74 protein-coding genes, 1 rRNA gene and 2 other annotated features (1 of these 77 running past the window's edge) are annotated in these 54,908 nt (G+C 49.9%); of the genes, 72 read left to right on the top strand and 3 right to left on the bottom strand.

Annotated elements, in window-relative coordinates:
• On the top strand, window positions 1-673 hold the 3' portion of the coding sequence (gene disA / locus QQZ12_RS13670) for a DNA integrity scanning diadenylate cyclase DisA (RefSeq protein WP_054095555.1). Its footprint begins 401 nt before the window's first position; only the last 673 of its 1,074 coding nucleotides appear in the window; the start codon falls outside the window, past its left edge; its stop codon occupies window positions 671-673.
• A gap of 96 nt (window positions 674-769) precedes the next feature.
• The gene (gene pssA, locus QQZ12_RS13665; RefSeq protein WP_102991310.1) at window positions 770-1,477 is read left to right on the top strand and encodes a CDP-diacylglycerol--serine O-phosphatidyltransferase; all 708 of its coding nucleotides are present in this window, start codon (window positions 770-772) and stop codon (window positions 1,475-1,477) included.
• Window positions 1,478-1,585: 108 nt separating this feature from the next.
• Here the strand turns inward: pssA and QQZ12_RS13660 are convergent, their stop codons facing one another.
• On the bottom strand, window positions 1,586-1,981 hold the full coding sequence (locus QQZ12_RS13660; protein ID WP_102991311.1) for a DUF1573 domain-containing protein: 396 nt from the start codon (window positions 1,979-1,981) through the stop codon (window positions 1,586-1,588).
• A gap of 226 nt (window positions 1,982-2,207) precedes the next feature.
• Here QQZ12_RS13660 and QQZ12_RS13655 point away from each other — a divergent pair, with 226 nt between their 5' ends.
• The 66 genes from QQZ12_RS13655 to QQZ12_RS13330 all read left to right on the top strand — a co-directional run bounded on the left by QQZ12_RS13655 (window position 2,208) and on the right by QQZ12_RS13330 (window position 51,050).
• On the top strand, window positions 2,208-2,702 hold the full coding sequence (locus QQZ12_RS13655) for a CarD family transcriptional regulator (RefSeq protein WP_262983055.1): 495 nt from the start codon (window positions 2,208-2,210) through the stop codon (window positions 2,700-2,702).
• A gap of 124 nt (window positions 2,703-2,826) precedes the next feature.
• Window positions 2,827-3,921: a PIN/TRAM domain-containing protein gene (locus QQZ12_RS13650; RefSeq protein ID WP_102991313.1), complete on the top strand. Its 1,095-nt coding sequence runs from the start codon at window positions 2,827-2,829 to the stop codon at window positions 3,919-3,921.
• 177 nt (window positions 3,922-4,098) lie between these two features.
• Window positions 4,099-4,788, top strand: a complete 690-nt coding sequence (ispD, locus tag QQZ12_RS13645) for a 2-C-methyl-D-erythritol 4-phosphate cytidylyltransferase (RefSeq protein WP_223248007.1) — start codon at window positions 4,099-4,101, stop codon at window positions 4,786-4,788.
• Window positions 4,785-5,264 carry a 2-C-methyl-D-erythritol 2,4-cyclodiphosphate synthase gene (ispF, locus tag QQZ12_RS13640; RefSeq protein ID WP_102991314.1) on the top strand — a complete coding sequence of 160 codons (480 nt, stop codon included), beginning with the start codon at window positions 4,785-4,787 and terminating at the stop codon, window positions 5,262-5,264. Before ispD ends, ispF begins: the two co-directional genes overlap by 4 nt.
• A 39-nt stretch (window positions 5,265-5,303) precedes the next feature.
• Window positions 5,304-6,761, top strand: coding sequence for a glutamate--tRNA ligase (gene gltX, locus QQZ12_RS13635; protein ID WP_284724545.1), 1,458 nt, complete (start codon window positions 5,304-5,306; stop codon window positions 6,759-6,761).
• 26 nt (window positions 6,762-6,787) lie between these two features.
• Window positions 6,788-7,017, top strand: a binding site (T-box leader).
• A gap of 56 nt (window positions 7,018-7,073) precedes the next feature.
• Window positions 7,074-7,823, top strand: a complete 750-nt coding sequence (cysE, locus tag QQZ12_RS13630) for a serine O-acetyltransferase (RefSeq protein WP_106342787.1) — start codon at window positions 7,074-7,076, stop codon at window positions 7,821-7,823.
• On the top strand, window positions 7,783-9,189 hold the full coding sequence (gene cysS / locus QQZ12_RS13625) for a cysteine--tRNA ligase (RefSeq protein WP_102993731.1): 1,407 nt from the start codon (window positions 7,783-7,785) through the stop codon (window positions 9,187-9,189). The genes cysE and cysS overlap by 41 nt, the downstream gene beginning before the upstream one ends.
• Window positions 9,186-9,620, top strand: a complete 435-nt coding sequence (locus QQZ12_RS13620; protein ID WP_281257256.1) for a Mini-ribonuclease 3 — start codon at window positions 9,186-9,188, stop codon at window positions 9,618-9,620. Before cysS ends, QQZ12_RS13620 begins: the two co-directional genes overlap by 4 nt.
• Window positions 9,613-10,353, top strand: coding sequence for a 23S rRNA (guanosine(2251)-2'-O)-methyltransferase RlmB (gene rlmB / locus QQZ12_RS13615; RefSeq protein ID WP_102991317.1), 741 nt, complete (start codon window positions 9,613-9,615; stop codon window positions 10,351-10,353). Before QQZ12_RS13620 ends, rlmB begins: the two co-directional genes overlap by 8 nt.
• Window positions 10,346-10,867: an NYN domain-containing protein gene (locus tag QQZ12_RS13610; protein ID WP_102991318.1), complete on the top strand. Its 522-nt coding sequence runs from the start codon at window positions 10,346-10,348 to the stop codon at window positions 10,865-10,867. The genes rlmB and QQZ12_RS13610 overlap by 8 nt, the downstream gene beginning before the upstream one ends.
• 83 nt (window positions 10,868-10,950) lie before the next feature.
• Window positions 10,951-11,616: an RNA polymerase sporulation sigma factor SigH gene (gene sigH, locus QQZ12_RS13605; RefSeq protein WP_022738842.1), complete on the top strand. Its 666-nt coding sequence runs from the start codon at window positions 10,951-10,953 to the stop codon at window positions 11,614-11,616.
• A gap of 326 nt (window positions 11,617-11,942) precedes the next feature.
• Complete coding sequence (gene rpmG, locus QQZ12_RS13600) at window positions 11,943-12,092, top strand: 50S ribosomal protein L33 (protein ID WP_022738844.1); 150 nt, start codon at window positions 11,943-11,945, stop codon at window positions 12,090-12,092.
• A 44-nt stretch (window positions 12,093-12,136) separates the two neighbouring features.
• On the top strand, window positions 12,137-12,364 hold the full coding sequence (gene secE / locus QQZ12_RS13595) for a preprotein translocase subunit SecE (RefSeq protein WP_102991319.1): 228 nt from the start codon (window positions 12,137-12,139) through the stop codon (window positions 12,362-12,364).
• 47 nt (window positions 12,365-12,411) lie between these two features.
• Window positions 12,412-12,945 (top strand): transcription termination/antitermination protein NusG, encoded by a 534-nt coding sequence (gene nusG / locus QQZ12_RS13590; protein ID WP_284724544.1) that lies wholly within the window; start codon window positions 12,412-12,414, stop codon window positions 12,943-12,945.
• A 163-nt stretch (window positions 12,946-13,108) separates the two neighbouring features.
• A complete protein-coding gene (gene rplK / locus QQZ12_RS13585; protein WP_022738848.1) occupies window positions 13,109-13,534 on the top strand; it encodes a 50S ribosomal protein L11 in 426 nt (141 codons plus the stop codon).
• Window positions 13,535-13,617: 83 nt separating this feature from the next.
• Complete coding sequence (gene rplA / locus QQZ12_RS13580) at window positions 13,618-14,316, top strand: 50S ribosomal protein L1 (RefSeq protein WP_102991320.1); 699 nt, start codon at window positions 13,618-13,620, stop codon at window positions 14,314-14,316.
• A gap of 49 nt (window positions 14,317-14,365) precedes the next feature.
• Window positions 14,366-14,497: a sequence feature (ribosomal protein L10 leader region), on the top strand.
• A gap of 28 nt (window positions 14,498-14,525) precedes the next feature.
• Window positions 14,526-15,038: a 50S ribosomal protein L10 gene (rplJ, locus tag QQZ12_RS13575; RefSeq protein ID WP_102991321.1), complete on the top strand. Its 513-nt coding sequence runs from the start codon at window positions 14,526-14,528 to the stop codon at window positions 15,036-15,038.
• A 67-nt stretch (window positions 15,039-15,105) separates the two neighbouring features.
• Window positions 15,106-15,471: a 50S ribosomal protein L7/L12 gene (gene rplL, locus QQZ12_RS13570; protein WP_102991322.1), complete on the top strand. Its 366-nt coding sequence runs from the start codon at window positions 15,106-15,108 to the stop codon at window positions 15,469-15,471.
• A 200-nt stretch (window positions 15,472-15,671) separates the two neighbouring features.
• Window positions 15,672-16,274, top strand: coding sequence for a class I SAM-dependent methyltransferase (locus QQZ12_RS13565; protein WP_102991323.1), 603 nt, complete (start codon window positions 15,672-15,674; stop codon window positions 16,272-16,274).
• Window positions 16,275-16,523: 249 nt separating this feature from the next.
• Entirely contained in the window at window positions 16,524-20,060 is a 3,537-nt protein-coding gene (rpoB, locus tag QQZ12_RS13560) for a DNA-directed RNA polymerase subunit beta (RefSeq protein WP_431606313.1), read from the top strand.
• 73 nt (window positions 20,061-20,133) lie between these two features.
• Window positions 20,134-23,748 carry a DNA-directed RNA polymerase subunit beta' gene (rpoC, locus tag QQZ12_RS13555; RefSeq protein ID WP_102991325.1) on the top strand — a complete coding sequence of 1,205 codons (3,615 nt, stop codon included), beginning with the start codon at window positions 20,134-20,136 and terminating at the stop codon, window positions 23,746-23,748.
• An 81-nt stretch (window positions 23,749-23,829) separates the two neighbouring features.
• Window positions 23,830-24,078 carry a 50S ribosomal protein L7ae-like protein gene (locus tag QQZ12_RS13550; RefSeq protein ID WP_022738856.1) on the top strand — a complete coding sequence of 83 codons (249 nt, stop codon included), beginning with the start codon at window positions 23,830-23,832 and terminating at the stop codon, window positions 24,076-24,078.
• A 162-nt stretch (window positions 24,079-24,240) separates the two neighbouring features.
• Entirely contained in the window at window positions 24,241-24,654 is a 414-nt protein-coding gene (gene rpsL, locus QQZ12_RS13545; protein WP_022738858.1) for a 30S ribosomal protein S12, read from the top strand.
• A gap of 45 nt (window positions 24,655-24,699) precedes the next feature.
• A complete protein-coding gene (gene rpsG, locus QQZ12_RS13540; RefSeq protein WP_102991326.1) occupies window positions 24,700-25,170 on the top strand; it encodes a 30S ribosomal protein S7 in 471 nt (156 codons plus the stop codon).
• 36 nt (window positions 25,171-25,206) lie between these two features.
• The gene (gene fusA, locus QQZ12_RS13535; RefSeq protein ID WP_102991327.1) at window positions 25,207-27,282 is read left to right on the top strand and encodes an elongation factor G; all 2,076 of its coding nucleotides are present in this window, start codon (window positions 25,207-25,209) and stop codon (window positions 27,280-27,282) included.
• Between the two features lie 116 nt (window positions 27,283-27,398).
• Window positions 27,399-28,586, top strand: a complete 1,188-nt coding sequence (tuf, locus tag QQZ12_RS13530; protein ID WP_102991328.1) for an elongation factor Tu — start codon at window positions 27,399-27,401, stop codon at window positions 28,584-28,586.
• A 460-nt stretch (window positions 28,587-29,046) separates the two neighbouring features.
• Entirely contained in the window at window positions 29,047-29,355 is a 309-nt protein-coding gene (rpsJ, locus tag QQZ12_RS13525; RefSeq protein ID WP_029072148.1) for a 30S ribosomal protein S10, read from the top strand.
• A 32-nt stretch (window positions 29,356-29,387) separates the two neighbouring features.
• Entirely contained in the window at window positions 29,388-30,014 is a 627-nt protein-coding gene (rplC, locus tag QQZ12_RS13520) for a 50S ribosomal protein L3 (RefSeq protein WP_106342794.1), read from the top strand.
• A 29-nt stretch (window positions 30,015-30,043) separates the two neighbouring features.
• Window positions 30,044-30,670, top strand: coding sequence for a 50S ribosomal protein L4 (gene rplD / locus QQZ12_RS13515; RefSeq protein ID WP_102991330.1), 627 nt, complete (start codon window positions 30,044-30,046; stop codon window positions 30,668-30,670).
• On the top strand, window positions 30,667-30,954 hold the full coding sequence (rplW, locus tag QQZ12_RS13510; RefSeq protein WP_102991331.1) for a 50S ribosomal protein L23: 288 nt from the start codon (window positions 30,667-30,669) through the stop codon (window positions 30,952-30,954). Before rplD ends, rplW begins: the two co-directional genes overlap by 4 nt.
• A 30-nt stretch (window positions 30,955-30,984) precedes the next feature.
• Entirely contained in the window at window positions 30,985-31,815 is an 831-nt protein-coding gene (gene rplB / locus QQZ12_RS13505; protein ID WP_284724543.1) for a 50S ribosomal protein L2, read from the top strand.
• Window positions 31,816-31,857: 42 nt separating this feature from the next.
• Complete coding sequence (gene rpsS / locus QQZ12_RS13500; protein WP_022738868.1) at window positions 31,858-32,139, top strand: 30S ribosomal protein S19; 282 nt, start codon at window positions 31,858-31,860, stop codon at window positions 32,137-32,139.
• Window positions 32,140-32,169: 30 nt separating this feature from the next.
• Complete coding sequence (gene rplV, locus QQZ12_RS13495) at window positions 32,170-32,502, top strand: 50S ribosomal protein L22 (RefSeq protein WP_022738869.1); 333 nt, start codon at window positions 32,170-32,172, stop codon at window positions 32,500-32,502.
• Between the two features lie 29 nt (window positions 32,503-32,531).
• Window positions 32,532-33,191, top strand: a complete 660-nt coding sequence (gene rpsC, locus QQZ12_RS13490) for a 30S ribosomal protein S3 (RefSeq protein WP_022738870.1) — start codon at window positions 32,532-32,534, stop codon at window positions 33,189-33,191.
• Window positions 33,192-33,194: 3 nt separating this feature from the next.
• Window positions 33,195-33,620 carry a 50S ribosomal protein L16 gene (gene rplP / locus QQZ12_RS13485; RefSeq protein ID WP_022738871.1) on the top strand — a complete coding sequence of 142 codons (426 nt, stop codon included), beginning with the start codon at window positions 33,195-33,197 and terminating at the stop codon, window positions 33,618-33,620.
• Window positions 33,617-33,829, top strand: coding sequence for a 50S ribosomal protein L29 (gene rpmC / locus QQZ12_RS13480; RefSeq protein ID WP_022738873.1), 213 nt, complete (start codon window positions 33,617-33,619; stop codon window positions 33,827-33,829). Before rplP ends, rpmC begins: the two co-directional genes overlap by 4 nt.
• Window positions 33,826-34,092 carry a 30S ribosomal protein S17 gene (gene rpsQ / locus QQZ12_RS13475; RefSeq protein WP_022738874.1) on the top strand — a complete coding sequence of 89 codons (267 nt, stop codon included), beginning with the start codon at window positions 33,826-33,828 and terminating at the stop codon, window positions 34,090-34,092. The genes rpmC and rpsQ overlap by 4 nt, the downstream gene beginning before the upstream one ends.
• Before the next feature lie 40 nt (window positions 34,093-34,132).
• Window positions 34,133-34,501 carry a 50S ribosomal protein L14 gene (gene rplN, locus QQZ12_RS13470; protein ID WP_102991332.1) on the top strand — a complete coding sequence of 123 codons (369 nt, stop codon included), beginning with the start codon at window positions 34,133-34,135 and terminating at the stop codon, window positions 34,499-34,501.
• Window positions 34,502-34,555: 54 nt separating this feature from the next.
• Window positions 34,556-34,909, top strand: a complete 354-nt coding sequence (rplX, locus tag QQZ12_RS13465) for a 50S ribosomal protein L24 (RefSeq protein ID WP_102991333.1) — start codon at window positions 34,556-34,558, stop codon at window positions 34,907-34,909.
• Window positions 34,910-34,934: 25 nt separating this feature from the next.
• Window positions 34,935-35,477 (top strand): 50S ribosomal protein L5, encoded by a 543-nt coding sequence (gene rplE, locus QQZ12_RS13460; protein ID WP_022738878.1) that lies wholly within the window; start codon window positions 34,935-34,937, stop codon window positions 35,475-35,477.
• Between the two features lie 41 nt (window positions 35,478-35,518).
• Window positions 35,519-35,704, top strand: coding sequence for a type Z 30S ribosomal protein S14 (locus QQZ12_RS13455; RefSeq protein ID WP_022738879.1), 186 nt, complete (start codon window positions 35,519-35,521; stop codon window positions 35,702-35,704).
• 24 nt (window positions 35,705-35,728) lie between these two features.
• Window positions 35,729-36,127 carry a 30S ribosomal protein S8 gene (gene rpsH, locus QQZ12_RS13450; RefSeq protein WP_102991334.1) on the top strand — a complete coding sequence of 133 codons (399 nt, stop codon included), beginning with the start codon at window positions 35,729-35,731 and terminating at the stop codon, window positions 36,125-36,127.
• 27 nt (window positions 36,128-36,154) lie between these two features.
• Complete coding sequence (gene rplF / locus QQZ12_RS13445; RefSeq protein ID WP_284724542.1) at window positions 36,155-36,691, top strand: 50S ribosomal protein L6; 537 nt, start codon at window positions 36,155-36,157, stop codon at window positions 36,689-36,691.
• 35 nt (window positions 36,692-36,726) lie between these two features.
• Complete coding sequence (rplR, locus tag QQZ12_RS13440; RefSeq protein ID WP_022738883.1) at window positions 36,727-37,095, top strand: 50S ribosomal protein L18; 369 nt, start codon at window positions 36,727-36,729, stop codon at window positions 37,093-37,095.
• Window positions 37,096-37,142: 47 nt separating this feature from the next.
• Complete coding sequence (gene rpsE / locus QQZ12_RS13435; protein WP_029072149.1) at window positions 37,143-37,610, top strand: 30S ribosomal protein S5; 468 nt, start codon at window positions 37,143-37,145, stop codon at window positions 37,608-37,610.
• Between the two features lie 6 nt (window positions 37,611-37,616).
• A complete protein-coding gene (gene rpmD, locus QQZ12_RS13430; protein ID WP_102991335.1) occupies window positions 37,617-37,811 on the top strand; it encodes a 50S ribosomal protein L30 in 195 nt (64 codons plus the stop codon).
• Between the two features lie 33 nt (window positions 37,812-37,844).
• Window positions 37,845-38,285 (top strand): 50S ribosomal protein L15, encoded by a 441-nt coding sequence (gene rplO, locus QQZ12_RS13425; protein WP_054095565.1) that lies wholly within the window; start codon window positions 37,845-37,847, stop codon window positions 38,283-38,285.
• The gene (gene secY / locus QQZ12_RS13420; RefSeq protein WP_102991336.1) at window positions 38,285-39,583 is read left to right on the top strand and encodes a preprotein translocase subunit SecY; all 1,299 of its coding nucleotides are present in this window, start codon (window positions 38,285-38,287) and stop codon (window positions 39,581-39,583) included. The genes rplO and secY overlap by 1 nt, the downstream gene beginning before the upstream one ends.
• Before the next feature lie 113 nt (window positions 39,584-39,696).
• Window positions 39,697-40,350, top strand: a complete 654-nt coding sequence (locus QQZ12_RS13415; RefSeq protein WP_102991337.1) for an adenylate kinase — start codon at window positions 39,697-39,699, stop codon at window positions 40,348-40,350.
• On the top strand, window positions 40,347-41,093 hold the full coding sequence (gene map / locus QQZ12_RS13410; RefSeq protein ID WP_106342798.1) for a type I methionyl aminopeptidase: 747 nt from the start codon (window positions 40,347-40,349) through the stop codon (window positions 41,091-41,093). The genes QQZ12_RS13415 and map overlap by 4 nt, the downstream gene beginning before the upstream one ends.
• A gap of 13 nt (window positions 41,094-41,106) precedes the next feature.
• Complete coding sequence (locus QQZ12_RS13405; RefSeq protein WP_054095567.1) at window positions 41,107-41,412, top strand: KOW domain-containing RNA-binding protein; 306 nt, start codon at window positions 41,107-41,109, stop codon at window positions 41,410-41,412.
• Window positions 41,413-41,416: 4 nt separating this feature from the next.
• The gene (gene infA, locus QQZ12_RS13400; RefSeq protein ID WP_022738893.1) at window positions 41,417-41,635 is read left to right on the top strand and encodes a translation initiation factor IF-1; all 219 of its coding nucleotides are present in this window, start codon (window positions 41,417-41,419) and stop codon (window positions 41,633-41,635) included.
• Between the two features lie 69 nt (window positions 41,636-41,704).
• Complete coding sequence (rpmJ, locus tag QQZ12_RS13395; RefSeq protein WP_022738894.1) at window positions 41,705-41,818, top strand: 50S ribosomal protein L36; 114 nt, start codon at window positions 41,705-41,707, stop codon at window positions 41,816-41,818.
• 19 nt (window positions 41,819-41,837) lie between these two features.
• Entirely contained in the window at window positions 41,838-42,206 is a 369-nt protein-coding gene (rpsM, locus tag QQZ12_RS13390; RefSeq protein WP_022738895.1) for a 30S ribosomal protein S13, read from the top strand.
• A 21-nt stretch (window positions 42,207-42,227) separates the two neighbouring features.
• Window positions 42,228-42,626 carry a 30S ribosomal protein S11 gene (rpsK, locus tag QQZ12_RS13385; protein ID WP_029072151.1) on the top strand — a complete coding sequence of 133 codons (399 nt, stop codon included), beginning with the start codon at window positions 42,228-42,230 and terminating at the stop codon, window positions 42,624-42,626.
• Between the two features lie 159 nt (window positions 42,627-42,785).
• Window positions 42,786-43,730, top strand: a complete 945-nt coding sequence (locus QQZ12_RS13380) for a DNA-directed RNA polymerase subunit alpha (RefSeq protein ID WP_102991339.1) — start codon at window positions 42,786-42,788, stop codon at window positions 43,728-43,730.
• Window positions 43,731-43,755: 25 nt separating this feature from the next.
• A complete protein-coding gene (gene rplQ / locus QQZ12_RS13375; RefSeq protein WP_022738898.1) occupies window positions 43,756-44,148 on the top strand; it encodes a 50S ribosomal protein L17 in 393 nt (130 codons plus the stop codon).
• Between the two features lie 88 nt (window positions 44,149-44,236).
• On the top strand, window positions 44,237-45,085 hold the full coding sequence (locus QQZ12_RS13370) for an energy-coupling factor transporter ATPase (RefSeq protein ID WP_284724541.1): 849 nt from the start codon (window positions 44,237-44,239) through the stop codon (window positions 45,083-45,085).
• Window positions 45,061-45,924, top strand: a complete 864-nt coding sequence (locus QQZ12_RS13365) for an energy-coupling factor transporter ATPase (RefSeq protein WP_102991341.1) — start codon at window positions 45,061-45,063, stop codon at window positions 45,922-45,924. The genes QQZ12_RS13370 and QQZ12_RS13365 overlap by 25 nt, the downstream gene beginning before the upstream one ends.
• The gene (locus tag QQZ12_RS13360) at window positions 45,921-46,715 is read left to right on the top strand and encodes an energy-coupling factor transporter transmembrane component T family protein (RefSeq protein WP_102991342.1); all 795 of its coding nucleotides are present in this window, start codon (window positions 45,921-45,923) and stop codon (window positions 46,713-46,715) included. The genes QQZ12_RS13365 and QQZ12_RS13360 overlap by 4 nt, the downstream gene beginning before the upstream one ends.
• Before the next feature lie 17 nt (window positions 46,716-46,732).
• The gene (gene truA, locus QQZ12_RS13355; protein ID WP_102991343.1) at window positions 46,733-47,485 is read left to right on the top strand and encodes a tRNA pseudouridine(38-40) synthase TruA; all 753 of its coding nucleotides are present in this window, start codon (window positions 46,733-46,735) and stop codon (window positions 47,483-47,485) included.
• 203 nt (window positions 47,486-47,688) lie between these two features.
• Complete coding sequence (rplM, locus tag QQZ12_RS13350) at window positions 47,689-48,126, top strand: 50S ribosomal protein L13 (protein WP_022738904.1); 438 nt, start codon at window positions 47,689-47,691, stop codon at window positions 48,124-48,126.
• A gap of 18 nt (window positions 48,127-48,144) precedes the next feature.
• A complete protein-coding gene (gene rpsI / locus QQZ12_RS13345) occupies window positions 48,145-48,537 on the top strand; it encodes a 30S ribosomal protein S9 (protein ID WP_022738906.1) in 393 nt (130 codons plus the stop codon).
• A 109-nt stretch (window positions 48,538-48,646) separates the two neighbouring features.
• The gene (locus QQZ12_RS13340; protein ID WP_123827397.1) at window positions 48,647-49,081 is read left to right on the top strand and encodes a hypothetical protein; all 435 of its coding nucleotides are present in this window, start codon (window positions 48,647-48,649) and stop codon (window positions 49,079-49,081) included.
• A 70-nt stretch (window positions 49,082-49,151) separates the two neighbouring features.
• Window positions 49,152-49,901, top strand: coding sequence for an N-acetylmuramoyl-L-alanine amidase CwlD (gene cwlD / locus QQZ12_RS13335; RefSeq protein ID WP_102991345.1), 750 nt, complete (start codon window positions 49,152-49,154; stop codon window positions 49,899-49,901).
• A 48-nt stretch (window positions 49,902-49,949) separates the two neighbouring features.
• Window positions 49,950-51,050 (top strand): P-loop NTPase, encoded by a 1,101-nt coding sequence (locus QQZ12_RS13330; protein WP_102993733.1) that lies wholly within the window; start codon window positions 49,950-49,952, stop codon window positions 51,048-51,050.
• A gap of 40 nt (window positions 51,051-51,090) precedes the next feature.
• On the opposite strand, the gene gerD is transcribed toward QQZ12_RS13330, so the two are convergent.
• Complete coding sequence (gerD, locus tag QQZ12_RS13325) at window positions 51,091-51,714, bottom strand: spore germination lipoprotein GerD (protein WP_102991346.1); 624 nt, start codon at window positions 51,712-51,714, stop codon at window positions 51,091-51,093.
• Window positions 51,715-51,862: 148 nt separating this feature from the next.
• Here gerD and QQZ12_RS13320 point away from each other — a divergent pair, with 148 nt between their 5' ends.
• Complete coding sequence (locus QQZ12_RS13320; protein WP_189318950.1) at window positions 51,863-52,462, top strand: KinB-signaling pathway activation protein; 600 nt, start codon at window positions 51,863-51,865, stop codon at window positions 52,460-52,462.
• 72 nt (window positions 52,463-52,534) lie between these two features.
• Here the strand turns inward: QQZ12_RS13320 and pdaB are convergent, their stop codons facing one another.
• Window positions 52,535-53,299, bottom strand: coding sequence for a polysaccharide deacetylase family sporulation protein PdaB (gene pdaB, locus QQZ12_RS13315; protein WP_102991348.1), 765 nt, complete (start codon window positions 53,297-53,299; stop codon window positions 52,535-52,537).
• A gap of 94 nt (window positions 53,300-53,393) precedes the next feature.
• Here pdaB and QQZ12_RS13310 point away from each other — a divergent pair, with 94 nt between their 5' ends.
• From QQZ12_RS13310 to QQZ12_RS13300, 3 genes are all read left to right on the top strand, one after another.
• Window positions 53,394-54,008, top strand: coding sequence for a stage II sporulation protein M (locus QQZ12_RS13310; protein WP_102991349.1), 615 nt, complete (start codon window positions 53,394-53,396; stop codon window positions 54,006-54,008).
• Window positions 54,009-54,022: 14 nt separating this feature from the next.
• The gene (locus QQZ12_RS13305) at window positions 54,023-54,451 is read left to right on the top strand and encodes an OsmC family protein (RefSeq protein WP_102991350.1); all 429 of its coding nucleotides are present in this window, start codon (window positions 54,023-54,025) and stop codon (window positions 54,449-54,451) included.
• Between the two features lie 286 nt (window positions 54,452-54,737).
• A 16S ribosomal RNA gene (locus tag QQZ12_RS13300) occupies window positions 54,738-54,908 on the top strand; the annotation flags it as partial.

The raw sequence follows: 54,908 nt of genomic DNA, 5'->3' as shown, positions 1-54,908 counted from the left end.
CAAAGGGCATTTTCGGTACGCATTGAAAGATATTGGTGTGATCCTCACCAAGGCGAATCAAGCGGTGCAGACACTGGAGAAATATAAATCTGTCTTGGATCAAACAACAACCAATTTGACTGCGTTGGAATTCGAGGAATTGGTTACCCTAAGTGAAGTGGCACTCGTGTTACAACGGGTGGAGATGGTCTTACGCATCAAGCGAGAGATTGAAACGTACATTCATGAGTTGGGGACGGAAGGGCGACTCATCAGCATGCAACTGGAAGAACTCGTGGCTGATGTGGAGGAGGAGGCGGAGTTGTTGATCAGGGATTACTGTCTGAATCCCGAGATTGAACCGCAAACGGTCTTCTGCGAACTGCAAAAGCTGTCCGCCGATGAGTTGTTAGAGCACTCCCTTCTGGTACGGATGTTGGGGTATGTGGGCAATGTGAACATCCAGGAAGAATCGGTTTCGCCAAAAGGATACCGCATTCTCAACAAAATTCCGCGCTTGCCATCCAACATCATTTTCAAGCTGGTTTCGCGCTTTGAAAACCTGTCGCGGATTATGATGGCGACCATAGAGGAATTGGATGATGTGGAAGGTATTGGGCATGTGCGGGCACGCACGATTAAAGAAGGATTGAAGCGGATTCAGGAACAGGTGTTTATTGACAGACATATCTAAATAACCTAGAATGTAACCACTAAAGCAAATTGAACGAAAACAGGGAAGTGGGATGGGCTCATAACCACCCGTTGACACTTGTTAGGAGGTTCCCTTATGTTTGCGAAGGCGTTGCCCAGTTGTTTTACGGTTGGCAACTTGTTTCTCGGTGTCATCTCGATTATTTTAGCCATTCAGCATTCCTGGCAATATGCGGCCATCATGGTGATTGTCGGCATGCTGTTGGATGGATTGGACGGACGGGTCGCCCGCATGCTTAATACGCAGAGCGAATTTGGAAAAGAGCTGGACTCATTATCGGATGTTATTTCTTTTGGTGTTGCGCCTGCGATCATCATGTTCGGGACGACGTTGAGCGAAATGGGCCCTTTGGGTTGGTTGGTTACGGCCATCTTCCCGATCTGTGGCGCACTGCGGTTGGCGCGCTTCAATGTTCATCCGGGTGAGCCGGGGTATTTCATCGGATTGCCTATTACGGCCGCCGGAGGAATACTGGCAACGATGGCCTTGTACAGTGACATGTTGCCCAACAAAGTGGCGCTTATGATTGCAATGCTGTTTTTGTCGTATTTGATGATCAGTCAAGTGAAATATCCGACGTTTAAAAAAGTCGGGTTGCCGAAGTCGGCGATTTGGTTGGCACCACTGTTTTTGATCATGATCGCGGTTGCCGCTTTCCGGTTCCCGTATGAACTGCCGAAAGTGATGTTTGTGCCGTTGGCGTTGTATGCCGTATACGGCGTGAAAAAGTCGTTGGAACTGAAGCGGAAAGACAACGAAGATCCCGTCGAAGAGCTCAAATAGACAACAAACAACCCTGTTGCGATGCAGGGTTGTTTTTTATGCCGCCGATTTGGCGGTCGGACATTGCAAGGGTATGCGAAACCCGTTTGTCTTTTGGGCGAAGATCGACTAACGAAGATGAAAAACCCCGAGTGTAGACAGATGATCCGATTCTTGCTTCAGCACTTCGGGAATGGAGATGTGCAGGAGGTTGCACAGCGCGGCCACATAAAAGAGATGTTTACCCATTTCGTGTTTGACGACATCCAAGCAATGATCACACAGCTTGCCGGAAAGATGAGTTTGGAAGTGTCTTTTCCAGTCGGATGTGGTCAAGTCTTCAGGAAAAGCCTGCCGGCAAGCGTTGACTTCGATACAACCGCATTCGGTCACGGCTTTCATCAAAGCGCGAACCACGCGCGCATTCGCTTCCTGCAATTTGGATGTCACATCCAAAAAGCTACGGTGCCGAAGCAAAAGGTCAGCCACCTGCTCTTGAAAAGAATGAAGGTTGTCTTCACTCATCGCCTTCACCTCGCATGGGGAATGGTGAAACTAAAATCCGGGTTCACTAATTTTATTATATAGACGATTCTACAATCGTGTCAATTTTCCATCTAAACAGACAATAACTTTTCCGGGGCTCACATATTGACGAAGCGTGGATTTATGTGCTAATATAAACTTTTTTATTTTATTGACGGGAGTGTAATTTTGTGATATCTTGGAAATAGATATTGCCCTCTCGGAGGTGGGTGTTTTGTTCAATATTGGCGATAAAGTGGTTTATCCCATGCATGGTGCGGGTATCATCGAGTCGATCGAGGAAAAGGAAATTTTGGGTGAGCGGCAGAAGTACTATGTGATGAGGATGCCTATTGGGGATATGAAAGTGATGGTTCCCATGCGCAATGTCGAAAGCATCGGACTCAGAGAAGTTGTCGACGAAGACACAGTAAGCGAAGTGCTTGATCGCATGAGAAATCAGGAGATCACGGACACATCCAATTGGAACCGTCGCTATCGAGCCAATTTGGACAAAATGAAAAGCGGTGATATTCATGAAGTGGCCGACGTGGTGCACTCATTGATGTTGAGGGATGCAGAAAAAGGGTTGTCCACGGGCGAACGCAAAATGCTGGATAATGCCAAGCAGATTCTGATCAGTGAATTGGCGTTGGCGCGCGATCTGGACGAAGAACAAGCTTTTGAACTAATTGATGGAATTTTAGCGAAGAAGAACTAATTTTTCTTTTTATTGTCGAGTTTACAAAACGGTCATAAGAAATTGCGTTTGTCTGGGTTTTCATTTTCGCAGAATGTCTATAATGGTAGTAGGGGACTTTGGTTTTGGGAGGAGGTGAAGCCCCGTGCTAAAACGTTTTGTGCAATTGGCTTTGACCTTGATCGGTGCATCTGTAGGGTATTATTATGGGGAAAGGTTTTTCGGGTTGCTTCAAAAATCTCCTCTGAATTTCGGTGAAGTTCCGGCCCCACATTACATTGGCGCCGCCTTGGGCGCAGCGGCATTGTTCATCTCTACGTATTGGATTTCAGACAATGTGGTGAAGTGGATTCGCTGGAGCGAAGAGAGATTGATCAAGATTCCGGCAATCGATGGGATCTTTGGAGCGCTGGGTCTGGTTTCCGGCTTGATCGTGGCCGTGTTGATCCAAATGCCGCTGACCCAATTGCCAATTCCGGTCATCAATCGTATATTGCCGTTTATCATCTCTGGGTTGTTCGGCTATCTCGGATTCAGAGTGGGATATAAAAAGCGTGACGAACTTATCTCTATCTTTACAGCTGGGCGTCAAAATAGGGAAGGGCGCAATAAAAAGGATGAAAAGCACTTTTCTGAACACAAAATCTTGGATACCAGTGTGATCATTGATGGGCGCATCGCTGACATCTGCCGCACGGGCTTTTTGGAAGGTACGTTGGTCATTCCAAGCTTTGTCCTAGAAGAATTGCAACACATCGCGGATTCCTCCGATGTGCTGAAAAGGAATCGTGGACGGCGCGGATTGGATATTCTCAACAAAATCCAAAAAGAGCTTGATGTGAAAGTCCTGATCTATGAAGGTGACTTCGAGGAAGTGCAAGAAGTGGACAGCAAGCTGGTGAAGTTGGCCAAAGTCTTGTCTGGGAAAGTCGTTACCAATGACTTCAACTTGAACAAAGTGTGTGAATTGCAAGGAGTGAGTGTGCTCAACATCAACGACTTGGCCAATGCTGTCAAACCAGTTGTGTTGCCGGGTGAGGAGATCAACGTTCAAGTGATCAAGGATGGCAAAGAGCATGGACAGGGTGTCGCTTATCTCGATGATGGCACCATGATCGTCATCGAAGGCGGTCGCGACTACATCGGAGACCGCATTGATGTGCTGGTTACCAGTGTGTTGCAAACTTCGGCCGGCCGCATGATCTTCGCCAAACCAAAGCTGTTGGAGCGTGCACTGTAAGGTTTGGGGATGGGTTGGCTATCGAGGGTTATCCAATGAATTGGGAGAAGGGGGCCACTCCGCGCCGATGTGGTGGATTGCCCCCTTTTCTTGATGAAAACGGATTGCGAGTGGCCCGTGATTGGTTTATCCTAAACCGAAGACGGGCATTTGTGTGTTTGAAAGGAGATAGTTCTCTTGAGTGTTGGTGTGGTGATTCCCGCAGCCGGCCTGGGCAAGCGGATGGGCTCCAAGGAAAGCAAACAATTTCTGTCTTTTCAAGGAAAGCCTGTCTTGATTCATACGTTACATATATTTGAGACCCACCCGGAGGTGGACGAAATTGTCCTTGCGGTCCGGGAAGAAGAAGTGGCGCGTGTGCGTCAACTGGTTGCGGATGCGGGATTGCGGAAAGTGACGCATGTCGTCGTGGGGGGGCGCGAGCGTCAAGACAGCGTGTACAACGGCTTGCGGGTGCTCTCCACTGAATGGGTGTTGGTTCATGATGCTGTGCGGCCGTTTGTCAGCAGGGAGGCAATTTCTCGTCTGTTGGAGGCGGTCAAAATGCATGGCGCGGCTATATTGGCTGTTCCGGTGAAAGAGACGGTCAAAATGGTGGATGCCGCGGGAGTGGTGGAGGAAACGCCAGAACGCAAGCGATTGTGGGCTGTGCAAACACCTCAAGCGTTTCGAACCGACATGCTGATGGAAGCGCATGAGCAAGGCCGGAAGACCGGCGCCTCGGTGACGGATGACGCTATGTTGGTGGAAGAGCTAGGGATAGATGTACGAGTGGTTGAAGGCGAGTATACCAATATCAAGTTGACGACGCCCGATGATTTGGCGGTGGCAGAAGCGATATATCAAATGAGGGGAAAGAGCATATGATCCGAATCGGACAAGGGTTTGATGTGCATCAGTTGGGACCGAATGTGCCCTTGATCATTGGAGGGGTTCAGATTCCTTATGAGAAAGGTTTGATCGGGCATTCCGATGCGGATGTGTTGTTGCATGCGATCACGGATGCCGTGTTGGGCGCATTGGCTTTGGGGGACATTGGCAAACATTTTCCAGATACCGATCCCGCATACAAAGGGGCAGACAGCGCCAAGTTGTTGGAAACGGTATGGTCCTTGGTGAAAGAAAAGGGTTATTGCCTGGGAAATGTTGATTGCACCATCATCGCCCAGCAACCGAAAATGGCTCCCCACATTCCAGCGATGCAAAAACGGATCGCTGCTTTGTTGGAGGGGAACCCAGAACAAGTGAATGTGAAAGCGACGACGACGGAAAAGCTCGGTTTCACCGGAAGAGGCGAGGGCATCGCAGCCATGGCCGTCGTTTGTCTGGTCAACAAAGCATAAAACCGCATATATTGTTATAGCAAAGGAGTCATGGATGAGATGAAGATTCGAACACGATATGCTCCAAGCCCGACGGGGCATTTGCACATTGGTGGCGCGCGGACGGCTTTGTTCAGCTATCTGTTGGCTAAACAGCAGGGCGGCGACTTTATCGTGCGCATCGAGGATACCGACACAGAACGGAATGTGCCGGGTGCTGACAAGAAGCAAATGGATATGCTGAAATGGCTTGGGATCGATTGGGACGAATCGGTCGATGTGGGCGGCCCGTATGCGCCTTACCGTTGTATGGAACGGATGGACATCTACAATCGGTACATCGATCAATTGTTAGCCGAGGGAAAAGCGTATTTGAGCTATGCAACCCAGGAAGAGATCGACAAGGAACGGGAAGAGCAATTGGCGCGGGGAGAAGCGCCGAAGTACAGTGGTTGGGATCGCGATCTGACACCAGAACAACGAGCGAAGTATGAGGCCGAAGGTCGTGTGCCGAGCGTACGCTTCCGTGTGCCAGAAGGGCAAGTGATCGAGATCGACGATGCGATCCGTGGCAAAGTGAAGTTTGAAACAGACGGTATTGGCGATTTTGTGATTCGTCGTCCGGATGGCCGGCCGATTTACAATTTCGCTGTTGTGGTGGATGATGCTCTGATGAAAATCACCCATGTCATCCGCGGGGAAGAGCATTTGTCCAACACGCCGAAACAAGTTTTGATCTATCAGGCGTTGGGTTTTGAAACGCCTCAATTCGCCCACATCCCGCTCATTCTGAATGCAGAAGGCAAGAAAATGAGCAAACGGGATGAAAGCATCATTCAATTCATTGATCAGTACAAGGATTTGGGCTATTTGCCGGAAGCCATTCTCAACTTCCTCTCCCTCTTGGGTTGGTCTCCTGAAGGGGAAGAAGAGATCTTCAGCAAAGAGGAATTGGTGGAACGCTTTTCGTTGGAACGCGTTTCCAAAGCGCCAGCTATCTTTGACACGGGCAAGTTGAAATGGATGAATGGGCAATATATTAAAAAGGCGCCGTTGGAACGAATTGTCGACTTGGCGTTGCCATACTTGGAAAAGGCGGGCCGTATCACGTTGCCTCTGTCCGATGAACAGCGGGCGTGGGTGACTCGGGTGATCGCTCTGTATCAAGAGCAATTGGAATACGTGGCCCAAATTGTGGAATTGACTGACCTTTTCTTCCAAGAAGAGTACAAAGTGACCGAGGAAGCCAAAGAAGTGCTGTCGGCGCCGCATGTACCAGAGGTGCTGTCTTCCTTCCTAAATAAGTTGGATGCCTTGGAGACATTGGAAACCGACGCGCTCAAAGACATTTTCAAGCAGGTGCAAAAAGAGACGGGGCATAAAGGAAAACAGCTGTTTATGCCCGTGCGCGCCGCTGTCACGGGTGTCGTGCACGGTCCAGACTTGCGGGAGTCGCTCGCGCTCATCGGCCTTGAGACGGTGAGAAGCCGTTTGCAACAACAGATTGACAAGGCCTAAGCTCGTCGGACAAAATAATGTTAACGCCAAAAGCGATGAATGGGAAAAGTAGGAAGCGTGACTGGATGCCAGAGAGGGGTTGGTTGGTGCGAAACCCTATCCGGAACGGTTCTGAAATGCGCCCATGAGCTGACCTCTGAAACGGGCGATTGCGCCCATGTAGGAGCGTTCCGGTACCCGCCGTTATAGGGTGAAGGGGAATTCTGCGTTTGCGGAATTCAAGCAGAGTGGAACCGCGGGCATAACCGTCTCTGCAGCATTGTTGCTGCGGAGGCGTTTTTTATTTACACACACTTGGGAGGGGAACAGGTGATGTCGTTATTTAGCCGTATTGCGGAGACGCGGAGAGTATTGCAAGCGGACGTCCAAGCGGTGTTTGATCGGGATCCGGCAGCGAGAAGCACATGGGAAGTGGTGATCACCTATTCAGGTCTTCATGCCATTTGGGCGCATCGATTGGCACATTGGTTTTTCAAACGGCGGCTCTTTTTTATCGCCCGTGCCATTTCGCAAATCAGCCGCTTTTTTACAGGGATTGAAATCCATCCGGGCGCCAAGATTGGACGGGGCGTCTTCATCGACCATGGGATGGGGGTTGTTATTGGGGAAACATGCGAAATCGGCGATTATGTGACCATCTATCAAGGGGTAACATTGGGAGGAACCGGTAAAGAAAAAGGCAAGCGGCATCCAACCATTGAAGATCATGTGATGATCGCTTCAGGAGCGAAGGTGTTGGGTTCGATCCGCATTGGCCGTTTCGCCAAGATTGGCGCCGGTTCGGTGGTATTGCGCGATGTCCCGCCTAATTCGACCGTCGTCGGAGTGCCGGGACGGGTTGTGATACAAGATGGGATTCGGGTGCAAAATGATCTTGACCAGGTCAATTTGCCTGACCCGATTGCCGAACTTTGTCGTTCCATGCAGGCTGAGATCCAAGCTTTGAAAGAAGAAGTAGAGAAATTGAAGCAAGGGCAACAAGATGAATCATCTGCTCGTAACGAGCAAGGAGGAAATAAAGATAATGACCATCCGGCTTTACAACACACTGACCAAGAGTAAAGAAGAATTCAAACCGGTTCACGAGGGCGAAGTGCGGATGTATGTCTGCGGCCCGACGGTATACAACTACATTCATATTGGCAATGCGCGCGTGTTTGTGTTCTTTGATGTGGTACGCCGTTATTTGCGCCAGGCGGGCTATCGGGTTACTTACGTGCAAAACTTCACAGATGTGGATGATCGCCTGATCAATGCTTCCAAAGAGACGGGCCTGTCTGTCCCTGAAATTGCTGAGCGCTATATCAAGGCTTACTTTGAGGACATGGATGCTTTGGGTGTGGAAAGGGCGGATGTCCACCCGCGGGCAACTGAGCACATCCCGGAGATGATCGAAGCCATCCAGGCGCTGATCGATCGAGGTTATGCGTATGTCAAAGACGGGGATGTCTACTTCCGCTCGCTCAAGAAAGAAAACTATGGGAAACTGTCTCATCAATCTTTGGATGAACTGAAGGCGGGAGCCCGCATTGATGTGAATGAGCAAAAAGAGCATCCGATGGATTTTGCGCTGTGGAAAGCAGCCAAGGAACCAGGCGAAATCAGATGGCAAACGCCTTGGGGAGAAGGGCGCCCCGGTTGGCACATCGAGTGCTCGGCCATGGCCCGAAAATACTTAGGGGACACCTTGGATATCCATGCTGGCGGAGCGGATTTGTGCTTTCCGCACCATGAAAACGAGATTGCCCAGAGTGAGGCGTGGACGGGAAAAACGTTTGTCAACTATTGGTTGCATAACGGTTACATGAAAATGGGAAATGAAAAAATGTCGAAGTCACTTGGAAATGTTCGTCAGGTGGTTGAATTACGCCGCGAATATGATCCCAAGACGTTGCGGTATTTCCTGTTGTCTACGCATTATCGGAATCCAATTGTGTTCAGCGACGAGGTGATGCAACAAGCCCAAGGCAGTGTGGAACGGATGCAAACGGCGGTAGACAATCTGAAGCACCGCGCGACCGTAGCGATGGACGGAGAGGCCTCTAAAGAGCTGTTGAATCGCTTGGAGCAGATGACAGAGGCGTTCCGTGAAGCCATGAATGACGACTTCAACACGGCTAATGCGATCAGCGTCATATTTGAGGCCGTCAAACTAGCCAACGAAACAGTAGCGGAAGCCGTGGTTTCCAAAGGCTCCATTATGGCGTTGCTTGAATGGTTCCGCATCCATGGCCAACAGGTGTTAGGCTTAGTTCAATTGGATGAGGAAGAAAGCCTGGACGCGGAGATCGAAGCGTTGATCGCCGAACGCCAGCAGGCTAGAAAAGAGCGCAATTTCCAGCGTGCGGATGAGATTCGCGACCAATTGCTTGCGCGTGGGATTGTGCTAGAGGACACACCGCAAGGGGTAAGGTGGAAACGGAAATGAACGAATTGCTACTGGGCATGACCTCTTCCCTTGCTAAATCGCCGCGGGAGATCAATCCGCTGTTGCTGGCATACATGGGGGATGCGATATACGAAGTTTATGTACGGCATCATTTGCTGGCCAAAGGCATTGTGCGTCCGCGCGAATTGCAGAAAGAAGCGACGCGGTTTGTTTCAGCGGTCGCCCAAGCGAAAGTGTATCGGGCGATTGAAGCTCGACTGACCGATGAGGAAATGGAAGTTCTCCGACGAGGCCGCAACGCCAAGTCGGGGAGCGTTCCCAAACATGCGAGCGTGACAGACTACCGCCACAGCACGGGCTTGGAAGCGTTGGTGGGCTATCTGTATTGTTCAAAGCAAGAGACGCGCCTTCAAACTTTGATGAGTCAAATATTAGACATTGTTGAAAAGGAGCACACCGAAGATGAGTGATTGGATTTTGGGTAGGCACGCTGTTCTGGAAGCACTTCGTTCCGGACGGGAAGTGGAAAAAATCTTGCTGGCGGATGGCATTCAAAAAGGAAACATCCAAGAAATCTTGAAGAAAAGCAAAAACGAGGGAATTCCCACACAATTTGTCCCCCGCGCCCGCTTGGATCAGCTTGCGGAAGGGGGTAACCACCAGGGGGTTATGGCGCAAGTGGCAGCTTATCGCTACGCCAGCTTGGAGGATCTGTTCCGCCGGGCAGAGGAAAGAAAGGAAATGCCTTTCTTCATCTTGTTGGATGGTTTGGAGGATCCGCACAATCTGGGTTCAGTTTTGCGGACGGCTGATGCTGTTGGAGCGCATGGGGTCATTATTCCAAAACGCCGCGCGGTGGGTCTCACTTCTGTAGTTGCCAAAACTTCCGCAGGCGCGATCGAGTATGTGCCGGTAGCAAAAGTGACTAACCTCAACCGAGTAGCGGACGAGCTTAAAGATCGGGGATTGTGGCTGGTTGGTAGTGATGGGTCGGCCAAAGCTGAGTATACCCAAATTGATTATCAGATGCCCCTAGCGCTGATCATTGGTAGCGAAGGACAGGGGATGAGCTCTCTCCTCAAGAAGAAGTGCGATTTTCTGGTCAAGTTGCCCATGCTTGGCAAAGTGACTTCCCTCAACGCCTCCGTGGCCGCTGGTGTGCTCATGTATGAGGTGTTGCGCGGGCGAAGCACCCATGGTTAAGCGCGAAGAATGGTTGGTTGTGGACGGATACAATGTCATAGGGGCGGATCCTGAAGTGAAGTGGCATCCCGCGTCGCTTGAAGAGGAGAGAGTCAAGTTGATTCGGGATCTGTCCGAGTATCAGGCGATGACGGGCCGGCAGGTGCATTTGGTGTTTGATGCGCACCAGAAACCGGGGGCGGGAGTGAAAACCAACCAGGAAAAAGTGTTCGTCTATTATACCCGTCGCGATGAGACAGCAGACGAATTCATCGAAAGCTTTGTCAAAAAAAATAAAAGCCCCCATCGAGCCATCTACGTGGCCACATCCGACTATTTGGAACAGCGGATGGTGTTTGGGCAGGGGGCATACCGCATTTCGTCACGCGAATTGTTGGAAGAAATTCGCGTGGCCAAAAAGAATTTAAGCGAAAAATTGAGAAAAGAGGAGGAAAACCAAGTCAGAAACACATTGGAAGACAGATTGAGCCGGGAGTTGCGGCAGATGCTTGATAAATGGAGAAGGAAAAAATAGGTGAAAATTTGACGTTTTTGTTTCTATTCGGCTATAATAACGTTACTATGGGTTTATAGGCTACTTGGTCGGGAGGGAAAGTGGTGAGCGTAGAACTTCAATCCAGTAATTCTGTCGTTTACGACAACGAGGTTGACTACAAGACAATGGCCGACGAAGAGCTGGTTTATGGCGTACGTGTAGGTGATCATCAAGCGCTTGAATATTTGATTAATAAGTACAAAAATTTTGTCAGGGCGAAAGCGAGATCCTACTTCTTGATCGGGGCCGATCATGAAGACATTGTTCAGGAAGGGATGATTGGCTTATTCAAAGCGATTCGGGATTTTAAAGGTGACAAGCTGGCATCCTTCAAAGCATTTGCCGAATTGTGCATAACGCGCCAAATAATCACAGCAATCAAAACAGCCACTCGTCAGAAGCACATTCCACTCAACTCATATGTATCTTTGGACAAGCCCGCATACGATGATGACACAGATCGGACATTGTTAGACAAGATTCCAGGCAGTCTATCAAACCCAGAAGAAATCTACATTAGCCAGGAAGAGTATAACGATATTGAAGATAAAATATCGAAAATTCTAAGTGATTTGGAACGCAAAGTTTTGATGCTGTACCTCGATGGACGATCTTATCAGGAGATCGCCGTCGACTTAAATCGACACGTTAAGTCAATCGACAACGCGTTGCAACGAGTAAAGCGCAAACTCGAGAGATATCTGGAAGTACGGGAAATCTCTCTATAAAACAAAAAAGGAATCAATGGGTTGCAGGCCCTTTAAAAACAGGTGATCACACCTGTTTTTTGTTTAATTCGACAAAAATCATCATTCTCCTTTTTTAAGGATATAAAAAGTTGTGGTATGAATGATGAATGTTGTTTGTCGACAAATAAACCTTCGTTTACCAAATGGAGGAAAGGGTTGGTTATGAAACGGGGTAGAACTTGTCAATAATGAATTGGCAGAGGGTTTCACATTGACAGGAAGTCAGGGGTATGTTAATGTAATTTGGGTATTTTCTATAATAAAATCCACTCGAACGGTGATTAACAAATAGAGGAGGTGTCGGCATGCGGGTGAATATCACATTGGCTTGCACGGTATGTCGTGAACGCAACTACGCGCTGACCAAAAACAAACGGAAGCATCCAGATCGCATGGAGCTGAAGAAGTTTTGTCCGCGTTGCAATGCGCATACAGCACATCGCGAAACGAAATAAGCGGCTGGGTTTGAACGCTTGATATCAAGATGGGGGTGACAGCCATGGCAGCTTTTCTCGCAAACATCGGACGCGGAATCAAGAAAAGTGTTTCAGGCACGTCTGGCTTCTTCCGTGGTAGCGTCCAAGAGTTGAAAAAAGTGCGCTGGCCAAACCGGCAAGAGATGGTGAACTACACAATGGTTGTCGTCTTGACAGTGCTGGTTTTGGCGCTCTTTTTCTTCATTGTCGATCAAGGGATCTTGCAATTGGTTCGCATGATCACGAAATAGGTGGAATGAATCATAAGGGGGGTACAGGGCTTTAGGCCCTGGTGAGCATGGAAAAGAATTGGTATGTGGTTCACACGTATTCTGGCTACGAGAACAAGGTGAAAACCAACCTGGAAAAGCGGGTTCACTCGATGGATATGCAGGACAAAATTTTTCGTGTCCTCGTTCCGATGGAAGAGGAGATCGAGCATAAGGACGGCAAGAAAAAATCCGTCATGCGTAAGGTCTTTCCGGGTTATGTGCTGGTAGAGATGATCATGACCGATGACTCGTGGTATGTCGTGCGGAACACGCCTGGGGTAACCGGTTTCGTCGGTTCATCAGGGGCGGGTTCAAAACCAACCCCCCTTTTGCCGGATGAGGTTGTCGCGATTCTGCGCCAAATGGGTATGGATGAGTCCAAAGCTACCGTCGACTTTGAAGTTGCTGAGACAGTAAAGGTGAAAGAAGGGCCTTTCGCCAATTTTGTCGGCCGGATCGAAGAGATCGACATGAACCGTTCGAAACTCAAAGTCATGGTCAATATGTTTGGCCGTGAAACGCCTATAGAATTGGACTTCTTCCAAGTGGAAAAAATTTAATCTGGCAAAGAACTTTTGTTTTGTGCCATGTTGTGATAAAGTATTTTTGTTTGTTACCCCCATCTTTGGGGCGAGCGCAAGCCCGTTAGAAGAAGAGGGAGCTTGCCTTTCCGTGGGAGGGTAATACCCGAGAAAACCACATGTTTGAAGGAGGTTGGTTAGCGTGGCCAAAAAAGTGATTAAAGTGGTCAAGCTGCAAATTCCCGCTGGTAAAGCTAATCCAGCACCGCCAGTAGGTCCGGCGCTCGGTCAAGCTGGTGTGAACATCATGGGATTCTGTAAAGAGTTCAATGCCCGCACTGCTGATCAAGCCGGTTTGATTATTCCGGTAGAAATCACGGTTTTTGAAGACCGTTCTTTTACCTTCATCACTAAAACCCCGCCAGCTGCTGTACTTCTGAAAAAAGCAGCCGGGATTGAGTCCGGTTCCGGTGAACCGAACAAAAAGAAAGTGGCGACCGTGAAACGCGACAAAGTGCGTGAGATCGCCGAGTTGAAAATGCCCGACTTAAACGCTGCAAGCGTGGAAGCGGCTATGCGCATGATCGAAGGAACCGCGCGTAGCATGGGCATCGTAATCGAAGACTAATAGAAAGCCTGCCTACTCTGCCACGAGTAGAGTGAGGCTTGTGGGAGGATCTTCCGCTACGACCACGAAAGGAGGAACTGTCGGTGGCAAAACATGGTAAAAAGTACATGGAAGCGATCAAAAAAGTTGATCGTGACAAAGTTTATGAGCCCAAAGAAGCATTGGCGCTCGTGAAAGAAATTTCTGTCGCTAAATTTGATGAAACCGTGGAAGCTGCTTTCCGCTTGGGTATTGACACCAAGAAGGCAGATCAACAAGTGAGAGGTGCTGTTGTGCTTCCTCACGGCACGGGGAAAACCAAACGCGTTCTCGTATTCGCGAAAGGTGAAAAGGCAAAAGAGGCGGAAGCCGCTGGTGCGGATTTCGTAGGAGATGAGGACCTCATCAACAAAGTGGCCCAAGGTTGGTTCGAATTTGACGTTGTTGTGGCCACTCCTGACATGATGGGTCAAGTGGGCCGTCTGGGACGGACTCTCGGTCCGAAAGGCCTCATGCCAAACCCGAAAACGGGTACGGTTACTTTTGAAGTAGCCAAAGCCGTAAACGAGATCAAAGCGGGTAAAATTGAGTACCGTGCTGATAAGGCCGGCAACGTGCATGCCGCAATTGGTAAAGTTTCCTTCCCGGTTGAGAAACTGGAAGAAAACTTACTTGCACTTGCTGAAGCGTTGGTGAAAGCAAAACCGGCTGCTGCAAAAGGCACCTACATGAAGAGCGTTACCGTTTCTTCCACCATGGGTCCTGGTGTAGCCGTAAACGCGCAACGTTTGTCCGGTCGCTAATAACGCTTGACTTTTGCAGCGAGGTTGGGTAACATGTAATCGCTGTTTAAAATCGAATAAGAAGCTACCGTAGACAGTAGGTGCGGATTGATCCGCTTAATATCCTGCCGAGGAGCTTGCGCTGTTGTCTTTGACAAAGCCTAGCCTTCGACTGCCTGCGGAGGCTTTTTCTTATTTCTTCAAAAACTCCTGATGAGGAGGTGTACCGCATGTCCAAAGCAATCGAGCAGAAAAAAGTAATTGTTAAAGAAATCGCGGATAAACTGACCCGCAGTAAAACAACCATCGTAGCTGACTATCGCGGTTTGAACGTTAAACAAATGAACGAGCTGCGTAAAGAGTTGCGTGAAGCTGGCGTAGAGATGCAGGTTTTGAAAAACACCTTGACCCGCCGTGCTGCTGAGCAAGTGGGAATGGAAGATTTGAACCAGCACCTGACCGGCCCATCCGCAGTTGCTTTCAGCTATGAGGATGTCGTTGCTCCAGCTAAAGTGCTTCACAAGTTTGCGAAGAACAACAAAGAGCTGGAAATCAAGGGCGGTATCGTAGAAGGCAGAGCAGTAAGCCTTGATGAGATTAAGGCGCTGGCTGAGCTGCCAAACCGCGAAGGCCTCTTGTCCATGCTTCTCAGCGTGCTGCAAGCGCCGATGCGCAACTTCGCGCTTGCTGTTAAAGCAGTTGCTGACAAAGACGGAGAAGCTGGCGAAGCACAAGAAGCGTAATGCGGCTTGAGTAAGCCGAACGGCATTTGAAAAATAACTAGATCTGTATATAGGGAGGTTTCCTTTCATGACGAAAGAACAAATCATTGAAGCGATTAAAGGTATGAGCGTTCTCGAACTGAACGACTTGGTAAAAGCAATTGAAGAAGAATTCGGCGTAACTGCTGCGGCTCCGGTTGTAATGGGTAACGCAGTAGGTGGCGGAGAAGCTGCTGAAGAGAAAACCGAATTCGATGTAATCCTGGCAAGCGCTGGTAGCTCCAAAATCAACGTTATCAAAGTGGTTCGTGGCATCACTGGCCTGGGCCTGAAAGAAGCAAAAGCGCTGGTTGACGGAACTCCTGCTCCAATCAAAGAAGGCGTATCCAAAGAAGAAGCAGAAAAAATCAAAGCAGAACTCGAAGAAGCCGGTGCATCTGTGGAAATCAAGTAATAAGCTTGACTCCGGCCGGACCCGCCGTCGTCGGTCGGCGGGTCTCTTTTATTGTAAGGGTGGTTTTGTGCAGGCTAGGGAGGCAATGCTCCTTTGGCTCTGCGTAGCTCTCCCTTGCAGTGACAGACAGATGAGTTGGATTTTGCCTTGCATTAACATAAACGCATGACCGGGTAATGCTGTGGAAGGAGTTATGTACCGTGAGTGAACACTACTTTTCAGCGAATCCGCTGGCCAAAAGCGAAGAGCGGGAAGTGATGGCCGAACTGCGCGGACATTCTTTGCGTTTTCATACAGACGCCGGCGTTTTTTCCAAAAAAGGGGTTGACTATGGTAGTCGACTTCTGGTGGAGACAGCGCAGATTGAACCGGGTTCCCGTGTGCTAGATCTTGGTTGCGGTTATGGAGCGATAGGGATTGCTATCGCCAAAGCGGTACCCCAGACCACAGTGGTCATGGTTGATGTGAATGAACGGGCGGTCAAGCTCGCTGAACAAAACACGCGGAGAAATCGCGTAGATGGCATGGTGCAAGTCTTGAAAAGCGATGGCTTTTCAGCGATTCACGGCCAACAGTTCGACTGCATTTTGTTCAATCCGCCGATCCGCACTGGAAAAGAGACGATTTATCGTTTGTTTCGCGAAGCGGCTGACGCGTTGGTTCCTGATGGATCACTATGGATTGTGATTCGCAAACAACAAGGTGCTGCTTCTGCAAAAAAAGAGTTGGCATCATATTTTCAAGATGTGGAAGTGGTTGAGCAAAAGAAAGGGTATTGGATTATTTGCGCACAAGGGCATTGACTTCGGTATCCGCTTGTGATAGTGTTTTAAATTGCAGAAAGTCTCAACATTTGAGGCTGGTTTTTTTTGGTATGTGTGGCCAACCAGCCTGTTTAATCACATATTGGGCTGGATAAAATAGGTAAATAGACTGCTTCTAGGTAAAATGAGGTTGCGTATTCACTCATTTTCTTTTTTTACCGTGATTAGTCGCTTAATATTGAGCGGCTTTCGACTGGATGCGAGGGGGGAGTTTGTTTGGCTGGTAAAATGATCCCATGTGGTCGTCGGCAACGTCGTAGCTATGCTCGCATTAATGAGGTTCTCGAGCTGCCGAATCTGATTGAGATTCAGCAAAAGTCTTATGACTGGTTCCTTGATGTTGGTTTGCGTGAAATGTTCCGCGATATTTCGCCAATCGAGGATTTTACCGGTAACCTTGTACTTGAGTTTATCGACTATAGCCTGGGTGAACCAAAATACACCGTTGAAGAGGCGAAAGATCATCAGGTGACCTATGCCGCACCGCTTCGTGTCAAAGTGCGCCTCATCAACAAAGAGACGGGCGAAGTAAAAGAGCAAGAAGTCTTTATGGGCGACTTCCCGCTCATGACCGAAACGGGTACCTTTATCATCAATGGCGCAGAACGCGTAATCGTCAGCCAGTTGGTGCGTTCACCTAGTGTGTATTATAACACGAAAGCGGACAAGAACGGGAAAACAACTTACACGGCGACGGTGATCCCAAACCGCGGTGCGTGGCTGGAGTTTGAAACCGACGCCAAAGATATTATATATGTTCGCATCGACCGCACGCGCAAGATTCCTGTGACGGTTCTGTTACGCGCGCTCGGCTTTAGTAGCGATGCGGAAATCATTGACTTGCTAGGGGATGACGAATACATTCGTAACACCCTAGACAAAGACAACACAGGAAACACTGAAAAAGCACTGATTGAAATCTACGAACGTTTGCGTCCAGGCGAACCGCCAACAGCGGAAAACGCTCGCAGCCTCTTATACGCCCGGTTCTTTGATCCGAAGCGTTATGATTTGGCCGCTGTGGGACGTTATAAAATCAATAAAAAACTGCACATCAAAAATCGTTTGCTCAATCAGAAGCTGGCTGAGCCTGTCGTGAATCCGGAAACAGGTGAGATCTTGGCGGAAACAGGGACGGTGCTGGAACGCCGCGTCCTAGACAAACTCCTTCCGTATCTGACAGGCGAGAAGGCATTTGGCCGCAAGGAGCACAAAGTGCGTGGAGGCGTTCCCGATGATGGGCCGATCTCGTTGCAAGCTGTGCACATCTTTGCGCCCAATGACGAGAGCAAAGTGACCAAAGTGATCTCCAATGCAGAAGTATCTGATGAGATCAAACATATTACCCCGTCTGACATCATCGCTTCGATCAGCTATTTCGTCAATTTGCTGTACGGAGTGGGAAGCACGGATGATATCGACCATTTGGGCAATCGGCGCCTGCGTTCTGTAGGGGAGCTGTTGCAAAACCAGTTCCGCATCGGTTTGTCGCGGATGGAGCGGGTAGTGCGCGAACGGATGTCGATTCAAGACGCCAACGCGATCACACCGCAAGCGTTGATCAATATTCGTCCGGTCATCGCGGCAATTAAAGAGTTTTTCGGTAGTAGCCAGTTGTCTCAGTTCATGGACCAAACCAACCCGTTGGCTGAGCTAACTCACAAACGCCGTCTGTCGGCGCTTGGTCCTGGTGGTTTGACCCGGGAGCGCGCAGGGTTTGAAGTGCGTGACGTTCACCACTCACACTATGGTCGGATGTGTCCGATCGAAACTCCTGAGGGTCCGAACATCGGTTTGATCAACTCCTTGTCGACATTTGCGCGTGTCAATGAGTATGGCTTTATCGAAACCCCCTATCGTCACGTCGATCCCGACACGGGTCAGGTGACGGATCGGATTGATTTCCTCACGGCGGATGAAGAGGACAACTACTATGTGGCGCAGGCTAACGCACCACTAAATGAAGACAACACCTTCGCCGATGATATGGTGACGGTCCGCCATCGTTCGGAGATTATCAACGTCCCCCGCGACCGGGTGGATTATATGGACGTTTCGCCTAAACAGGTTGTGTCCGTGGCTACGGCATGCATCCCCTTCTTGGAAAACGACGACTCCAACCGCGCGCTGATGGGTTCGAACATGCAGCGGCAAGCGGTGCCGTTGTTAAGACCAGAGGCGCCGTTCATCGGAACGGGTATGGAACACGTGGCTGCCCGTGACTCTGGCGTGATGGTTCGTGCGAAACGGCCGGGTACGGTTGTCCGTGTGTCCGCAGACGAAATTTGGGTACGGCAAGAGCAAGAAATTGACGGTCGCCTGATTGAAGGAGACATTGACAAATACAAGCTCACCAAGTTCTCTCGTTCCAACCAAGGCACTTGCATCAACCAACGGCCAGTTGTCCGCACGGGGGAAAAAGTAAAAGTGGGCGACGTCCTAGCGGATGGCCCATCCACCGAGCAAGGGGAAATGGCATTGGGACGCAACGTTGTGGTGGCCTTCATGACTTGGGAAGGTTACAACTACGAGGATGCCATTTTGCTGAGCGAGAAATTGGTGAAGGAAGATGTCTATACCTCGATTCACATTGAGAAGTTGGAAAGTGAAGCGAGAGACACCAAGCTGGGACCGGAAGAAATTACCCGCGACATTCCAAATGTGGGTGAAGATGCCCTCAAAAACCTCGATGAGCGCGGAATTATTCGTGTCGGTGCAGAGATCAAGCCGGGAGACATCCTGGTCGGGAAGGTGACGCCAAAAGGGGTGACCGAACTGACCGCGGAAGAACGGCTGTTGCACGCGATCTTCGGTGAGAAAGCACGGGAAGTTCGCGACACGTCACTCCGCGTGCCACACGGTCAAGACGGAATCGTCGTAGACGTGAAAGTCTTCACCCGTGAAAACGGCGATGAGTTGCCGCCAGGTGTGAATCAATTGGTGCGCGTCTACATCGCGCAGAAACGGAAAATCTCCGAAGGGGACAAAATGGCTGGACGCCACGGTAACAAAGGGGTTATCGCCCGGATCATGCCTGAAGAGGACATGCCGTTTTTGCCAGATGGTACGCCAGTTCAAGTTGTCTTGAACCCGCTGGGCGTTCCGTCGCGGATGAATATCGGTCAGGTGCTTGAGGTTCACTTGGGCATGGCGGCCAAAGCACTAAACCTGCATATGGCTACGCCTGTCTTTGACGGGGCAACTGAAAACGATGTGTTTGAAACGTTGAAGGAAGCGGGCTTGGATGAAGACGGCAAAACGATTCTTTATGATGGACGCACGGGAGAGCCGTTCGAAAATCGCGTCACCGTTGGGGTCATGTACATGATCAAGTTGGCGCACATGGTTGATGACAAAATTCACGCGCGTTCCACAGGTCCTTACTCCTTGGTTACCCAGCAACCGCTCGGTGGTAAAGCGCAATTTGGTGGACAACGATTTGGTGAGATGGAGGTGTGGGCGCTGGAAGCATATGGTGCCGCGCACACACTGCAAGAGATTCTCACGGTCAAATCAGACGACGTTGTCGGCCGCGTAAAAACCTACGAGTCCATTGTCAAAGGTGAAAACGTGCCGGAGCCGGGAGTGCCTGAATCATTCAAGGTATTGATCAAAGAGTTGCAAAGCTTGGGTATGGATGTGAAAATCCTTTCCGAAGACGAGCAAGAAATTGAGATGCGTGAATTGGATGAGGATGAGGAATCGGCAAGTGATAAGCTCGGTTTTGATCTGCTTGAGGAGGATACTGCTCACTCAAACTCTTGATCGTCGCATGCAGGGGGCGTGATGCGCGCCCCTGCGCATGCAACGGGATGAATCCTGAGGGAGGAATCGCCCAATGTTGGATGTAAACAACTTTGAGTATATGAAAATCGGCCTCGCCTCTCCTGAAAAAATCCGCTCTTGGTCTCGCGGTGAGGTTAAAAAGCCGGAAACAATCAATTATCGCACGCTCAAACCGGAAAAAGAAGGTTTGTTCTGTGAGAAGATCTTTGGTCCAACCAAAGATTGGGAGTGTCACTGCGGTAAATACAAACGCGTTCGTTACAAAGGGGTAGTCTGTGACCGATGCGGCGTGGAAGTGACCCGCGCTAAAGTGCGTCGTGAACGGATGGGCCACATTGAGTTGGCTGCACCGGTATCCCATATCTGGTATTTCAAAGGGATTCCGAGCCGGATGGGTCTAGTGTTGGACATGTCTCCCCGCTCATTGGAGGAAGTCATTTATTTCGCCTCCTATGTGGTTGTGGACCCGGGTCCGACCCCGTTGGAGAAGAAACAGCTTCTGTCTGAAAAAGAATTTCGCGCTTATCGCGAAAAATACGGCACCGCCTTTACGGCGATGATGGGCGCGGAAGCGATTAAGCGTCTGTTGCAAGAGATCGACCTCGATAAAGAGGTGGAAAGCCTGAAAGAAGAGTTGCAGACGGCGCAAGGGCAACGGCGCAACCGCGCGATCAAGCGCTTGGAAGTGTTGGAAGCCTTCCGTGCTTCCGGCAATTCTCCGGATTGGATGATCCTTGACGTGTTGCCGGTCATCCCGCCGGAGTTGCGGCCGATGGTGCAATTGGATGGTGGCCGTTTTGCCACATCCGACTTGAACGATCTCTACCGCCGTGTAATCAACCGTAACAACCGGTTGAAACGCCTGCTCGACTTGGGTGCACCTGATATCATCGTGCAAAACGAAAAACGGATGTTGCAGGAAGCGGTTGACGCGCTGATCGATAACGGTCGTCGCGGTCGTCCGGTTACCGGACCGGGGAATCGCCCACTCAAGTCTCTCTCCCACATGCTGAAAGGGAAGCAGGGTCGTTTCCGGCAAAACCTACTTGGGAAGCGTGTCGACTACTCTGGCCGTTCCGTTATCGTTGTCGGCCCGTACCTGAAAATGTACCAATGCGGTTTGCCAAAAGAAATGGCGCTGGAACTGTTTAAACCGTTTGTGATGAAAGAGTTGGTTGCTAAGGGGCTCGCGCACAACATTAAGAGCGCCAAGCGTAAAGTGGAGCGCGTTCACCCCGAAGTGTGGGATGTGTTGGAAGAAGTGATCAAGGAGCATCCCGTGCTCCTCAACCGGGCGCCCACGCTTCACCGATTGGGAATTCAAGCGTTTGAGCCGATTCTCGTAGAAGGGCGCGCCATCCGTCTTCATCCGCTCGTATGTACGGCGTATAACGCTGACTTCGACGGAGACCAAATGGCTGTGCACGTTCCGCTATCTGCGGAGGCGCAAGCGGAAGCTCGCCTGTTGATGCTGGCGGCACAAAACATCTTGAACCCGAAAGACGGCAAGCCGGTTGTAACCCCGTCTCAGGACATGGTATTGGGTTGCTATTACCTGACCATTGAAAAGGAAGGCGAAAAAGGGGAAGGCTCGATCTTTTATTCGATTTCCGAAGCCATCAACGCTTACCAGCATGGCTACGTCAGCCTGCATTCCCGCATTGCCATTCCAGCGCGCAATGTGAAGAAAACCTCCTTCACTGAAGCGCAGAAAAATAGCTTGTTGGTGACGACTCCGGGTAAGCTGATCTTCAACGAGATCTTCCCTGAAGAGTTCCCATACATCTGCGAACCGGGCAAAAAGAACTTTGCAAGCACTCCGGATAAATACTTCATCTTTGATAAAGGCGTGAATGTCCGCGAATTTATCAGTAAGATGGATGATCCGGGCGCCCTGACCAAAAAGGATCTGGGTGCGCTGATCGCAGAGTGCTTCCGCCGTTTCGGTACGACCACTACGTCGGAAATCCTCGACCGGGTTAAAGAGCTTGGCTATAAGTTCTCCACCAAAGCGGGGATCACGATGTCCGTCTCTGACGTAAATGTGCCAGAGGAAAAGAAAGCGATCTTGGCGCAAGCGGAAGAGGATGTCGCCAAAGTGATGAAGCAATACCGCCGTGGTTTGATTACCGAAGACGAGCGGTACGAGCGCGTCATCTCCATCTGGAGCCGCTCGAAGGATCAGATCACGAAAGTGCTCATGGAAAACATGGGTAAATACAACCCGATTTACATGATGGCGCATTCTGGTGCGCGGGGTAACGTGTCCCAGATCACCCAGTTGGCAGGGATGCGGGGTCTGATGGCCAACCCATCCGGACGGATCATCGAGCAACCGATCCGTACCAACTTCCGTGAAGGCTTGACTGTATTGGAGTACTTCATCTCCACCCACGGTGCGCGAAAAGGCTTGGCGGATACCGCGCTTAGAACGGCTGACTCGGGTTACTTGACCCGCCGTCTGGTAGACGTGGCGCAAGATGTTATCGTGCGTGAAGAAGATTGCGGCACCGACCGGGGGATGACCGTAAGTGCGATCGCCGATGGAAACGAAGTTATCGAAAACTTATATGATCGTCTTGTAGGACGGTTTGCTTTCCAAACGGTTCGCCATCCGGAAACAGGCGAGATTATCGTCGGGATCAATGAGATGATCGACGAAGAGATCGCCAACAAAATCGTCGATGCAGGTCTGAAAGAAGTTACGATTCGCTCGGTTCTTACCTGTCGCACCAAACACGGCGTTTGCAAAAAGTGCTACGGCCGCAACTTGGCCTTGGGCACACCGGTGGAAATCGGCGAAGCTGTCGGCATTATCGCCGCACAGTCGATTGGTGAGCCGGGTACCCAGCTGACGATGCGTACCTTCCACACCGGTGGGGTTGCGGGTGACGACATCACCCAAGGTTTGCCGCGGATTCAGGAGCTGTTTGAAGCGCGCAATCCGAAGGGGCAAGCGGTGATCAGCGAGATTGCCGGGGAAGTAGTCGACATTCGTGAAACCAAAGACCGTCGCGAAATCGAGATCAAAGGAGACGTGGAGTCCAAAATTCATCCCGTCCCATATGGTTCCCGCCTGCGTGTTTCAGTCGGGGATTATGTCAACGCCGGTGACGAGTTGACTGAGGGTTCTGTTGACCCGAAAGAGCTTCTGCGCATCAAAGGGGTGGCTGGCGTGCAACGCTACATCCTCCAAGAAGTGCAGAAAGTCTACCGCCTGCAAGGGGTGGAAATTAACGACAAGCACGTAGAAGTGATGATTCGGCAGATGATGCGCAAGGTACGGATTACCGATGCGGGTACGACCGATTTGTTGCCGGGTGCAGTGGTCGACATTCACGAATATGAGGCGGCTAACCGCAAAGTGTTGTTGAACGGCGGAGATGCGGCTGTTGCCCGTCCTGTCCTGTTGGGGATTACCAAGGCTTCGTTGGAAACAGAGTCTTACCTGTCAGCGGCATCGTTCCAAGAAACTACACGGGTCTTGACCGATGCGGCGATCAAAGGCAAATTGGATGGACTCTTGGGTCTGAAGGAGAACGTCATCATCGGGAAGCTGATTCCCGCTGGAACCGGTATCTCCCGCTATCGCAACCAAACGTATGAGATTGTTGGCGACACAACTGAATCGGACCAAGCCGGCAAAGAGACGATGCTTGTTAAGTAGAGTTAATTGTTGACTTTGCCTAGGCGAGATGTTAATATATCTTCGTGTGCTTGGGAATTATTCACTTTGGAGGGCGATTCAATGTCTTATGAAAAAGTGATACAAGCAGAATCGTTAACGATCGGCACCAAGCAAACGAAGAAGGCCATTGAGCAAGGCCGAGCGCTCGAAGTACTTGTTGCAGATGATGCGGATCCGCAAATCATTTACCCGATCCTGAAGCTTTGCAAGGATCGTGGCATTCATGTCATCCACGTTGAATCAATGAAGCAACTTGGCAAAGCTTGCGGCATTGAAGTGGGCGCTGCGACGGCAGCGGTTTTGAAATGATTGTGAGCGACAGAAAATTATCGTTGATCGCGTCCCACGGCAGTGGGCGTGATCAACTTTCATAAAAAAGTCTCGTCGTTCCGATTTTTTTCGGCCACAGATGAAACACCTGGTTCTGTGGTCTTGAAGAGATACAACCAAACTCAGAAGGGGGTGCCAGTCATGCCAACAATGAACCAGCTCGTGCGCAAAGGTCGCAAAGCTAAAATCAAGAAGTCCAAATCTCCGGCGTTGCAGTACACCTACAACACCATGAAGAAAGAGGTTGTGCCACAAAGCGCTCCGCAAAAACGCGGTGTTTGCACTCGTGTGGGCACCATGACTCCTAAAAAGCCTAACTCCGCTTTGCGTAAATATGCGCGTGTTCGTTTGACCAACGGCACGGAGGTTACCGCATACATCCCGGGTATCGGCCACAACCTGCAAGAGCACAGTGTTGTGTTGATCCGTGGTGGTCGTGTAAAAGACTTGCCAGGGGTTCGTTACCACATCGTTCGTGGTGCGCTTGACACCGCAGGGGTAGCTAACCGTAACCAAGCACGTTCCAAATACGGAGCGAAACGTCCTAAGAAATAATGCAATTGATTCAGCATAGAACAACGAGGAAAAGGAGGGAGAAGCATGCCACGTAAAGGCCCAGTAGCTCGTCGGGATGCGCTGCCAGATCCGATTTACAACAGCAAGCTGGTGACCCGTCTCATCAACCGCCTGATGTATGACGGTAAGAAAGGCACTGCACAACGCATTTTGTACAATGCATTCGATCTCATTCGCGAACGTTCCGGTAACGATCCGATGGAAGTGTTTGAACAAGCACTGAAAAACGTAATGCCTGTACTGGAGGTTAAAGCTCGCCGTGTGGGTGGTGCCAACTACCAAGTACCAGTAGAGGTGAAACCAGAACGCCGCACCAGCCTTGGTCTCCGTTGGTTGGTAAGCTACGCTCGTCTGCGCGGTGAAAAAACCATGGAAGAGCGTTTGGCTAACGAGATCATGGATGCTGCGAACAATACCGGTGCAGCCGTGAAGAAGAAAGAAGATACGCACCGTATGGCGGAAGCCAACCGTGCATTTGCTCACTATCGCTGGTAAACAACATTCTTTCCAATATGAAGGGAGAAATTTCCGATGGCACGCGAATTCTCCTTGCAAAATACACGTAACATTGGGATCATGGCTCACATCGACGCTGGTAAAACGACCACCACTGAGCGTATCCTGTTCTACACCGGTCGCGTACACAAAATTGGTGAGACGCATGAAGGTGCGGCCACCATGGACTGGATGGAGCAAGAGCAAGAGCGCGGAATCACCATTACATCCGCAGCGACGACCGCTCAGTGGAAAGGTCATCGTGTCAACATCATCGACACTCCAGGCCACGTTGATTTTACCGTTGAGGTAGAGCGTTCCCTCCGTGTATTAGACGGGGCAGTAGGTGTTTTTTGTGCAAAAGGTGGCGTAGAGCCACAATCTGAAACGGTATGGCGTCAAGCTGACCGTTATGGCGTACCGCGTATTGCGTATGTCAACAAAATGGACATTCTCGGTGCCGATTTCTACGGTGCGGTAGAGCAAATGCGTGAGCGTCTTGGCGCAAATGCTGTGCCGATCCAAATTCCAATCGGCTCTGAAGAAACATTCGAAGGTGTGATCGACCTCATCACCATGAAGGCGATCATTTACACCGACGATTTGGGTACCACTTCTGAAGCTCGTGAGATTCCAGCAGAATACGCGGACAAAGCGGAAGAATACCGCAACAATCTGGTAGAAGCCGTAGCCGAATTGGATGAAGAGCTGATGATGAAATACCTCGAAGGTGAAGAACTCACCCAAGAGGAAATCGTTTCTGCTCTCCGCAAAGGTACCTGTGAAGTGAAAATCACTCCGGTTCTCTGCGGTTCTTCTTACAAGAACAAAGGGGTGCAACCACTCCTCGACGCAGTTGTCGCGTACCTGCCTTCTCCGCTGGACGTGCCAGCGATCCAAGGCACTTTGCCAGACGGTACGGAAATTGCGCGTCAATCGAGCGACGAAGAGCCGTTTGCCGCTCTGGCGTTCAAAGTGATGACCGACCCGTACGTAGGGAAGTTGACCTTCTTCCGCGTTTACTCGGGTACGCTTGAATCCGGCTCCTATGTGATGAACACCACCAAAGGGAAGCGTGAGCGGATCGGACGGATCTTGCAAATGCACGCGAACCACCGTGAAGAGATCTCCAAAGTTTACGCCGGTGACATCGCCGCAGCAGTAGGCTTGAAAGATACCACCACGGGTGAAACCCTTAGTGACGAAAAGAATCCGATCATTCTTGAGTCCATGGAGTTCCCAGAGCCGGTAATCAAGATCGCTATTGAGCCGAAATCGAAAGCGGACCAAGACAAAATGGGTCTGGCCCTCACCAAATTGGCTGAAGAGGACCCGACTTTCAAAACTTGGACCGATGAAGAGACAGGCCAAACGATCATCGCTGGTATGGGTGAGTTGCACCTGGAGATCATTGTTGACCGCTTGAAACGCGAGTTCAAAGTGGAAGCCAACGTTGGTGCACCACAGGTTGCTTACAAAGAAACCTTCCGCTCCTCTGCGAAGGTGGAAGGGAAATTTGTTCGTCAGTCTGGTGGTCGTGGTCAATACGGTCACGTATGGATCGAGTTCGAACCATTGGAGGAAGGCGCTGGCTTCGAATTCGTCAACAAAATCGTCGGTGGTGTGGTTCCGAAAGAATACATCCCAGCGGTTCAAGCAGGTATCGAAGAAGCCATGCAAAACGGTGTCTTGGCTGGATTCCCGTTGGTTGACGTTCGCGCGACCATTGTGGATGGTTCTTACCACGATGTGGACTCCTCCGAGATGGCGTTCAAAATTGCTGGTTCAATGGCCCTCAAAGCTGCCAAATCTAAGTGTAACCCAGTCCTCCTGGAGCCGATGATGAAAGTAGAAGTCACGGTGCCGGAAGACTACATGGGTGACGTGATGGGTGACATCAACTCCCGTCGCGGTCGTGTAGAGGGTATGGAAGCACGCGGTGGCGCTCAAGTGATCCGTGCGATGGTGCCTTTGGCGGAAATGTTTGGTTATGTAAGTAACTTGCGTTCCCGCACCCAAGGCCGTGGTGTGTTCTCCATGGTGTTTGACCACTATGAAGAAGTACCGCGCAACATCGCTGACGAGATCGTGAAGAAGCGTTCCGGTGAGTAATTCCATTTGTTCCAAGCGTTGAGAAACTGGTGAAGCGGGAACTTTCCGCTTCCCGGATTTTCAAATATCTATTACAATAATACTTAGTTTCATGAGTAAAGGGAGGATACCTAGTCATGGCAAAAGCCAAGTTTGAGCGTACAAAACCTCACGTAAACATTGGTACCATCGGTCACGTTGACCATGGTAAAACCACTCTGACCGCTGCTATTACCACGGTATTGGCACAAAAAGGTGGCGCAGAAGCGACCGCTTATGACCAAATCGACAAAGCTCCAGAAGAAAGAGAGCGCGGTATCACCATCTCCACCGCACACGTGGAGTATGAAACCGACAAGCGTCACTATGCTCACGTTGACTGCCCAGGTCACGCTGACTATGTGAAAAACATGATCACCGGTGCTGCGCAAATGGACGGAGCGATCCTGGTAGTATCCGCAGCTGACGGCCCAATGCCGCAAACTCGTGAACACATCCTGCTCTCCCGTCAGGTAGGCGTTCCATACATCGTTGTGTTCTTGAACAAATGCGACATGGTTGACGACGAAGAGTTGCTGGAACTGGTAGAAATGGAAGTACGCGAACTTCTGTCCGAGTACGAATTCCCAGGCGACGACATCCCTGTAGTTGCTGGTTCCGCACTGAAAGCTTTGGAAGATCCAACTGGTGAATGGGCTCAAAAAATTCTCGACCTGATGAACGCTGTAGACGAGTACATCCCAGAGCCAGAGCGCGACACCGACAAAAGCTTCCTGATGCCAGTAGAGGACGTATTCACCATTACTGGTCGTGGTACGGTTGCTACCGGTCGTGTAGAGCGCGGTGTAGTTAAAGTGGGTGACGAAGTTGAGATCGTAGGTCTTGGCGAAACCCGCAAAACCGTATGTACTGGTGTTGAGATGTTCCGCAAACTGCTCGAATCCGCTCAAGCTGGTGACAACATCGGTGCCCTGCTGCGTGGTATTGAGCGTAAAGACATCCAACGTGGTCAAGTACTGTCCAAACCGGGCAGCGTAAAACCACACACCAAATTTAAAGCTCAAGTTTACGTATTGTCCAAAGAAGAGGGCGGACGTCACACCCCATTCTTCTCCAACTACCGTCCGCAATTCTACTTCCGTACGACTGACGTTACCGGCATCATCAAACTGCCAGAAGGCGTTGAAATGTGCATGCCTGGCGACAACATCGAAATGGAAGTAGAACTGATCGCTCCGATCGCGATCGAAGACGGTACCCGCTTCGCTATCCGTGAAGGTGGACGTACCGTAGGTGCTGGCGCAGTTACCGCTATCATCGAGTAATTTCGCCTAAACCTCAAAAAAAAGCTGTTAACCCGATGGGTTAGCAGCTTTTTCATTTGTATTTCTCATTGAGTGTAGGATGGGGAGGAACAGGGCTGTTGCTCTCTGTTGTCATAAATGACTTTTACGTTTTTTTCAAGCTGTCATGGGTTATGGAGGTCTATGCAATGGAAGCGTTGAGGTATGACTTGCAAGCAGGGCGTCAATCTAGTAAAATATTGTAAGTTCGTCGTGTTCATGAGAGGAATTCAAGTGGTAGCAAGCACTCCCTTATTTGTCGTTTCGGCAAAATCAAAGAAAAAGCTTGCATAAGCCTCTGTTTTTCATTATAATCTTGAATGTTGTCATGAACGCGATGATGCGAAAGGTTGCCGACACACCCGGCCCCTTTGCCATGGCTGGGCGGGAAATTTTCGCGGAGAAGTTCATTTAATAAAATGGGCGAGAAGGAGGGTTACCAATGGCAAAACAAAAGATTCGCATTCGTTTAAAGGCTTACGATCACCGTGTGCTGGATCAATCCGCGGTGAAAATCGTTGATACCGCCAAGCGCACCGGAGCCAGCGTATCTGGTCCGATTCCGTTGCCAACCGAAAAAACGGTTTACACGATTTTGCGTGCGGTTCACAAATATAAAGACTCTCGTGAGCAATTCGAAATGCGCACTCATAAACGCCTCATCGACATCGTGAATCCAACGCAACAAACCGTTGACGCGCTGATGCGCCTGGATTTGCCGTCCGGTGTTGATATTGAAATCAAATTGTAATCCTGACTTTAGAGTGGTAGGAGGTGTACAAAGTGAAAGGGATTCTCGGTAAAAAGATCGGGATGACGCAAATCTTCAACGAAGATGGCGTGGTTGTTCCCGTTACCGTTGTTGAAGCGGGTCCATGCGTAGTGTTGCAAAAGAAAGATATTGCCAATGATGGTTACGAAGCAATTCAGCTCGGCTTCGAAGAGAAGAAAGAGCATCGTGCGAACAAACCAGAATTGGGCCATGCCAAAAAAGCAAACGCGGCGGCACAAAAATTCATCAAAGAATTCCGCGGCGTAAACTTGGCTGACTATGAATTGGGCGCGGTAGTAAAAGCCGACATCTTCTCTGAGGGAGAGCTGGTGGATGTAACCGGTACTTCCAAAGGGAAAGGCTTTGCTGGTGCGATCAAACGCCACAACCAATCCCGCGGGCCGATGAGCCACGGTTCCCGTTATCATCGTGGTCCAGGTTCCTTGGGTGCGATTGCCCCGGCACGCGTATTCAAAGGCCAAACCCTGCCAGGACGCATGGGCGGAGAGCGTGTAACGACGCAAAACCTGCAAATCGTGCGTGTTGATGCAGAGAAAAACTTGCTCCTGATCAAAGGTGCAGTACCAGGGCCTAAAAATAGCTATCTTGTAATCAAATCTGCTGTCAAAGGCAGCTAATTGATCGATCAAAGAAAGGAGGAGCATCCATGCCAAAGGTAACAGTCTTAGACATGAGCGGTAAACAAGTGGGAGAGATCGAATTGGCAGATGCCATTTTCGGCATTACCCCAAATGAAGCCGTATTGCATGATGCCGTTGTGATGCAACAAGCATCGCTTCGTCGTGGCACCCATGCTGTGAAAAACCGTGCAGCTGTTCGCGGCGGTGGTAGAAAACCATGGAGACAAAAAGGCACCGGACGCGCGCGTCAAGGTAGCATCCGTTCTCCGCAATGGGTAGGCGGTGGTGTGGTATTCGGTCCAACTCCACGCACCTATGCTTACAAATTACCTAAAAAGGTTCGTCGCTTGGCGATCAAATCGGCTCTCGCTTCCAAAGTGATTGACAGCCAATTGGTTGTACTGGATGAACTGAAACTGGAGCAACCAAAAACCCGTGACATGGTTCAAGTGCTCAAAAACCTGGGAGTAGAAAGAAAAGCGTTGGTTGTTGCTGACAACCTGGAAGACAACGCAGTGCTCGCTGCACGCAACATCCCAGGAGTGAAACTTATCACTGCTGATGGCGTCAACGTACTGGACGTCCTCTATCACGACAAATTGATTCTCACTCGTGGAGCTGTGAATCGCGTTGAGGAGGTGCTTGGCCAGTGAAAGACCCACGCGATATTATCCGTCGCCCGGTCATCACCGAAGCTTCCACCGGCATGATGGAGCAAGGGAAATACGTTTTTGAAGTAGATCCCCGTTCCAACAAAGTGGAAGTGAAAAAAGCGATTGAGCAAATCTTCGGTGTGAAAGTTGACCAAGTGAACACCATGCGTGTTCCAGGCAAAATGAAACGTTACGGCCGTTACACCGGACGTACTGCCGAAAGAAAGAAAGCGATCGTGAAGTTGGCTGCCGACAGCAAACCGATCGAAATCTTTGAAGTGTAATTATCCTAAACAAAAAGGAGGGAAAAAGGCATGGCTGTAAAACATTTTAGACCAACGACTCCATCTCGTCGTCATATGACCGTTTCTTCTTTTGAAGAAATCACCACCGACAAACCGGAGAAATCCTTGCTTGTTACGCTGGTGCGCAAAGCGGGCCGCAACAACCAAGGTCGGTTGACTGTTCGCCATCAAGGCGGTGGTCATAAACGCAAATACCGTATTATTGACTTCAAGCGCAACAAAGATGGCATCCCAGGTAAGGTCGCTACAATCGAGTACGATCCAAACCGTTCCGCCAACATCGCGCTGATTCATTATGCGGATGGTGAAAAACGCTACATTCTCGCTCCGCATGGCTTGAAAGTCGGCACCACCATCATGTCCGGTCCGGAAGCAGACATCCGTGTGGGTAACGCACTGCCACTGAAAAACATTCCTGTAGGTACCGTCATCCACAACATTGAGATGAAACCAGGCCGCGGTGGACAATTGGTGCGTGCAGCAGGTGCTTCTGCACAACTTCTGGGTAAAGAGGGCAAATACGCGATCATCCGCCTGACCTCTGGTGAAACCCGCATGATCAACCTGGAGTGCCGCGCGACCATCGGTCAAGTGGGTAACCTGGATCATGAGCTTATCACCATTGGTAAAGCTGGACGTGCTCGTTGGTTAGGCAAGCGCCCGACCGTTCGCGGTTCCGTTATGAACCCGGTAGACCATCCGCACGGTGGTGGTGAAGGTCGCGCGCCAATCGGACGCAAGTCTCCGATGACCCCATGGGGCAAACCGACGCTTGGTTATAAAACCCGTAAGAAAAACAAAGCATCTGACAAATATATTATCCGTCGTCGCAAGAAGTAATCTAGGCTGGGAGAAAGCCTCACTCGAAGGGAGGTTAATTACATGGGCCGCAGCTTGAAAAAAGGACCATTTGTAGATGCGCACCTGATTAAAAAGGTTGAAGAACTGAATGAAAAAGGTGAAAAGCGAGTGATCAAAACCTGGTCTCGCCGTTCCACCATTTTCCCTGACTTCATCGGTCACACTTTCGCAGTGCATGATGGTCGCAAACATGTTCCTGTATTCGTGACTGAAGACATGGTAGGTCACAAGTTGGGTGAGTTCGTTCCAACCCGCACCTACAAAGGTCACGCCGCTGATGACAAGAAAACGAAAAGACGGTAGAGGTCTTGTTGAAGAGAGGGGGGTTACAACATGGAAGCTAAAGCTGTTGCACGTTATGTGCGCATCGCTCCACGCAAAGCGCGCCTGGTAATGGATTTGATCCGCGGTAAGTCCGTGGAAGAAGCCATCGCGATTTTAAAATTCACTCCTCGCGCAGCATCTCCGATTATCGAGAAAGTACTCGCTTCTGCTGTGGCAAATGCTGAGCACAACTTTAACATGGACACCAGCCGTCTGGTTGTAGCGAAAGCGTTTGTTGACGAAGGTCCAACACTGAAGCGTTACATGCCTCGTGCTATGGGACGTGCGAGCCGCATTAACAAACGCACCAGCCACATCACCGTGGTTGTGAGCGAAAAGTAATCAACTATTGAACAAGGAGGGATGAAGCTGTGGGTCAAAAGGTAAATCCAGTTGGTCTGCGTGTCGGGGTGATTCGCGACTGGGAATCCAAATGGTACGCTGACAAAGACTATGCTGATTTATTACACGAAGACATTAAGATCCGTGAATTCGTGAAAAACAAGCTGAAAGACGCAGCGGTTTCCACTGTAGAGATTGAACGCGCAGCCAACCGCGTAAACATCAGCATCCATACCGCGAAGCCGGGGATGGTTATCGGTAAAGGTGGTTCGGAAGTTGAAGCATTGCGCCAACAGCTTGCGAAACTGACCAACAAGAAAGTTCACATCAACATTAACGAAATTAAAAATCCAGAGCTTGATGCATATTTGGTTGCAGAAAGCATCGCGCAACAATTGGAGCGTCGCGTTTCTTTCCGCCGTGCGATGAAACAAGCGATTCAACGTTCCTTGCGTGCTGGAGCAAAAGGGATCCGCACGATGGTGAGCGGACGTTTGGGTGGAGCGGACATCGCCCGTAGCGAAGGTTATAGCGAAGGAACGGTACCTCTTCACACCCTGCGCGCTGACATCGACTATGGGTTTGCGGAAGCGCACACCACTTATGGTCGGATTGGTGTGAAAGTGTGGGTATACCGTGGCGAGGTATTGCCAACCAAAAATAAAGGAGCAGCGGAAGGAGGCGAGTAATCTATGTTGATGCCTAAACGTGTGAAATACCGCCGTCCGCATCGTCCGAGCCTGAAAGGGAAGGCGAAAGGCGGTACGGAAGTCGCATTCGGCGAGTACGGATTGCAAGCACTTGAGCCAGCTTGGATTACGAACCGTCAAATCGAAGCTGCCCGTATCGCCATGACCCGTTACATCAAACGGGGTGGTAAAGTATGGATCAAGATCTTCCCAGATCAACCAATCACCCAAAAGCCGCTTGAGGTTCGGATGGGTAGCGGTAAAGGTTCTCCTGAAAAATGGGTAGCGGTCGTAAAACCAGGTCGCATCATGTTTGAGTTGGCCGGAGTACCGGAAGAAACAGCTCGCGAAGCAATGCGTCTGGCGGCAATGAAATTGCCGGTGAAAACGAAGTTCGTAAAACGTGAAGAAGCGGGTGGTAACGAATGAAAGCAAAAGAATTAGTAGAGTTGACCACCGCCGAGATTGAGCAAAAGCTCGCACAGTACAAGGAAGAACTGTTTAACCTCCGCTTCCAGTCGGCCACTGGGCAATTGGAAAACCCTGCTCGGATTGGCCAAGTTCGCAAGGCGATTGCCCGTGCTAAAACCGTTCTGCGGGAGCGCGAACTGGGAATCGAAAGGAGGAAACAGGGATGAACGAGCGTACAACTCGCCGTAAAGTACGTGTCGGCAAAGTGGTCAGCGATAAAATGGATAAAACGATTGTTGTCGCTGTTGAGACCTATAAGAAACATCCACTGTACGGTAAGCGTGTGAAATACACGAAAAAATTCAAAGCTCATGACGAACACAACCAAGCGAAAATCGGCGATGTAGTAAAAATCATGGAAACTCGTCCGCTTTCTAAAGACAAACGTTTTCGTTTGGTAGAAGTCGTTGAAGAAGCTGTGATCATCTAACTTGAGACACGCGTGAATGACGCGGGAAGGAGGGAAAACCATGATCCAACCTCAAACACGTCTTCGTGTCGCTGACAACTCTGGTGCGAAAGAAGTTATGTGCATCCGTGTATTGGGTGGCTCCAAAAAGTCCACTGCTAGTATCGGTGACATCATCGTGGCTTCCGTAAAACAAGCTACACCCGGTGGCGTTGTCAAGAAGGGTGATGTAGTGAAGTGCGTGGTGGTACGTACGGTTCGTCCGTCTCGCCGTCCAGATGGTTCCTACATCCGTTTTGATGAAAACGCGGCGGTTGTTATCAAAGAAGATAAAAGCCCACGTGGAACTCGTATCTTCGGACCTGTTGCCCGTGAGCTGCGTGATCGCGATTTCATGAAAATCGTATCTTTGGCACCGGAAGTACTGTAATATAAAGTTCTTTATGGCTGGTACCACGTCAGTATGCAAGGAGGTGCTTAAGACATGCACATCAAAAAAGGCGATATGGTTATCGTTATGCGCGGCAAAGAAGCGCCGTACTTTGAAAACGGCAAAAAGGTTTACACCCGCGGTCGCGTGATCAAAGTTCTCCCAAAAGAGAACCGCGTGGTAGTCGAAGGTGTGAACATGGTGAAGAAGCATTCCCGCCCGACTCAAGCCAATCCTCAAGGTGGCATCATCGAAAAGGAAGCGCCAATCCATGTTTCCAACTTGATGATCGAGGATCCAAAAACGAAAGAACCAACTCGTGTTGGTTACAAATTCGTTGAAGGCAAGAACGGTGAGAAGAAAAAAGTTCGCGTAGCCAAAAAGTCTGGCGAAATTCTTGACAAGTAACGTTTAAGGAAGGGAGGTACACAAAGTGGCAGCACGTCTGAAAGAGATGTACCTGAACGAGGTTGCTCCCAACCTCATGAAAAAATTCAACTACAAATCTACTATGCAAGTGCCAAAAGTTGAGAAAGTGGTCATCAACATGGGTGTGGGTGAAGCTGTAGCCAACGCGAAAGTGTTGGATGGAGCGGTAGAAGACTTGACGTTGATCGCTGGTCAAAAGCCAATCATCACCCGTGCAAAAAAATCGATCGCTGGCTTCAAGCTTCGTGAAGGCATGCCGATCGGTGTGAAAGTAACTCTTCGTGGTGAGCGGATGTATCACTTCTTGGACAAACTGATGAACATCGCTCTGCCACGCGTACGCGACTTCCGTGGGGTTTCCCCAAAAGCGTTTGACGGCCGTGGGAACTACACCCTGGGTCTGAAAGAACAGCTGATCTTCCCGGAAATCGCATACGATAAAGTGGATAAAGTTCGCGGTATGGACGTTGTGATCGTGACAACGGCCAACACCGATGAAGAAGCTCGTGAGCTGCTTACCCAAATGGGTATGCCATTCCGCAAGTAGTCCCGAACGGGATTAAAAATACGATTAAAGGAGGGAATCACTTGGCCAAGAAGTCGATGATCGTAAAGGCTAAGCGTGAGCCGAAATTTGCAGTGCGCGCTTACACCCGTTGCGAACGTTGTGGTCGTCCACATTCCGTATTGCGCAAGTTTAAGCTGTGTCGTATCTGCTTCCGTGAGTTGGCCTACAAAGGGCAGATTCCCGGCGTTAAAAAAGCAAGCTGGTAATGATGATAGGAAGGAGGGTTTCGCATGGTGATGACTGACCCGATTGCAGATATGCTGACTAGAATTCGTAACGCCAACATGGTTCGCCATGAGAGCGTTGAGTTCCCTGCGTCTCGTATGAAACGGGAGATTGCTGAAATCCTGAAACGTGAAGGATTTATTCGCGATGCTGAATATATCGAAGATAACAAGCAAGGTATTATCCGCATCTTCCTGAAGTACGGTCAGAACAACGAAAAAGTAATTACCGGGCTGAAACGGATCAGCAAACCCGGTTTGCGTGTTTATGTAAAATCTAATGAAATTCCACGTGTATTGCGTGGTCTGGGTATTGCCATTTTGTCTACGAACAAAGGCATCTTGACTGACAAAGAAGCTCGCCAAAACAAAGTGGGCGGAGAAGTACTCGCTTATATCTGGTAATTTGGCTAACGGATGGAGGTGAACGGAATGTCCCGTATCGGAAAAAAAACAGTTGTTATTCCAGCTGGCGTTGAAGTGAAAGTCGAGGGCGGCAAGGTAACGGTGAAAGGTCCGAAAGGCACACTGACCCGCGACTTCCATTCCGATATCGCCATCAAGTTGGAGAACAACGAATTGATCGTGGAACGTCCAAGCGATCATCGCACACACCGTGCACTCCATGGTACCACCCGCAGCTTGATTGCAAACATGGTTGAAGGTGTATCCAATGGATTCTCCAAAACACTTGAGTTGGTAGGTGTCGGATACCGGGCTTCCAAGAAAGGAAGCAATCTGGTGTTGAACGTAGGTTACTCCCACCCAGTGGAAGTGACACCGCTCGAAGGGATTGAGTTGGATGTACCATCTCAAACCCAGATCGTTGTTAAAGGAATTGACAAGCAAAAAGTCGGCGAAATGGCCGCTAACATCCGCAAGATTCGTGAGCCTGAGCCATACAAAGGCAAAGGGATTAAATACAGCGATGAAGTTATTCGCCGTAAAGAAGGTAAAACTGGTAAGTAATCGAATCGCCTAACTAGAAGGGAGTGAGCTAGACCGTGATTCGCAAGGAAGATCGCAATAAGAAACGGAAAAAACGCCATCTGCGTGTACGCAAACGGTTGTTTGGTACGGCTGAGCGCCCACGTTTGAACGTGTTCCGCTCTTCCAACAACATTTATGCACAATTGATCGATGACACCGTGGGTCACACGATCGCTTCTGCGTCCACCCTGGATAAGGAGTTCCAAGCTAAAGGTGTGAATGGTGGAACGGTTGAAGCGGCACGTATTGTTGGTGAGATGATTGCAAAACGCGCGATTGATAAAGGACACAAAGTAGTTGTGTTCGATCGTGGCGGATATCTCTATCATGGTCGGGTTAAAGCTTTAGCTGAAGGAGCACGGGAAGGGGGTCTAGACTTTTGAGCAAGCAAGAGAAACCACGCAAAAGAGATGCTGCGCAATCCGAGTATATCGAAAAGCTGGTTAACATTAACCGCGTAGCGAAGGTCGTTAAAGGTGGTCGTCGTTTCAGCTTCAGCGCGCTGGTTGTTGTCGGCGACGGCAAAGGCAAAGTCGGTGCGGGCATCGGTAAAGCGGCTGAGGTACCGGAAGCGATTCGCAAAGGTATCGAAGATGCCAAAAAGAACATGATTACTGTTCCTTTGAAAGGCAACACCATCCCGCATGATGTGGTTGGCCGTTTCGGCGCTGGCCAAGTCATCATGAAACCGGCTTCCAAAGGTACCGGGGTAATTGCGGGCGGACCTGTACGTGACGTGTTGAACGCGGCTGGTGTGGGCGACATCCTCACCAAATCGACCGGTTCCAACAACCCGATCAACATGGTTCGCGCAACTTTGGCGGGATTGGAAAGCTTGAAGCGTCCTGAGGACGTTGCAAAACTGCGCGGCAAAAGCGTAGAGGAATTGTTGGGTTAAGGAGGGATGACCGTGGCTAAGAAGCTGGCAGTTACGCTGAAGCGTAGTATGATTGGCCGTCCGGAAGTGCAACGCGTCACCCTGCGCACACTCGGTCTGACGAAACGTGAGCAAACCGTTGTCCATGCAGACAATCCGGCGATTCGTGGCATGATCAAAAAAGTGAACCATCTGGTGGAAGTGAAAGAAATCGCTGAATAAGCGATATGATCTGTTGAAGAGGAGGTGCGAAGGATGAAACTGCACGAGCTGAAACCTGCCCAAGGCTCTCGTCACAAGAAAAAACGACTTGGTCGCGGCATTTCTGCTGGCCAAGGTAAGACGGCTGGTAAAGGTCATAAAGGTCAAAATGCCCGCTCTGGTGGTGGTGTGCGTCCTGGCTTTGAAGGTGGTCAAAACCCGATTTACCGCCGTTTGCCAAAACGCGGCTTTACCAACCCAAATCGTGTGGAGTATGCGATTGTCAACCTCGACACCTTGAACCGTTTTGAAGAGGGAACAGTTGTTACTCCGGAACTCTTGGTTCAAGAAGGCGTTGTGAAAAACTTGAAAGATGGTTTGAAAATCCTGGGCAATGGCGAATTGAGCAAGAAACTTACCGTGAAAGCTCATAAATTCTCTGCCTCTGCGATTGAAAAAATCAACGCCGTTGGTGGAGCGACGGAGGTAATCTAATGATTCGGAACCTGGGAAACATCTTTAAGGTGGAAGATCTTCGTCGTCGTATCTTTTTTACCCTGATGATGTTAGTGGTTTTTCGGATCGGAAGCTTCATTCCGGTTCCGAACACTAACGCCAATATCCTTCAGCAAATGATGAATGAGACCCAAGGGGTTTTCAATCTCATCAATGCTTTTTCAGGGAATGCCTTACAAAACTTCTCCATCTTTGCGATGGGCATTATGCCTTACATCACCGCATCGATCGTTGTGCAATTGCTCTCGATGGATGTGATTCCGGCGTTTTCGCGCTGGGCGAAAGAAGGGGAAGTGGGGCGCCGCAAGCTTGCCCAGTTTACCCGTTATTTTACGGTGGTGCTGGCCCTCATCCAGTCGATCGGTGTATCGATCGGGTTTAACAGAGCCGCTGCCGGGTTCATTGTGGATGAAAGCGTGTGGTCGTATTCCTTAATCGCCTTGTCCTTGACAGCGGGTACCTGTTTCTTGATGTGGATGGGTGAGCAAATCACCGACAAAGGGATTGGAAATGGCATTTCCATTTTGATCTTTGCGGGGATCGTCGCTGGTCTGCCGGGTCAAGTGGGCTATTTGGCCGAAGATTTCTTTAAGGACAAAGACCAATTGTTCCTGGGCATTCTGAAGATGGTTGGCGTTTTGCTTGTTGCAATCATCCTGATTGTGGCGGTTATCTACATTCAGCAAGGCGTAAGAAAGATCCCGGTACAATACACGAAGCGTGTGGTTGGACGTAAAATGTATGGTGGTCAATCGACCCACATTCCGATGAAAACCAATGCTGCTGGTGTAATTCCTGTGATCTTCGCCCTTTCGCTCTTGATGTTTCCGCAGACGATCGCACAGTTCTGGCAAGGCAATCCTGTTGCTGATTGGATTATTGTCAACTTTGACTACACCAAGTTTAGCCTCGGGATGGCACTGTACGTGATCCTGATCATCGGATTTACTTACTTCTATACGTTTGTGCAGCTCAACCCAATTCAATTGTCTGATCAGATGAAGAAAAATGGTGGATTTATTCCAGGTGTCCGCCCTGGCAAAGCCACAACCGCCTACCTGACCAAGGTGATGAACCGTTTGACCTTGACGGGTGCCCTGTTTTTGGCGGCCGTGTCCATTTTGCCGATCATCCTGATCATCTTGGCGGGCTTGCCGCAGCAAGTTCAGATAGGTGGAACATCCCTTCTGATCGTTGTCGGCGTCGCTCTTGAGACGTTGAAAACAATTGAAAGCCAATTGATCAAACGCCATTATAAAGGCTTTATGCATAAATAAGATGATCGAACACCCCCGGAGCCTTCTTCCGGGGACTATGCATGAGCAGGCCATTGTTGGCATCATCTGCACATGCGGACCGCCCGTAGGCAACCCAACCGGAGGGATGAGGCTTGAATATCGTACTGATGGGTTTGCCCGGAGCAGGAAAAGGCACGCAAGCGAGCCGAATACTTGAGGAGTTGGACATTCCTCACATCTCCACGGGAGATATGTTTCGGGCAGCCGTAAAAGAAGAAACGCCATTGGGCTTGGAAGCAAAGTCCTATATGGAGCAAGGTCAACTGGTTCCCGACCGTGTGACGATTGGTATCGTTCGTGAGCGGTTGGGCAAAGATGATTGTGCGAACGGTTTTTTGTTGGATGGTTTTCCCAGAACGGTTCCACAGGCTGAAGCACTTGATGAATTGACAAAAGAGCTTCATCGCGCTATCGATTTCGTATTATATATTGAAGTAAGCGAAGAAGAACTGCTGAAACGGCTCACAGGGAGACGCATCTGTCGCGATTGTGGTGCTTCGTACCATGTGGTGTTCGCACCACCAAAAGTAGAAGGCGTCTGCGACCGCTGTGGCGGCGAGCTGTACCAGCGCGCTGACGACAGTGCAGAGACCGTTCAAGAACGGCTTAAGGTGAATCTTGAGCAAACACGTCACTTACTTCATTACTACGAATCGACTGGCAAACTTCATCGCGTGAATGGGGAGCAGCCGATCGAAAACGTGACCGAACAAATCTTGTCACTGATTCGAGGTTCCGTGAAATGATTATTTTAAAATCGGCAAAAGAGTTAGACCGCATGAGAGAAGCGGGCAAGATCGTTTATTTGACTCATCAGGAGTTGAAGAAGGCGATCCAACCGGGTGTGACAACGAAAGAGTTGGACCGGATCGCGGAGAAAGTGATTACCCGTTTTGGTGCCATTCCTTCTTTTAAAGGGTATAATGGGTTTCCCGGAAGCATTTGCACTTCGGTCAACGAAGAACTGGTTCACGGGATTCCAAGTGACCGCACGTTGAAAGAGGGGGATATCATCTCCATCGACATCGGCGCGTGTTATGAAGGGTACCATGGGGACTCGGCTTGGACTTACGCCGTAGGGAAAATTTCTCCAGATGCGGAAAAATTGCTTTCAGTTACCGAAGCGAGTCTGTACAAAGGCTTGGAACAAGCAAAGCCTGGTGCGCGCATTGGTGATATCTCTCATGCCGTACAACGAGTCGCTGAAGAAGCGGGCTTTTCGATTGTGCGTGAGTATGTGGGTCATGGCATTGGCCAAAACCTGCATGAGGCGCCGAGCGTTCCTAATTATGGATTAGCTGGGAAAGGGCCTCGGTTGAAGCCGGGGATGACCTTGGCAGTGGAGCCGATGGTTAACTTCGGTAAACGCTTTGTGCGGACACTTGCGGACAATTGGACGGTTGTGACGACTGACGGTTCAATCTGCGCCCATTTTGAGCACACGATTGCGATCACGGATGAAGGCCATGAGATTTTGACGAAAGCGTAACAGGTGAAGGGTGATGAATGTGGCTGCTGTTGACTGCAGACCCCGCCAAGGACAGATCGTGCGTGTGTTGCGCGGGAGAGATGCAGGTCAATTCGCTGTAGTAATCAGTTTTGAGGAACCACATTTCGTTTTTCTGGCTGATGGGGATCAGCGTAAATTTGACCATCCCAAAAAGAAAAACGTAAAACACATCCAGCTTATCAACTATGTAAGCGAGGATGTGGCTGAAGCATTGAGACAACATGGTCGTGTAACCAATGCCAAGTTGCGATACGCCCTGAACCAATACCTGCTCCTGAGCGAGCAAAAAGGAGAGTGAATCGATGGCCAAGGAAGATGTGATCGAGGTTGAAGGGATCGTCCAAGAGCCCCTGCCAAACGCAATGTTCCGTGTGAAGTTGGAGAATGGTCATGAAGTGTTGGCGCATGTTTCTGGCAAAATCCGCATGCATTTTATTCGCATTTTGCCAGGAGACAAAGTGACCGTGCAACTTTCCCCTTATGACTTAACCCGTGGGCGGATCACTTACCGCTATAAGTAATTTCGCGTAGTGACTCGATAACCTTGGGGTGCCGAACCTAAAGTGGGACACAGACAGGAGGTTAACAAGATGAAAGTAAGACCATCTGTGAAGCCCATTTGCGAAAAGTGCAAAGTGATTCGTCGCAAAGGGGCTGTAATGGTAATCTGTGAAAATCCAAAACACAAGCAAAAACAAGGATAATAGACGGGAGGTGTAGCGTATGGCACGTATCGCAGGTATTGACTTGCCACGTGAGAAACGTGTAGAGATCGCCCTGACTTACATTTACGGTATTGGTCGTTCTCAAGCACAAAAAATCTTGGAAGCAACTGGGATCAGCGCAGATACCCGTGTTCGCGACTTGACGGAAGAAGAAGTGACCAAGCTGCGCAGTTTTATTGATAAAAACTTGGTGGTAGAAGGTGACCTTCGTCGTGAAGTGGCACTGAACATCAAGCGTCTGATCGAGATCGGCGCATATCGCGGCATCCGTCATCGTCGTGGTTTGCCGGTTCGTGGTCAACGTACCAAAACCAATGCTCGTACCCGTAAAGGTCCACGCCGTACGGTTGCGAACAAGAAAAAATAATTGCAGTAAGGAGGGAAAACAGTGGCTAAACGTAAAACGACTACTCAGCGCGTAAAACGTCGTGTGAGAAAGAACATTGAGACGGGCGTAGCTCATATCCGCTCCACTTTCAACAATACGATCATCACAATCACAGACCCACGCGGTAACACCGTCGCTTGGGCAAGCTCCGGCACCATGGGATTCAAAGGTTCCCGCAAGAGCACTCCGTTTGCGGCGCAAATGGCAGCAGAAGCTGCAGCCAAAGTCGCAATGGAAAACGGGATGAAGTCTGTTGATGTACTGGTTAAAGGCCCCGGCTCCGGTCGTGAAGCGGCGATCCGCTCTCTGCAAGCAGCAGGCCTTGAAGTCAGCTTGATCAAAGACGTAACACCGATCCCTCACAACGGTTGCCGTCCGCCAAAACGTCGTCGTGTTTAATCTTACTTCTTTAAGCTGATCCGTGGTTTATTTTTGTAAATTATCGTGTATACTGGTTAGGACTGGATTTCCTTGTCTTTCCTATATACACCACACATTTCAGCTGCTAGGGAGATAACGCCCAGAACGCGACGTTCTGAAGGAGGGTTTGTGAGCCGTATGATTGAAATTGAAAAGCCGAAGATCGAAGCTGTTGAAATCAGTGATGATCATCGTTACGGAAAATTTGTGGTAGAACCCTTGGAACGCGGATACGGCACTACCCTGGGCAATTCTCTGCGCCGTGTCCTGCTCTCCTCTTTGCCAGGAGCGGCCGTTACAACCATCCAGATTGATGGGGTATTGCATGAGTTCTCCACGATTCCTGGAGTTGTAGAAGATACCACGGAGATCATTCTCAACATTAAACAACTTGCTCTCAAAATTCATTCGGATGAAGAGAAAATCCTGGAGATCGATCTCGAAGGCCCGGGAGAAGTCAAAGCGGGGGATATTCGCGCGGATAGTGATGTAGAGGTGTTGAATCCTGATTTGCACATCGCTACATTGGCTGAAGACGCCCACCTGCGCATTCGGATGACCGCGAATCGTGGCCGCGGATATGTATCTGCTGATAAGAATAAACGTGAAGATCTGCCGATCGGTGTGATTCCGATTGACTCGATCTACACGCCTATTGAACGGGTTAACTATCAAGTGACCAATACGCGTGTTGGACAAGTTACCAACTACGACAAATTGATCTTGGAAGTTTGGGCGAATGGTAGCTTGAAACCGGATGAAGCGGTGAGCCTTGGCGCTAAGATCTTAAATGAGCACTTGATGTTATTCGTGGGTCTGACTGAACAGGCAAAAGATGCTGAAATCATGGTAGAAAAAGAAGAAGACAAAAAAGAGAAGGTCATGGAGATGACCATCGAGGAACTCGACCTCTCCGTGCGTTCTTACAATTGTCTCAAACGTGCCGGCATCAACACCGTTCAAGAGCTCACGCAAAAATCAGAAGAAGATATGATGAAAGTTCGCAACTTGGGACGCAAATCTCTGGAAGAAGTTCAAGAGAAGTTGCAAGAGCTCGGGTTGTCACTTCGCAAAGACGACTAACAACTGGTAGGGGGAGGGAAAGAAGATGGCATATTCCAAACTCGGCAGAAACACAGGAGCCCGTAAAGCGTTGCTCCGTGATTTGGTAACGGATCTGATTATCAACGAACGCATTGAAACCACCGAATCCAAAGCGAAAGAAGTGCGCTCCATCGTGGAGAAAATGATCACCCTCGGTAAACGCGGAGATCTGCACGCACGTCGCCAAGCGGCAGCGTTTGTTCGCACGACTCGCTCCAACACCGTAAAAGATGGGGAAGAAGTGACCCATAACAAAAACGTCGATGCAGTGAAAAAGCTGTTTGACGAAATCGCACCACGCTATAAAGAGCGCAACGGCGGCTACACCCGCATCCTGAAGCTCGGACCTCGCCGTGGTGACGGTGCACCAATGGTTTTCATCGAATTGGTGAAGTAAGCCATGCGTTGATAGTTTGAATTAGAAAGGGTGAGGGCAGGATCCGGCCGGTCCTGACGTTTACCCTTTTTTCTTTTAAGGAGCTAACATGGAACCGATCTTGCACGTTTCCAATCTCCGGTATCACTATCAGCCTGATGCATTATCCAAGGAAAGATGGGCACTGAAAGATATCCAGCTCACCGTCGGGGCGGGTGAGTATGTTAGTATTATTGGCCCCAATGGTTCAGGAAAATCAACATTGGCACGCATAATCGCTGGGCTGTATCTCCCTACTGAAGGAGATGTGCACGTTTGTGGACGAGCGACATCAAATGAACATGTGTTGTGGCAAATTCGACGTCGGGTTGGAATGGTATTTCAAAATCCAGATAATCAAATTGTCGCGCCTACTGTTCAGGATGATGTCGCTTTTGGTTTAGAGAATATGGGGTTGCCGCGCGATGAGATGAAAGCAAGGGTGGCGCAGGCGTTGCAATGGGTAGGTCTGGCTGGGATGGAAGATCGGGAGCCACACCATCTCTCAGGTGGGCAGAAGCAACGTTTGGCCATTGCAGGGGTGGTGGCGATGCAACCGGATATCATCCTGTTTGATGAGGCGACGTCGATGCTGGACCCGCAAGGAAGAGCGGAAGTGTGCCAACTGATCAAGTCAATCCATGAACGGGGGACGACGGTGATCCACATCACCCATTCGGCGCAAGAAGCATTCATGGCTGAGCGGTTGATCGTAATGGCCGAAGGACAAATCAAGTTGGACACCCCTGTCGCTGAACTATATCCACAAGCGATGAAGTTGAAAGAGTGGGATCTGGATGTTCCACTTGAAGTGGAATTGCATCATCGCCTGGTGAAAGCGGGCTGGCCGGTACGTGCTTCCATCACCAGTAAAGAGGATCTGGTGAGCGAACTATGGAGATTGTTATCGAAGACTTGAACGTCATATACCATCCTGGAACCCCGTTTGCTAAACAAGCGTTGACGGATATCAATTTGCGTGTCGCAAGCGGTTCATTTGTCGCGTTGCTCGGGGCGACGGGTTCGGGCAAATCAACGTTGATCCAGACGGTGGCCGGCTTGATTAAGCCGACGTCGGGGCAATTAAGGATTGGAAATCAAGTGGTGACGCCTAAGAGCAAACAGCTGTCGGAACTCAGGCGGTTGGTTGGGGTCGCTTTTCAATATCCTGAACACCAATTGTTTGAAGAAACCGTGGCGAAAGACATCGCTTTTGGCCCGCGTCAGCAAGGACTGACAGAAGAACAGGTCGCCGAGAGGGTGGAGGAAGCCATGCGTTGGGTGGGTTTGCCTCCTTCATTGAAGGATCGTTCCCCATTGGCTCTGAGCGGTGGGCAGATGCGGCGAGTGGCTATTGCCGGTATTCTGGCTATGCGACCGCAGGTGCTCATCCTTGATGAGCCGACAGCTGGCCTTGACCCCCGCGGTCAACGGGAGATGCTGGACATGGTGGGGCGTTTACACCGTGAACAGGGGTTGACCGTATTACTGGTCACCCATCAGATGGAAGAGGCGGCCCGATACGCGGAGCAGCTGGTGATCTTGTCAGAAGGGCGGATTGCGCTTACGGGCTCCCCGAGAGAAGTGTTTGGGAATGAGCAGGCACTGTGTCGGCTTAAGCTGGATGTGCCAGAGATCACCAAGTTGATCATGGCGTTGAACCGCAACCTCGATCCTCCCCTTCCACTGACATTGTTCTCTGTTGAAGAGTTGGAGCGTGAGCTGGAGTCTCGCTGGAAGCGGGGGGATGACAGGTGACACCGGTCGTAATTGGACAATATGTCCCGGTCGATTCGTTCTTGCATCGATTGGATCCTAGAGGCAAGCTGGTATTTGTGTTTGCCTTCATGTTCCTCGTTTTATTTGTGGACAGGTGGCCTTCGTACCTGTTGCTCACCCTGTTTGTCTTGCTTGCCGTCAAAGGGGCGCGCATTCCGCTTGCACTTTTTTTGCGAGCAGTCAAGCCGATATTATTTTTGATCATCCTGACTTCGCTACTGCACTTGTTCACGACAAAAGGCGGTGGGGTCTTGCTTCAGACGCCGTTGTTTTCGGTGCATGAGGCAGGGGTGGAGCAAGCGGTGCTCATGTCGTTGCGCTTATTTGTCTTGATGGCTACAGCGACCTTGCTCACTTGCACCACTTCCCCGATGGAGATCACCAATGCAATTGAACAACTATTGCGGCCGCTGACGAAGGTGCGCGTTCCCGTGCATGAGTTGGCGATGATGATGTCCATTGCGCTTCGCTTCATTCCTACCTTATGGGGGGAAACGCAAAAAATCAAAAAGGCGCAAATGGCGCGCGGGGTTGATTTTGAGGCTGGTTCATTGTTCAGACGGATCATGAATCATATTCCCATCTTGATCCCGCTCTTGATCTCGTCTTTCCGGCGCGCCGAAGATTTGGCCATGGCGATGGAAGCCCGTGGCTACCGCGGAGGCGAAGGGCGAACCCGTTGGCGGGAGTTGACGTTCGCTCGACGGGATTTGTGGTTGATTCCGACGGCGGCGACGCTGTGGTTGGCGTTGTGGTACTTGGAGAAGTAGGGGGCCGAAATAAGAAGATGAAAAAGATCAAACTGCACATTTCCTATGACGGCACTGACTTTTCCGGGTTTCAGCGCCAACCGGGGCAACGCACGATCCAAGCGGAGCTGGAAAACGCGTTGACCGCCTTGATGCGGGAAAAGATAGAGATTCACGGCTCGGGAAGGACAGATGCGGGTGTTCATGCCCAAGGGCAGATTTGCCACTTTGTGACATCCAGTCCGATTCCCGCCGAAAAGATCGCGTATATCTTGCGCAACATGTTGCCGCGGGATATTGTCGCGGTGTCGAGCGAAGAAGTTCCGTCCGACTTTCACGCGCGCAAGAGCGCCCACTGGAAGACGTATCGCTATCAGATAGATACGCGGTGTGCCCCGGATGTGTTTTCTCGCCGTTATCGCACTCATCTTCCTTATGCAGTTGATTTTCAGGCGATGCGGGAAGCCGCTGGTTACTTGGTGGGCACTCATGATTTCACATCGCTGTGCTCGGCCAAAACGCAGGTGGAAGACCGGGTGCGCACGATCTATCGGTGCGAGGTTATCGAAGAAGAGCATGGGTATGCGATCGAAGTGACAGGTAGCGGTTTTTTGTACAATATGGTGCGGATATTGGCAGGCACATTGGTCGAGGTGGGGAGAAAGCATATCGACCCCAAAGCAATCTCGGTGATCTTGGCCGCCCGCGACCGCACGAAGGCTGGCCCCACTTTCCCGCCCGAGGGGCTCGTGCTGATGGAAGTGGGCTACACCCCATGGAACAATATGTAAACATGGCATTTGCCCTTGCGATTTCTTGACATTTTCCCGCTTTTAAGGTAAGATTACGCTTGGTATTTTCCACTCCATGCCCCGGTGGAGTTGTTCGGCGCAAATCTTGTCAGTGCTACAAAAAATGCTTCTAATTGCTTCTAAATGCTTCTAAATCTGTTAAAAGTAAACGGTCAATCCGTTGCGATAGAGGAGGGAATACGATGCGTACCACATTTATGGCTAAGCCAAATCAAGTGGAACGGAAATGGTATGTGGTAGATGCTGCGGGCAAAACCTTGGGTCGTCTCGCAACTGAAGTAGCTACCTTGCTTCGCGGAAAGCATAAACCTGAATTTACTCCCCATGTGGACACTGGCGATTTTGTGATCGTGATTAACGCAGATCAAGTTGAATTGACCGGTAAAAAATGGGCTCAAAAAACTTACTATCGTCACTCTGGTCATCCAGGTGGTCTGAAAGCCACTGTAGCCAGTGACATGCGCGCCAAACATCCGGAGCGCCTGATCGAATTTGCAGTGAAAGGCATGCTGCCAAAAGGCTCTTTGGGTCGTCAGCAATTCAAAAAACTAAAAGTATACGCTGGTTCCGAACATCCTCATCAGGCTCAACAGCCGGTTGAGTGGGAACTGCGCGGTTAATAAAAGGAGGTAACCGATTTGGCACAAGTTCAATTCTATGGAACCGGTCGCCGTAAGGAATCGGTCGCTCGTGTTCGCCTCGTTGCTGGGGATGGCCGCGTTGTGATCAATGGTCGTAACATTGATGACTATTTTGGTCTGGAAACCTTAAAAGCGATCGTACGTCAACCATTAGTACTGACCAACACCACGGATCGTTATGATGTATTGGTGAACGTATCCGGTGGTGGATTCACAGGACAAGCGGGCGCAATCCGCCACGGTATCGCGCGTGCGCTTCTGAAAGTGGATCCAGAACTTCGTCCATCCTTGAAAAAAGCCGGCTTCTTGACCCGTGACCCACGGATGAAAGAACGGAAAAAATACGGTCTCAAAGCTGCTCGTCGCGCGCCTCAGTTCTCCAAGCGCTAATCGGGCATCCGCTTTTTACACAAACCCCTGGACAACAATCCAGGGGTTTTTTCTATCCTTCTTTCGTCAACAATAAATGAGATGGTTGCAAAAGAAGGAGCGATTTGGCTTGGTGGGGGAAATCATACATATTGATAGTTTACGGATTAAAAAAGAAGCGGCTTTGCGCCAAGACGCATTAGATGCGTTCCCGTGGGACGAAATGGAGCGGGTGAAGGCCAATCTGATCAAACCGATGGTCAAATATTGGCCGTCCTCGAGAAAATGGCTTCTGCTCGAATTGTGTTACCGTCTGGCCTATGAAGCGTTTGTTTGTGGCATGAAAGAAGCCAAGTGGAGAAGACGGTCACCACGAACGTTTAAAGAGGCGCTGGATGTGTTTGCGCCGCGCCATCAAGCCCATTGCCAACAGCTGATGGAACAGCTGACCAAAGAGTTTCATGTATTCGAGTGGTTGGATGAATGGAGCGCGGAATCCGTGTTCATGCTGTTGGCGGAGCTGTCCAAAAATTGGTTTATGAAAGGGTATGCACAAAAGCGTTGACAATCATATCAATCGGTCTCGTCCCATACATTAGCTAGTAGGCGACGTGAAGTGAAGTGAGGCGAGACGCATGAAAATGGCAATGGATTGGTGGAAGAACCACCAGAAAAAAGGTTGGATGATGCTGCTCTGCGCGGCGGTGCTTGTCAGTGCCATCGGCATGTTTTCGGTTATGAAGGTAGGCTCAGTTAGCACCATGGCTATGCCCCTGAGTGGCAAGGTGATCATGATTGACGCAGGCCACGGGGGAGCCGATGGAGGGGCCAGCGGAAACGGATTGGTAGAGAAACATATCACTTTAAATATTGCTTTATATTTGCGGGATTACCTGAATGAAGCGGGAGCATATGTGCTGATGACGCGCGAAGCCGACCAAGACTTAGCCGAACCAGAAACGAAGTCGCTCAGTCGGCGAAAAGTGGAGGATTTGTTAAAGCGTATCCACTTGTTGAAGGAGAAGCGGGCTGATGCGCTTGTGAGCATCCATCTCAACGCCATGCCATCTCCCAAGTGGTCAGGCGCCCAAACTTTTTACAATCCGATTCGCGAAGAGAACAAGCGGTTGGCCACGCTGATTCAAGCGGAATTGATCAAACAATTGGGGAATACCAACCGCCTGGCCAAACAGAAAAGCGATGTCTACATCCTCAAAGAGGCACATGTCCCCACCGCACTAGTTGAAGTTGGTTTTTTGACCCATCCAGGCGAGGCCAAACTACTCGCTGATGAGAATTACCAGAAGAAATTGGCTGCCGCCATTTATTTGGGCTTATTGCAGTATTACACCGGCAAGGAGACACCTCCGTTACCCGATCGCTAATGTGCTATAATGGAAAAGAAATCGCTTTCGATCGAGGTGTCTTGTGACATGATAACAAGAGAACAAGTATTGGACGCTTTAAAAGAAGTAAAAGATCCGGAGATAAATAGAAGCTTGGTTGAGCTGAACATGGTTCGCAATATTGAAATCAAGGGGACGCGCGTGGCACTGGATTTGATTTTAACAATTCAGGGTTGCCCCCTTAAATTTAAGATTCAGGAGGACGTGGAAACGGCGCTGAAGGCCTTGGGAGCCACAGAAGTGGATGTGCGCATTGGTGCGATGACCGATGAAGAGAGAAGAGCGCTGTCAGAATCATTGCGCCGACCCAGTGGTCCCACCGCGGCGGGCGCAAACACCGAACCGCCCCTGTTGTCCAAAGCTTCGAAAACGAAATTCATCGCTGTTGCCAGTGGCAAAGGCGGTGTTGGCAAGTCGACAGTGACGGTGAATTTGGCTGTCGCTTTGGCGAGGGAAGGCAAGAAAGTAGGAATCATCGATGCAGACATCTATGGCTTTAGTGTGCCGGACATGATGGGGATTGAACAACGCCCCGTGGTGATCGACCAAACCATTTTGCCTGTGGAACGGTTTGGGGTGAAAGTGATGTCGATGGGATTCTTTGTGGAAGACAATGCTCCTGTCGTGTGGCGTGGCCCCATGTTGGGTAAGATGTTGCGCAATTTCTTTAGTGAAGTCCATTGGGGAGAATTAGATTATTTGCTACTGGATTTGCCTCCTGGAACAGGTGATGTCGCCTTGGATGTTCATCAATTGATACCACAAAGCAAGGAAATCTTGGTGACCACCCCGCATGCGACGGCAGCGTTTGTGGCCGCCCGGGCCGGTGCGATGGCCCTTCATGCCACCAAACACGAGCTGTTGGGGGTTGTGGAAAACATGGCGTGGTATCAGAACAAATACGGAGAGCGCGAGTATGTATTTGGCCGTGGCGGGGGAGAGAAACTGGCCAAAGAATTGAACATTGAGCTACTGGCGCAGATTCCATTGGGTGCCCCTGACAACGACGATGTGGATGATCCGAATTTCGCTCCTTCAGTATACGATGCCAACCATTTTATCGGTAAGATCTACACCACATTGGCGCGCAAAGTGATCGAAAAAGCGCCTGTGCATAGCGAATCCTAAAAAAAGGCTACCGGGCTTATGCCTGGTAGCCTTTTGCTTATCATCCTCCGCCTTCTCCGCCACCGTCTCCGCCACCATCTCCCCCGCTGGCTTCTCCACTGCCTTGGCCTTGTTTTTCGCCCTCTTTTTGCTTCAATGCTTCTTGCACTTTTTTGGCCAACTTTTCTTGAATGCTTGGCACGGATACAAGCTCCTCCATGAGCTTTTGCACTTCTTGGCGGGCTTGCTGGCTTTTGAGCAACTGAATCAGGTGTTGGGAAAACTGCGGGTCTTTTAAGAGATCGAGCATCATCTTTTGGTACTCAGGATCTTTCATCATTGTTTTGAGCAAGGTTTTCTGTTGCTCTTCAGTCGCTTTATATAAGTTGGTAGCTACTGTTTCTTTTTGCAGGATTTTTTCCCACTCTTTTTTGGTCTGCTGATCTGTAAACGACTTGGACAAAATCGTTTCCAATTCTTTAGAATCGATAGTGACTTTTTGTTTGAACGATGGATCGGTCATGACATCTTCCAGCATCTTTTTTCCTTCAGAGGTGTGCAATACGTCCAGTGTGATCTCTTTAATCTTTTGGTAATCAGGCTCTTGCGGTTGGGGTTGGCTGTTATTGCATGAAATGAGGAAAAGACCGGCGATAATTGGGATTATCCATTTTAAGCGCTGCATAAGCGTGTCCTGCCTCCGTTTCCAAGGGAACTACTTTTAATATGGAATGGGTGGATGGGTTTTATGCAGAGAAAGAAAGGCGTCCACTTTCGCAGGTAAAATGATTTTGATACAATCGAGAAGAGGAAATGGAACAGGAGAGACGGCCATGACACTAAAAAAACTGTTTTATTGGTTCTGGTCCACACTCGCGCTTGGCGGCGTGACGGCGTTGGTCCTTGCTTTTGTCCTGGAGATATTGGTGGGGCAGAAGATGTTTGGCGACATCACACAACAATTGCTGTTGAGTTTGACCCTGGCGGCGGTTGCTGAGTTGGGGTTCTTTGCATACCTGGTTTTCAATTTCTTGGCCAAGGGGCTAATTCGCAATAAACTGGGTTATGATGTGACCATGTTGGTTCTCACAGTGATTATTTTGGGTAATCTGGTATATCTGAATGCGGTCAAATTCAGTGGGGAAAGCTTTTGGTTGCACTTATTGATTCCATTCATCATTCTACTGACGGCCTTGATCGTAGCGAAGCTGAAAGAGAAATCGACCAATGTGTCGGCCTATATTCCGACTCTTTTCTTTATGGTCGCGGCTACTATTCTTGAGGCGATTCCATCGATTAATTCCAAAGCGGGCGAAATCCCGTTATTGATCATTTTTCACAGTGTGGTGGTGTTGCTGGTTTGCAACGCATGGCAAATCCTGCAATTGCACCGTTGGATCAAACCGCCGGCGAAAATCAGCCAAACCAAATAAGCAAAACACGACAAACCAGTTCCCTCGATTGGCGGGAAACTGGTTTGTCGCCATCATGCGATGGAAATCTTATCAATCAACGGCTTTCATTTTTACTTCGGAACCGGCGATCAGCTCGGAGACAGTGACAAATTCATATCCTTGTTTGCGCAAGGAGTCGATGATGACAGGCAGGGCTTCGTGGGTTTGCCGGCAAGAATCGCTGGCGTGCATGAGAATGATGTCGCCCGGATGGACGCGCTTGAGAACGCGGTTGATGATTTTGTCTTTTCCTGGGTTCATCCAGTCGAGTGAATCAGTGTCCCATTGGATGGACTTATATCCCATTTGATCGGCGATGCGTAACACCCGTTTGTCGAAATCTCCATTTGGATAGCGGATTAGCTTCGGCTTTTTCCCCGTAACTTCGGTCAAGATTCGGTCCGCTTTGCTAATTTGCGTGCGAATTTGCTCTTCGTTGTACTGGCTATAATTATCATGGCGATGGCCATGGCTCCCTATCTCAAAACCCATGTCCACAATGCGTTTGACCAAATCAGGATGGCTCTCAGCCCAAGGAGATGACAGGAAGAATGTTGCCTTTTTCAATCCTTTTTGCTCCAACACATCCAAGATCGGACCAGTGCGTTCTTCCCCCCAACTGATGTCGAACGTGAGGGCCACTTGTTTTTTATCCGTCTCTACACTGTAGATGGCACTTGGCCCAGGGTCAATAGGGAAGAACACTTGCATATTCTTATTTTCAGCGTAGAAAATGCCCATAGCGAAAAACAAAGCTAAAATGATGAAAAACGTACTTTTCAATCGTTTTGCAGATAAAACCAAGAACATATTCATCTATGACCCTCCTACTGGCAACCTCTTATTATCAATCTATGCCGATGGACGAGGGTTATGATTGAATCCTCTTAAAGCAAAAGGAGTGAAAGATATGCGGATGTGGTTGGCGGCAATCAGGGAAGAAAGCAGGTATCTCGGCATTGCGGCGGTGGTATTCATCACCAGCACTATAGCCGGGTTTGCCAATGGAGATGCCATTCTTGAAAGCATGAAGCAGATGGGGATCATGGATCAATTGGAGCAAGTGATGGGATCAATCAGCAAAGAGCCTACGTTTGCCAATGCCTTCAGCATCATTTTTCTTAATAACCTGCTCGCTTCGCTAAAAATGATTGCGTTTGGGCTTTTGCTGGGGATTATTCCGTTTATGGCCATGTTGACGAATGGGATGGTTCTCGGTGTAGTATTAGATGCGGCGGCCAAGTCCAGTGGGCAGCATCCCTTGGCCATCTTTGTCGGGAAAGTCCTACCGCATGGCGTGCTTGAATTACCCGCTATCATTTTGGCGGCAGCGATCGGCATCCGGTTGGGTATGGCAGGCTGGCGCCGTTTTCTAGCGATGCTGGTACCCGGGCGGCGTGAAGTTTCTATTCAAGAGTGGAAAGGCATCCGGGCTAGATTGCCCCGATTGATTTTGATCATCGCCCTGCTGTTGGCGGTGGCTGCTGTGGTTGAATCGAGTCTCATTGTGTCAGGCATGCAATAAAAGGAGGTACGACAATGAACATTAAAATTGAGTGGCAAGGCAACATGCATTTTAAAACGGAGACACCCTCGGGCCATGCAATTTCCTTGGATGCCTCGCAAGAAGTGGGCGGAGAGAACCTTGGCCCACGGCCGACCGAGGTGCTTCTGTCCGCAGTGGGAACGTGTTCTGGAATTGATATTGTGGATATTTTGCGCAAAATGCGCTTACATGTGGAGTCTTTCGCGATGGAAGTGAATGGAGAGCGGGCAGAAGAGCATCCGCGCCGCTTTACGCACGTTCACATGCATTATCGTCTGACGGGAGATCTGCCGGAAGACAAAGTGCGCCGCGCGGTGAAGCTATCTGTGGAGAAGTATTGCTCCGTATCCAATTCCCTTAACGCGAAAGTGACTGCTAGTTTTGAGATTAATGGCCAACGGTTCGAAATAAATGAAATGTAAACGGGGTAAGAGCGGTTCCGGATGAATGGAATCGCTCTTTTTTGGATAATAAGTGTTGACATGATATAATGCCTGTGATAATATCTTATTTGTCGCAGCGAACGAGCGGTGCGAAATGAAACAACGTGTTCCTTGAAAACTAAAGAGTGACAACGTGACCTGTCAATTCGATGAAACACTTAACACTTTAGTGTTTAGTGTTTCACAACTCCGCGAGCTTTGCTCGGCGGAGTATCAACTTCGAGCATAGACTCAAACCTCAGTTTCACACTTCGGTGTGAAACCTTTAACGGAGAGTTTGATCCTGGCTCAGGATGAACGCTGGCGGCATGCCTAATACATGCAAGTCGTGCGGGGGTCTTCGGACCCTAGCGGCGAACGGGTGAGTAACACGTGGGCAACCTGCCCGTAAGACTGGGATAACTCCGGGAAACCGGTGCTAATACCAGATAATCTC

This window comes from Laceyella tengchongensis (genome assembly GCF_900182735.1).
GTDB lineage: Bacteria > Bacillota > Bacilli > Thermoactinomycetales > Thermoactinomycetaceae > Laceyella > Laceyella tengchongensis.
This window is presented reverse-complemented; position numbering and strand designations above follow the sequence as displayed.

Coding starts and splice junctions, on each gene's coding strand:
- QQZ12_RS13305 (WP_102991350.1), top strand. CDS start 54,023: ATGAACATTAAAATTGAGTGGCAAGGCAACATGCATTTTAAAACGGAG.
- rpmC (WP_022738873.1), top strand. CDS start 33,617: ATGAAAGCAAAAGAATTAGTAGAGTTGACCACCGCCGAGATTGAGCAA.
- QQZ12_RS13620 (WP_281257256.1), top strand. CDS start 9,186: ATGAACGAATTGCTACTGGGCATGACCTCTTCCCTTGCTAAATCGCCG.
- rplD (WP_102991330.1), top strand. CDS start 30,044: ATGCCAAAGGTAACAGTCTTAGACATGAGCGGTAAACAAGTGGGAGAG.
- pssA (WP_102991310.1), top strand. CDS start 770: ATGTTTGCGAAGGCGTTGCCCAGTTGTTTTACGGTTGGCAACTTGTTT.
- rpsL (WP_022738858.1), top strand. CDS start 24,241: ATGCCAACAATGAACCAGCTCGTGCGCAAAGGTCGCAAAGCTAAAATC.
- secE (WP_102991319.1), top strand. CDS start 12,137: ATGGCAGCTTTTCTCGCAAACATCGGACGCGGAATCAAGAAAAGTGTT.
- nusG (WP_284724544.1), top strand. CDS start 12,412: ATGGAAAAGAATTGGTATGTGGTTCACACGTATTCTGGCTACGAGAAC.
- fusA (WP_102991327.1), top strand. CDS start 25,207: ATGGCACGCGAATTCTCCTTGCAAAATACACGTAACATTGGGATCATG.
- rpoC (WP_102991325.1), top strand. CDS start 20,134: ATGTTGGATGTAAACAACTTTGAGTATATGAAAATCGGCCTCGCCTCT.
- QQZ12_RS13330 (WP_102993733.1), top strand. CDS start 49,950: ATGATAACAAGAGAACAAGTATTGGACGCTTTAAAAGAAGTAAAAGAT.
- QQZ12_RS13550 (WP_022738856.1), top strand. CDS start 23,830: ATGTCTTATGAAAAAGTGATACAAGCAGAATCGTTAACGATCGGCACC.
- rplM (WP_022738904.1), top strand. CDS start 47,689: ATGCGTACCACATTTATGGCTAAGCCAAATCAAGTGGAACGGAAATGG.
- cysE (WP_106342787.1), top strand. CDS start 7,074: ATGTCGTTATTTAGCCGTATTGCGGAGACGCGGAGAGTATTGCAAGCG.
- truA (WP_102991343.1), top strand. CDS start 46,733: ATGAAAAAGATCAAACTGCACATTTCCTATGACGGCACTGACTTTTCC.
- QQZ12_RS13610 (WP_102991318.1), top strand. CDS start 10,346: ATGGTTAAGCGCGAAGAATGGTTGGTTGTGGACGGATACAATGTCATA.
- QQZ12_RS13370 (WP_284724541.1), top strand. CDS start 44,237: ATGGAACCGATCTTGCACGTTTCCAATCTCCGGTATCACTATCAGCCT.
- map (WP_106342798.1), top strand. CDS start 40,347: ATGATTATTTTAAAATCGGCAAAAGAGTTAGACCGCATGAGAGAAGCG.
- rpsH (WP_102991334.1), top strand. CDS start 35,729: ATGGTGATGACTGACCCGATTGCAGATATGCTGACTAGAATTCGTAAC.
- QQZ12_RS13310 (WP_102991349.1), top strand. CDS start 53,394: ATGCGGATGTGGTTGGCGGCAATCAGGGAAGAAAGCAGGTATCTCGGC.
- cwlD (WP_102991345.1), top strand. CDS start 49,152: ATGAAAATGGCAATGGATTGGTGGAAGAACCACCAGAAAAAAGGTTGG.
- rpmG (WP_022738844.1), top strand. CDS start 11,943: ATGCGGGTGAATATCACATTGGCTTGCACGGTATGTCGTGAACGCAAC.
- ispF (WP_102991314.1), top strand. CDS start 4,785: ATGATCCGAATCGGACAAGGGTTTGATGTGCATCAGTTGGGACCGAAT.
- QQZ12_RS13660 (WP_102991311.1), bottom strand. CDS start 1,981: ATGAGTGAAGACAACCTTCATTCTTTTCAAGAGCAGGTGGCTGACCTT.
- rplQ (WP_022738898.1), top strand. CDS start 43,756: ATGGCATATTCCAAACTCGGCAGAAACACAGGAGCCCGTAAAGCGTTG.
- secY (WP_102991336.1), top strand. CDS start 38,285: ATGATTCGGAACCTGGGAAACATCTTTAAGGTGGAAGATCTTCGTCGT.
- QQZ12_RS13365 (WP_102991341.1), top strand. CDS start 45,061: ATGGAGATTGTTATCGAAGACTTGAACGTCATATACCATCCTGGAACC.
- rplB (WP_284724543.1), top strand. CDS start 30,985: ATGGCTGTAAAACATTTTAGACCAACGACTCCATCTCGTCGTCATATG.
- gltX (WP_284724545.1), top strand. CDS start 5,304: ATGAAGATTCGAACACGATATGCTCCAAGCCCGACGGGGCATTTGCAC.
- infA (WP_022738893.1), top strand. CDS start 41,417: ATGGCCAAGGAAGATGTGATCGAGGTTGAAGGGATCGTCCAAGAGCCC.
- pdaB (WP_102991348.1), bottom strand. CDS start 53,299: ATGAATATGTTCTTGGTTTTATCTGCAAAACGATTGAAAAGTACGTTT.
- rlmB (WP_102991317.1), top strand. CDS start 9,613: ATGAGTGATTGGATTTTGGGTAGGCACGCTGTTCTGGAAGCACTTCGT.
- rplL (WP_102991322.1), top strand. CDS start 15,106: ATGACGAAAGAACAAATCATTGAAGCGATTAAAGGTATGAGCGTTCTC.
- rplO (WP_054095565.1), top strand. CDS start 37,845: ATGAAACTGCACGAGCTGAAACCTGCCCAAGGCTCTCGTCACAAGAAA.
- rpmJ (WP_022738894.1), top strand. CDS start 41,705: ATGAAAGTAAGACCATCTGTGAAGCCCATTTGCGAAAAGTGCAAAGTG.
- rpsJ (WP_029072148.1), top strand. CDS start 29,047: ATGGCAAAACAAAAGATTCGCATTCGTTTAAAGGCTTACGATCACCGT.
- QQZ12_RS13405 (WP_054095567.1), top strand. CDS start 41,107: ATGAATGTGGCTGCTGTTGACTGCAGACCCCGCCAAGGACAGATCGTG.
- QQZ12_RS13320 (WP_189318950.1), top strand. CDS start 51,863: ATGACACTAAAAAAACTGTTTTATTGGTTCTGGTCCACACTCGCGCTT.
- rplV (WP_022738869.1), top strand. CDS start 32,170: ATGGAAGCTAAAGCTGTTGCACGTTATGTGCGCATCGCTCCACGCAAA.
- rpmD (WP_102991335.1), top strand. CDS start 37,617: ATGACCGTGGCTAAGAAGCTGGCAGTTACGCTGAAGCGTAGTATGATT.
- rpsM (WP_022738895.1), top strand. CDS start 41,838: ATGGCACGTATCGCAGGTATTGACTTGCCACGTGAGAAACGTGTAGAG.
- QQZ12_RS13380 (WP_102991339.1), top strand. CDS start 42,786: ATGATTGAAATTGAAAAGCCGAAGATCGAAGCTGTTGAAATCAGTGAT.
- rplJ (WP_102991321.1), top strand. CDS start 14,526: ATGTCCAAAGCAATCGAGCAGAAAAAAGTAATTGTTAAAGAAATCGCG.
- rpsS (WP_022738868.1), top strand. CDS start 31,858: ATGGGCCGCAGCTTGAAAAAAGGACCATTTGTAGATGCGCACCTGATT.
- tuf (WP_102991328.1), top strand. CDS start 27,399: ATGGCAAAAGCCAAGTTTGAGCGTACAAAACCTCACGTAAACATTGGT.
- rpoB (WP_431606313.1), top strand. CDS start 16,524: ATGATCCCATGTGGTCGTCGGCAACGTCGTAGCTATGCTCGCATTAAT.
- gerD (WP_102991346.1), bottom strand. CDS start 51,714: ATGCAGCGCTTAAAATGGATAATCCCAATTATCGCCGGTCTTTTCCTC.
- rplF (WP_284724542.1), top strand. CDS start 36,155: ATGTCCCGTATCGGAAAAAAAACAGTTGTTATTCCAGCTGGCGTTGAA.
- rpsQ (WP_022738874.1), top strand. CDS start 33,826: ATGAACGAGCGTACAACTCGCCGTAAAGTACGTGTCGGCAAAGTGGTC.
- rpsG (WP_102991326.1), top strand. CDS start 24,700: ATGCCACGTAAAGGCCCAGTAGCTCGTCGGGATGCGCTGCCAGATCCG.
- rplP (WP_022738871.1), top strand. CDS start 33,195: ATGTTGATGCCTAAACGTGTGAAATACCGCCGTCCGCATCGTCCGAGC.
- rplN (WP_102991332.1), top strand. CDS start 34,133: ATGATCCAACCTCAAACACGTCTTCGTGTCGCTGACAACTCTGGTGCG.
- rplX (WP_102991333.1), top strand. CDS start 34,556: ATGCACATCAAAAAAGGCGATATGGTTATCGTTATGCGCGGCAAAGAA.